General features: G+C 57.9%; 48 protein-coding genes and 1 tRNA gene (1 of these 49 running past the window's edge). 13 read left to right on the top strand and 36 right to left on the bottom strand.

The genetic code is table 11. The annotated features are described in order from the left end of the window. From HMPREF3130_RS07690 to HMPREF3130_RS07670, 5 genes are all read left to right on the top strand, one after another. Positions 1 to 930 carry the 3' portion of a DEAD/DEAH box helicase gene (locus HMPREF3130_RS07690; RefSeq protein ID WP_222865444.1) on the top strand. It extends 405 nt beyond the left edge of the window, so the window shows 930 of its 1,335 coding nt (coding positions 406–1,335); its start codon lies beyond the left edge, outside the window; the stop codon is at positions 928 to 930. A 3-nt stretch (positions 931 to 933) separates the two neighbouring features. After that, the gene (locus HMPREF3130_RS07685) at positions 934 to 2,319 is read left to right on the top strand and encodes a hemolysin family protein (RefSeq protein ID WP_016422831.1); all 1,386 of its coding nucleotides are present in this window, start codon (positions 934 to 936) and stop codon (positions 2,317 to 2,319) included. Further along, the gene (locus HMPREF3130_RS07680) at positions 2,316 to 3,530 is read left to right on the top strand and encodes a hemolysin family protein (RefSeq protein WP_069359513.1); all 1,215 of its coding nucleotides are present in this window, start codon (positions 2,316 to 2,318) and stop codon (positions 3,528 to 3,530) included. The genes HMPREF3130_RS07685 and HMPREF3130_RS07680 overlap by 4 nt, the downstream gene beginning before the upstream one ends. Continuing rightward, positions 3,527 to 4,444 (top strand): 3-methyladenine DNA glycosylase, encoded by a 918-nt coding sequence (locus HMPREF3130_RS07675; RefSeq protein WP_069359512.1) that lies wholly within the window; start codon positions 3,527 to 3,529, stop codon positions 4,442 to 4,444. Before HMPREF3130_RS07680 ends, HMPREF3130_RS07675 begins: the two co-directional genes overlap by 4 nt. 97 nt (positions 4,445 to 4,541) lie before the next feature. Beyond that, positions 4,542 to 6,140 carry a vWA domain-containing protein gene (locus tag HMPREF3130_RS07670; RefSeq protein WP_069359511.1) on the top strand — a complete coding sequence of 533 codons (1,599 nt, stop codon included), beginning with the start codon at positions 4,542 to 4,544 and terminating at the stop codon, positions 6,138 to 6,140. A 145-nt stretch (positions 6,141 to 6,285) separates the two neighbouring features. On the opposite strand, the gene HMPREF3130_RS07665 is transcribed toward HMPREF3130_RS07670, so the two are convergent. From HMPREF3130_RS07665 to secA2, 5 genes are all read right to left on the bottom strand, one after another. Then, positions 6,286 to 6,789 (bottom strand): MerR family transcriptional regulator, encoded by a 504-nt coding sequence (locus tag HMPREF3130_RS07665; protein WP_172620271.1) that lies wholly within the window; start codon positions 6,787 to 6,789, stop codon positions 6,286 to 6,288. A 388-nt stretch (positions 6,790 to 7,177) separates the two neighbouring features. Beyond that, positions 7,178 to 7,777, bottom strand: a complete 600-nt coding sequence (locus tag HMPREF3130_RS07660) for a bifunctional nuclease family protein (RefSeq protein WP_048734014.1) — start codon at positions 7,775 to 7,777, stop codon at positions 7,178 to 7,180. Positions 7,778 to 7,822: 45 nt separating this feature from the next. Beyond that, the gene (locus tag HMPREF3130_RS07655; protein ID WP_016422836.1) at positions 7,823 to 8,581 is read right to left on the bottom strand and encodes a transcriptional regulator FtsR; all 759 of its coding nucleotides are present in this window, start codon (positions 8,579 to 8,581) and stop codon (positions 7,823 to 7,825) included. A 70-nt stretch (positions 8,582 to 8,651) separates the two neighbouring features. Next, entirely contained in the window at positions 8,652 to 9,077 is a 426-nt protein-coding gene (odhI, locus tag HMPREF3130_RS07650; RefSeq protein WP_070429690.1) for an oxoglutarate dehydrogenase inhibitor Odhl, read from the bottom strand. Between the two features lie 238 nt (positions 9,078 to 9,315). Continuing rightward, positions 9,316 to 11,595: an accessory Sec system translocase SecA2 gene (gene secA2, locus HMPREF3130_RS07645; RefSeq protein WP_070429689.1), complete on the bottom strand. Its 2,280-nt coding sequence runs from the start codon at positions 11,593 to 11,595 to the stop codon at positions 9,316 to 9,318. A gap of 189 nt (positions 11,596 to 11,784) precedes the next feature. Between secA2 and rraA the strand changes: the two genes are divergently transcribed. Next, a complete protein-coding gene (rraA, locus tag HMPREF3130_RS07640; protein WP_016422839.1) occupies positions 11,785 to 12,258 on the top strand; it encodes a ribonuclease E activity regulator RraA in 474 nt (157 codons plus the stop codon). Positions 12,259 to 12,356: 98 nt separating this feature from the next. On the opposite strand, the gene HMPREF3130_RS07635 is transcribed toward rraA, so the two are convergent. The 14 genes from HMPREF3130_RS07635 to HMPREF3130_RS07570 all read right to left on the bottom strand — a co-directional run bounded on the left by HMPREF3130_RS07635 (position 12,357) and on the right by HMPREF3130_RS07570 (position 27,153). Beyond that, positions 12,357 to 12,430: transfer RNA gene (locus HMPREF3130_RS07635), tRNA-Pro, on the bottom strand. 86 nt (positions 12,431 to 12,516) lie between these two features. Continuing rightward, on the bottom strand, positions 12,517 to 13,524 hold the full coding sequence (locus HMPREF3130_RS07630; protein WP_070429688.1) for a PASTA domain-containing protein: 1,008 nt from the start codon (positions 13,522 to 13,524) through the stop codon (positions 12,517 to 12,519). Between the two features lie 123 nt (positions 13,525 to 13,647). Next, a complete protein-coding gene (gene der / locus HMPREF3130_RS07625) occupies positions 13,648 to 15,948 on the bottom strand; it encodes a bifunctional cytidylate kinase/GTPase Der (RefSeq protein WP_070429723.1) in 2,301 nt (766 codons plus the stop codon). A 51-nt stretch (positions 15,949 to 15,999) separates the two neighbouring features. After that, a complete protein-coding gene (locus HMPREF3130_RS07620; protein WP_042389329.1) occupies positions 16,000 to 16,851 on the bottom strand; it encodes a pseudouridine synthase in 852 nt (283 codons plus the stop codon). Between the two features lie 341 nt (positions 16,852 to 17,192). Further along, positions 17,193 to 17,882: a dethiobiotin synthase gene (gene bioD, locus HMPREF3130_RS07615; protein ID WP_070429687.1), complete on the bottom strand. Its 690-nt coding sequence runs from the start codon at positions 17,880 to 17,882 to the stop codon at positions 17,193 to 17,195. Between the two features lie 26 nt (positions 17,883 to 17,908). Next, the gene (locus HMPREF3130_RS07610) at positions 17,909 to 19,279 is read right to left on the bottom strand and encodes an adenosylmethionine--8-amino-7-oxononanoate transaminase (protein ID WP_246815131.1); all 1,371 of its coding nucleotides are present in this window, start codon (positions 19,277 to 19,279) and stop codon (positions 17,909 to 17,911) included. A gap of 193 nt (positions 19,280 to 19,472) precedes the next feature. Further along, positions 19,473 to 20,633 carry a PDDEXK family nuclease gene (locus HMPREF3130_RS07605; protein ID WP_168157918.1) on the bottom strand — a complete coding sequence of 387 codons (1,161 nt, stop codon included), beginning with the start codon at positions 20,631 to 20,633 and terminating at the stop codon, positions 19,473 to 19,475. A gap of 416 nt (positions 20,634 to 21,049) precedes the next feature. After that, positions 21,050 to 21,664 carry an SMC-Scp complex subunit ScpB gene (scpB, locus tag HMPREF3130_RS07600; protein WP_049189939.1) on the bottom strand — a complete coding sequence of 205 codons (615 nt, stop codon included), beginning with the start codon at positions 21,662 to 21,664 and terminating at the stop codon, positions 21,050 to 21,052. A gap of 151 nt (positions 21,665 to 21,815) precedes the next feature. After that, positions 21,816 to 22,658 (bottom strand): segregation and condensation protein A, encoded by an 843-nt coding sequence (locus HMPREF3130_RS07595; protein WP_172954612.1) that lies wholly within the window; start codon positions 22,656 to 22,658, stop codon positions 21,816 to 21,818. A gap of 3 nt (positions 22,659 to 22,661) precedes the next feature. Beyond that, a complete protein-coding gene (locus HMPREF3130_RS07590; protein ID WP_049189940.1) occupies positions 22,662 to 23,537 on the bottom strand; it encodes a ParA family protein in 876 nt (291 codons plus the stop codon). Between the two features lie 64 nt (positions 23,538 to 23,601). Further along, positions 23,602 to 24,540, bottom strand: coding sequence for a site-specific tyrosine recombinase XerD (locus tag HMPREF3130_RS07585; RefSeq protein WP_070429685.1), 939 nt, complete (start codon positions 24,538 to 24,540; stop codon positions 23,602 to 23,604). After that, the gene (locus HMPREF3130_RS07580) at positions 24,537 to 25,190 is read right to left on the bottom strand and encodes an NUDIX domain-containing protein (protein WP_070429684.1); all 654 of its coding nucleotides are present in this window, start codon (positions 25,188 to 25,190) and stop codon (positions 24,537 to 24,539) included. Before HMPREF3130_RS07580 ends, HMPREF3130_RS07585 begins: the two co-directional genes overlap by 4 nt. A gap of 48 nt (positions 25,191 to 25,238) precedes the next feature. Next, positions 25,239 to 26,870 (bottom strand): CTP synthase, encoded by a 1,632-nt coding sequence (locus HMPREF3130_RS07575; protein ID WP_070429683.1) that lies wholly within the window; start codon positions 26,868 to 26,870, stop codon positions 25,239 to 25,241. Between the two features lie 73 nt (positions 26,871 to 26,943). Continuing rightward, positions 26,944 to 27,153: a DUF4177 domain-containing protein gene (locus HMPREF3130_RS07570; protein WP_038625583.1), complete on the bottom strand. Its 210-nt coding sequence runs from the start codon at positions 27,151 to 27,153 to the stop codon at positions 26,944 to 26,946. 94 nt (positions 27,154 to 27,247) lie between these two features. Between HMPREF3130_RS07570 and HMPREF3130_RS07565 the strand changes: the two genes are divergently transcribed. Then, positions 27,248 to 27,766: a type 1 glutamine amidotransferase domain-containing protein gene (locus HMPREF3130_RS07565; RefSeq protein ID WP_070429682.1), complete on the top strand. Its 519-nt coding sequence runs from the start codon at positions 27,248 to 27,250 to the stop codon at positions 27,764 to 27,766. A gap of 43 nt (positions 27,767 to 27,809) precedes the next feature. After that, positions 27,810 to 28,568 carry an LURP-one-related/scramblase family protein gene (locus HMPREF3130_RS07560; RefSeq protein WP_070429681.1) on the top strand — a complete coding sequence of 253 codons (759 nt, stop codon included), beginning with the start codon at positions 27,810 to 27,812 and terminating at the stop codon, positions 28,566 to 28,568. A gap of 74 nt (positions 28,569 to 28,642) precedes the next feature. On the opposite strand, the gene HMPREF3130_RS07555 is transcribed toward HMPREF3130_RS07560, so the two are convergent. After that, positions 28,643 to 29,758: an esterase/lipase family protein gene (locus tag HMPREF3130_RS07555; protein WP_070429680.1), complete on the bottom strand. Its 1,116-nt coding sequence runs from the start codon at positions 29,756 to 29,758 to the stop codon at positions 28,643 to 28,645. Between the two features lie 424 nt (positions 29,759 to 30,182). Here HMPREF3130_RS07555 and HMPREF3130_RS07550 point away from each other — a divergent pair, with 424 nt between their 5' ends. Next, entirely contained in the window at positions 30,183 to 30,548 is a 366-nt protein-coding gene (locus tag HMPREF3130_RS07550) for a PH domain-containing protein (RefSeq protein WP_049189974.1), read from the top strand. A gap of 84 nt (positions 30,549 to 30,632) precedes the next feature. Here HMPREF3130_RS07550 and HMPREF3130_RS07545 read toward each other — a convergent pair whose 3' ends face one another. Continuing rightward, the gene (locus tag HMPREF3130_RS07545; protein ID WP_070429679.1) at positions 30,633 to 32,417 is read right to left on the bottom strand and encodes a GmrSD restriction endonuclease domain-containing protein; all 1,785 of its coding nucleotides are present in this window, start codon (positions 32,415 to 32,417) and stop codon (positions 30,633 to 30,635) included. A 185-nt stretch (positions 32,418 to 32,602) separates the two neighbouring features. After that, entirely contained in the window at positions 32,603 to 32,809 is a 207-nt protein-coding gene (locus HMPREF3130_RS11260; protein ID WP_141737796.1) for a hypothetical protein, read from the bottom strand. 1,994 nt (positions 32,810 to 34,803) lie between these two features. On the opposite strand from HMPREF3130_RS11260, the gene HMPREF3130_RS11535 reads away from it, so the two are divergent. The 3 genes from HMPREF3130_RS11535 to HMPREF3130_RS07525 all read left to right on the top strand — a co-directional run bounded on the left by HMPREF3130_RS11535 (position 34,804) and on the right by HMPREF3130_RS07525 (position 38,772). Continuing rightward, positions 34,804 to 34,914 carry an integrase core domain-containing protein gene (locus HMPREF3130_RS11535; RefSeq protein WP_368664910.1) on the top strand — a complete coding sequence of 37 codons (111 nt, stop codon included), beginning with the start codon at positions 34,804 to 34,806 and terminating at the stop codon, positions 34,912 to 34,914. A gap of 265 nt (positions 34,915 to 35,179) precedes the next feature. Continuing rightward, positions 35,180 to 37,435 carry an AAA family ATPase gene (locus tag HMPREF3130_RS07530; RefSeq protein ID WP_070429676.1) on the top strand — a complete coding sequence of 752 codons (2,256 nt, stop codon included), beginning with the start codon at positions 35,180 to 35,182 and terminating at the stop codon, positions 37,433 to 37,435. Positions 37,436 to 37,578: 143 nt separating this feature from the next. Further along, a complete protein-coding gene (locus HMPREF3130_RS07525) occupies positions 37,579 to 38,772 on the top strand; it encodes a hypothetical protein (protein WP_070429675.1) in 1,194 nt (397 codons plus the stop codon). Positions 38,773 to 40,364: 1,592 nt separating this feature from the next. On the opposite strand, the gene HMPREF3130_RS07515 is transcribed toward HMPREF3130_RS07525, so the two are convergent. The 14 genes from HMPREF3130_RS07515 to HMPREF3130_RS07450 all read right to left on the bottom strand — a co-directional run bounded on the left by HMPREF3130_RS07515 (position 40,365) and on the right by HMPREF3130_RS07450 (position 56,229). Next, a complete protein-coding gene (locus tag HMPREF3130_RS07515; RefSeq protein WP_070429673.1) occupies positions 40,365 to 42,794 on the bottom strand; it encodes a DNA cytosine methyltransferase in 2,430 nt (809 codons plus the stop codon). Positions 42,795 to 42,904: 110 nt separating this feature from the next. Then, positions 42,905 to 43,822: a copper transporter gene (locus tag HMPREF3130_RS07510; protein ID WP_070429672.1), complete on the bottom strand. Its 918-nt coding sequence runs from the start codon at positions 43,820 to 43,822 to the stop codon at positions 42,905 to 42,907. Between the two features lie 88 nt (positions 43,823 to 43,910). Next, positions 43,911 to 45,095, bottom strand: a complete 1,185-nt coding sequence (gene steA, locus HMPREF3130_RS07505; RefSeq protein WP_070429671.1) for a putative cytokinetic ring protein SteA — start codon at positions 45,093 to 45,095, stop codon at positions 43,911 to 43,913. Positions 45,096 to 45,120: 25 nt separating this feature from the next. Next, positions 45,121 to 46,860, bottom strand: a complete 1,740-nt coding sequence (recN, locus tag HMPREF3130_RS07500; protein WP_070429670.1) for a DNA repair protein RecN — start codon at positions 46,858 to 46,860, stop codon at positions 45,121 to 45,123. Between the two features lie 73 nt (positions 46,861 to 46,933). After that, positions 46,934 to 47,932 (bottom strand): NAD kinase, encoded by a 999-nt coding sequence (locus HMPREF3130_RS07495; protein WP_070429669.1) that lies wholly within the window; start codon positions 47,930 to 47,932, stop codon positions 46,934 to 46,936. After that, positions 47,925 to 48,764: a TlyA family RNA methyltransferase gene (locus HMPREF3130_RS07490; protein WP_070429721.1), complete on the bottom strand. Its 840-nt coding sequence runs from the start codon at positions 48,762 to 48,764 to the stop codon at positions 47,925 to 47,927. Before HMPREF3130_RS07490 ends, HMPREF3130_RS07495 begins: the two co-directional genes overlap by 8 nt. 5 nt (positions 48,765 to 48,769) lie before the next feature. Beyond that, positions 48,770 to 49,021, bottom strand: a complete 252-nt coding sequence (locus tag HMPREF3130_RS07485) for a hypothetical protein (protein ID WP_070429668.1) — start codon at positions 49,019 to 49,021, stop codon at positions 48,770 to 48,772. A gap of 6 nt (positions 49,022 to 49,027) precedes the next feature. Next, positions 49,028 to 50,068: an HAD-IIA family hydrolase gene (locus HMPREF3130_RS07480; protein WP_070429667.1), complete on the bottom strand. Its 1,041-nt coding sequence runs from the start codon at positions 50,066 to 50,068 to the stop codon at positions 49,028 to 49,030. 110 nt (positions 50,069 to 50,178) lie between these two features. Beyond that, positions 50,179 to 51,375 (bottom strand): tetratricopeptide repeat protein, encoded by a 1,197-nt coding sequence (locus HMPREF3130_RS07475; RefSeq protein ID WP_070429666.1) that lies wholly within the window; start codon positions 51,373 to 51,375, stop codon positions 50,179 to 50,181. A gap of 112 nt (positions 51,376 to 51,487) precedes the next feature. Further along, positions 51,488 to 52,399, bottom strand: coding sequence for an RNase H family protein (locus HMPREF3130_RS07470; protein WP_070429665.1), 912 nt, complete (start codon positions 52,397 to 52,399; stop codon positions 51,488 to 51,490). Between the two features lie 44 nt (positions 52,400 to 52,443). Then, on the bottom strand, positions 52,444 to 53,202 hold the full coding sequence (locus HMPREF3130_RS07465) for an iron ABC transporter ATP-binding protein (protein ID WP_049189962.1): 759 nt from the start codon (positions 53,200 to 53,202) through the stop codon (positions 52,444 to 52,446). Continuing rightward, positions 53,199 to 54,242, bottom strand: coding sequence for an iron chelate uptake ABC transporter family permease subunit (locus tag HMPREF3130_RS07460; RefSeq protein WP_053087279.1), 1,044 nt, complete (start codon positions 54,240 to 54,242; stop codon positions 53,199 to 53,201). The genes HMPREF3130_RS07465 and HMPREF3130_RS07460 overlap by 4 nt, the downstream gene beginning before the upstream one ends. Beyond that, positions 54,235 to 55,182, bottom strand: coding sequence for an ABC transporter permease (locus HMPREF3130_RS07455; protein WP_049193442.1), 948 nt, complete (start codon positions 55,180 to 55,182; stop codon positions 54,235 to 54,237). Before HMPREF3130_RS07455 ends, HMPREF3130_RS07460 begins: the two co-directional genes overlap by 8 nt. A 39-nt stretch (positions 55,183 to 55,221) precedes the next feature. Further along, positions 55,222 to 56,229 (bottom strand): siderophore ABC transporter substrate-binding protein, encoded by a 1,008-nt coding sequence (locus HMPREF3130_RS07450; protein ID WP_049189966.1) that lies wholly within the window; start codon positions 56,227 to 56,229, stop codon positions 55,222 to 55,224. 492 nt (positions 56,230 to 56,721) lie between these two features. On the opposite strand from HMPREF3130_RS07450, the gene HMPREF3130_RS07445 reads away from it, so the two are divergent. Next, positions 56,722 to 57,603 (top strand): tyrosine-protein phosphatase, encoded by an 882-nt coding sequence (locus HMPREF3130_RS07445; protein ID WP_168157917.1) that lies wholly within the window; start codon positions 56,722 to 56,724, stop codon positions 57,601 to 57,603. Positions 57,604 to 57,671: the final 68 nt, after the last annotated feature.

Below are 57,671 nucleotides of genomic sequence, written 5' to 3'. Positions count from 1 at the left end.
GTCACACCGGGTCGCGCACACGATTTGCGCCGCCGCAGCCTCCTCAGCCTTGAGCAGGTTCTCGCCGTTGTTGTAGACGAAGCGGACATGCTCGCTGACATGGGCTTTCTGCCCGATGTTCTGGGCCTGGTCCGTGCGTGCCCGAAGTCGGCACAGCGCATGGTCTTTTCCGCCACGATTAACGACGACGCCGCGGGGCTTATCCGCGATCGTCGCGCAAGTAGCACTGAAGTTGCGAAGCACAAGGTCACTGCCTCCCGGTTGACCATGCGCAATATGCGGCATCTGTTACTTCGGGTGGAGGACAACAACGAAGCCGACGAAGTGGTCGCCTGGATTGCCTCCCGCAAGGATCAGTGCGTCATCTTCGCCAACTCTAAGGCGCGTGTCGTGCAGCTGGCTAAGTTTCTACAGTTCTATGACATCAAGTTAGGTTTCCTCCACGGCGATCGTGGCCAGGCAACTCGTCGCGCGGTCCTCAAGGCCTTTTCCGAGGGTGAAATCAATGTCCTCGTCACCACGGATGTGGCCGCTCGTGGCATTGATATCGATGCTCTTGACTTGGTTGTGCACGCGGATCCGCCAAGGGATTCCGCGACGTACATTCACCGCTCGGGTCGAACGGCTCGTGCAGGTGCTTCCGGCACGGTAGCGATGATTGTGCGTGACCGCCAGGTTGATCAGGCCCGTGAGCTGCTGGCAGGGGCCGGCGTTAAAGCTGAAGAGCTGCGTGCAGCTCCGGGGCTGCCGCGATTTGTCAAGGAACTGGGCGCACGGCGTCCGCGCCGGGCTCGTCAAGATCAGAGCCAATCGGCAGGCAGTGTTAGTGGTGCCGGTTACCGCGGGCGCGGCGGTCCGTCGGCAAGCGGAAAGAATCGTGCTGGCGGTCGCGTTCACCGCCCCAAGCGAGGGAAAAAGAAGAAGAGATAATCAGTGGATATTGTTCTCAATATTGTCGCGGTTGTCGGCTTTATCGCGCTAACCGCTGGCACCGGCCTCTTTGTGGCGTTTGAATTCGCGCTGACGGGACTGGAGCGATCTACGATTGACGCCGACCGCGCCCGTTCAGCGGATGCACCTGCTGAGGCCGTTCACAAGGCGCATAATCGACTGTCCTTCCACCTCTCCGGTGCACAGCTGGGCATTACGTTGACCACGCTGGCAACTGGTTTCCTCGCGGAACCGGTGCTGGCGCAGTACTTCACGCCGATGTTGCATTGGATGGGGCTCAGCGAGTCTGCAGCGGGACCGACCGCACTGATTCTTGCGCTCATTGTGGCCACGATGTTGTCGATGGTCTATGGCGAGTTGGTGCCAAAGAATGTCGCCATTACAGAGCCGTTGGCAGTAGCGCGAGTTACGGCTCGTCCGGTGATGGCGTTTAACTGGGTGTTCCACTACTTCATCCATTCGCTGAATGCCACGGCGAACTGGCTGGTGCGCAAGCTCGGTATTGAACCGGCGGATGAGTTGGCTTCAGCGCGTTCCCCGCAGGAGCTGGAAGCACTGGTACGTAATTCTGCGGAGCAGGGGGCATTGGATGAGTCGAAGGCCGCTGTACTCGAGTCGTCGTTACGCTTTGGCGAAACGACGGCGGAGGACCTAATGACGCCGCGGTCGACGATTACCTCCCTCGATGTCGATGACACGGCGCTGGATCTGCTGGCTGTCGCTATCGAATCGGGGCATTCCCGCTTCCCCATTACTGACGGGGACCTCGATGCCACTGTCGGTGTTGTCCACGTCAAGGACGCATTTGCGGTGCCTGCGGCGAAGCGCTCAACCACCACCATGCGGGAGATTGCACGGCCTGTGCCGACGCTGCCGCAGTCGCTGGACGGCGATGCCGTACTGGAGGCCGTGCGTTCGGCCGGCTCGCAGATTGCGCTGGTCGCCGATGAGTACGGCGGCATCGCCGGCATTGTCACCATCGAGGATGTCGTCGAGGAAATTCTTGGCGAGGTCTGGGATGAGTACGACGACAAGGAGTCCGAGCAGGAAGTCAAACGCGCGATCGAAGGCTGGAACTGCTCTGGCCTTGTGCGTACCGACGAGCTGCCGACCAAGGTCGGATACTTCGCCCCAGAAGGTAGCTTCGAAACGCTCGGTGGATTGATTATGTTTGCGCTCGGTCGCATCCCGGAGGTCGGTGACGTCGTCCTGCTGCCAGAGACCGAACGCGATTTCATGGACGAGTTCGAATCGGGTATCGCCGGACGCTGGTACGCCCGCATTCTGGCGATGGATGACCGCCGCGTGGACCGTGCAATTTTGATTCCTGTGACCAACGAACGCGCTAAGGAGATGTTCAACCTATGAGTGACTGGTTTGGAATCCTCCTGACTTTCTTCTTGTTGTTGGTCAACGCGTTTTTCGTGGGCGCGGAGTTCTCACTTATTGCTGCGCGCCGTGACCGTTTGGAAGCGCTGCTGGCTCAGGGAAAGAAGCGCGCACGCACAGTTATCAATGCTTCTGAGCACCTGTCGATGATGCTCGCCGCCGCACAGCTGGGCATCACCATTGCCTCGCTACTGCTGGGTAAGGTCTCTGAGCCGGCGCTGGCACATCTGCTGGAAGCTCCCTTCCAGGCGATGGGTATTCCGGAGTCGCTGCTGCACCCGCTGAGCTTTGCCATCGCATTGATGCTGGTGTCAGTGCTGCACATCATGCTCGGTGAGATGGTGCCGAAGAATATCGCGCTGGCAGGACCGGAAACGATGGCCATGCTGCTTATTCCTGTTCACATGGTCTTCTACCGCTTGACCAAGCCGCTGTTGCTGCTGTTTAACTGGATGGCTCGCCATACGCTTAAGCTGTTCGGCATTGAGCAGCGCGATGAGCTCGACACCACTGTCGATTCCACTGAGTTGGCATCGATGATTGCGGAGTCTCGTCAAGAGGGGCTCCTTGACAGCGAGGAGCACGTCCGCCTTCGTCGCACACTGGCTTCGGCCACGCGCACCATTGAGGAGGTACTGATTCCGCACGAGCAAATTCGGCGCCTCCCCACCGCACCGACTGTGGGCGACCTAGAGACGGCGGTCACCGAAACTGGATTCTCCCGGTTCCCCGTCGCTGCAGCCAACAATGAACCCAACGAGTACCGCGGCTATGTTCACGTGAAAGATGTCCTCGACCGCGTCATGGATCCTGCCTCCGGCCCAGAGACAGCCATCCCCGATGACGAGATTCGCCCGATGATTGAGATTCCGATCGATGCCACGCTGGATGAGGGATTGCGCATCATGCGCCGCTACAGCGCCCACATGGCAGTGGCTGTACGCGCTCGCATGCCAAAGCCGCACCTGCGCGCAAACGCCCCGGCAAGCATCGCTCCGAAGACTGGTGCTTTCTCCGGCGCGGAGCAGATCGGCATCGTGGCTCTGGAGGACCTCATCGAGGAGCAGGTCGGTGTCGTGCGCGACTGGACCCACGAGGTCTCCCCGCGTCGCAGCGGTGCGCCAAAGCAGCACTCGACCGTGAACCAGCCCCGGACCCGACCGGGCAGCACGCAGGGGCGCCAGCCGTGACGCCTACGCCCGATTCGTCTTTCGATTGGCGTGAAGCCAAAGCAAGGCATATCGCCCGCGTCGATGTCCTGACCCGCGACCGCCTGTCCCGTCGCAGTCGCGGCCAGCGCCACCCGGTCTGGGACTTCATCTTCGAGTACTACCCCGTTAAACCCGGCCAACTCCGCCGCTGGTCACCGGGCATCGGCGTAGATCTTCCCGGTGCGACGGCCAAAGACATCAGTCACCTGAAGTTCTTTACCCTCGACACGGACGACACTACCGATAGCCCTGCCCGCAAGGAGCCCACCGATACCGCCTCTGGGACGGCGCGCATGGATGTTTCGGCGTACGTCGATAAGCGAGGTACGACGGTGGCGTACATCGGCAATCTGTTGCGTTCGACGCGCGCGAATCCGGCGCACTTTGACTGCTTTGGCCTGCATGAATGGGCGATGGTGTATCGCCAGCCCGAGCATCGTCACCCGGAGCCCCTGCGGCTGGGTCAGGCAGGCACGGACGAGGTCGTCGAGGCCCACACGGTTCGATGTACGCACTTCGACGCCTTCCGTTTCTTCACGCCCGACGCCGTGCCGCTCAACGAGTTTGCCCCGACGCGCGAGACACAGCCGCACTGTGAGCAGATGGGGTGTCTGCACGCCAACATGGACTTGTATAAATGGGCGACCAAGCTCGGCGAGGCGGTCCCCGGCGACCTGTGGCTGGATACTTTCGAGCTCGCGTGCAGTGCCCGTGAGTTGGATATGCGCGCCGCTCCCTACGATCTGCGGGATTGGGGTTTTGCGCCCATTCGCATCGAAACGCCCGAAGGCAAGGCCGAGTACGTCCGCCGCCAGCGTGAGCTCAGCGCGCGTGCCGATGTTCTGCGCGGCCGTCTTCTCGAAGTGGTAGATGTCGCCTTGTCCACGCAGTAAAGTTGGCAGGAGTTACGTGCGCGTTTGTGCTTTACGACGAGGTCTGCTGCGAGTCGACAGTGCCGAGCACACTCAGCATAGAAAGGGCTAGAACGACATGGGACGACACGCCTCGGGAGAGAACAACTATCGAGTGGCTAAGGGGCCTTTTATTGCCGTCTTGGTGGTAATTGTTCTGGTGGCTGCGGTTTTTGCCTGGGTTAATCTGCGCAAGAGCAACGATTCGTCGATTGATGCTGACCGTGCACGGTGTACGAAGGGTGACCTGACGCTGGTGGTGACCGCTGATCCTGCTGCGGTGGGCTCGGCACAGAAGCTTGTGCAGGACTATGGCGAGTCGAATCCCGTGGTGAGGGACTTCTGTGTGCGGCCACAGATTACGGTGGCGGGCTCGCAGGAGGTTGTGAACGCCCTGACTGAGGCTGGCGGTGCTGAAGCTGGTGAGGGAGCTCCGGAGGACCCCGCTGCGGATGAAGCTGGTACCGGAATTATGACTCCGGGCGTCTGGATTCCCGCCGATATCTCTTTCGTGGACCAGGCGAAGAACTCGGACAAGGTCAAGGTCAACAACCCCAAGACGTGGTTGCCGCCGATTGCCAGCGGCGTGGCCTTCACAACCAATCGTGCTGACCAGCTGAACAACGCCACTTGGGAAGAGCTTGCGGGATTGCGCGTGGCCGCCCCCGGTGGCTCCGATGCGGCACTGTCTGCGGTGATCAGTGCTCGACTTGGCGGTGGCCCGGATGTCGCTCGCGAACGCGCGGGCTTGGGTGAGGTCTACACCTCCAATACTCTGCTGACCATGCTCAGCCAGAACGTCGCTGATTTCGACGGCGTGGCCGCGACCCAGCCCATGCTGCAGATGGCCGGCGAGGGGCTGAAGCTGGTCTCCCCTGCGGATGCACCCCAGTTGCACGCGCCAGTTGTCACCTTTGGCTCCGGCGGCAAGATTGACGAGAACACGGCTCGCGCGGCCGAGGACTTCCGGAACTTCGCAGCAGATCATGGCGCCGACGGCGAAGCTGCTGAGAGCACTTTCAGCCCTGAAGTAGCGGAGAACTTTGGAGTGCTCTCGCAGATTCAGACGGATTCTTTTGCGCTGCCGCCAGCACTGGAGCAGCCGGACGCGCAACAGCCCGCAACTGCGGTGGGTTCGGCACTCCTGCTCGCTGACACCTCCGAGGGCGTCGATGTCGGGGCGCTGTCTGCGGCACTGACCGGCGCTATCGATGCGGCGCCTGGCGGCCGTTACGGCCTGTGGACATTCGCACCCGAGGTGAACCGCCTCGCGGAACTTCCCGCGCCCGATGACGAGGCCAACAACGGCGCGGACGCCGTAAAGGGTTCGCTGGCCGAACTTCCGGCCGGTGGTGAGGCACAGTTCTGGCCAGCGCTTATCGATGCCTACCAGGCCGCCCGCGACACCTACTCCCCGGACAAGCCCAACCGTCTCGTCGTGCTCACTTCGGGTCGCGATGCCTCGGGCGCCGATGCCGCCGAGTCCGTCGAGAGGATCAAGGAACTCATTAGCCCAGACCGCCCGGTAACGATTGAGGTCATCGTGCTTCCCGACGGCGACAGCTCCAGCCCCGAGCTGCAGGAAGTGGCAAATATGACCACTGGCTCTCTGCGCATTGCGGCCGACTACGGCGATGGCCTGGCCTCTCAGTTGGCTGCGGCTATCGGTACGGAGTAAGTAGCAAAAAACCGCCTCCATCTGGTCCAACCTCGGGAGAGGAAAAACGGAACCAGTTGTGGAAGGCGGTTTTTGTTTAGCTTGTTTCGGCTATTTGAGCGGCGTCCATAGCAGCGACGCCGCTATTCAGCCATACAGTTGGCTGTTAGGAGATGCGACGGCGACGACGCTCAGCCAGCTCGTCGATGCCAGTACCTGGGTTCTCCTGAGTACCGTCGATACGCTCGGACGGGAAGGAGGCGATGGTGCCAGTCAGTTCCTTCATAATGCCCGGGACAGCAATGCCGAACACTCCCTGGCCACCGTTGAGCAGGTCGATGACCTCTTCATTGGAGCGACACTGGTAGACGGTGCGACCATCGGAAACCAGCGTGATGGTAGCCAGGTCATCGACGCCGAGGTCGCGCAGGCGGTCGACAGCCAGACGGATGTTCTGCAGGGAAATACCGGTGTCCAGCAGTCCGCGGACAATCTTCAAAACGAGGATGTCGCGGAAGGAGTACAGACGCTGGGTACCCGAGCCCTTGGCGGTACGGATAGAAGGCTCCACCAGCTTGGTGCGTGCCCAGTAGTCCAGCTGGCGGTAAGAAATGCCCGCTACCTGACATGCGATGGGAACGCGGTAGCCAACCTGCTCGTCCGGTCCCATGTCGAACAGGGATTCCTGAACCGCGCGTGGCTCTTGCGAGTCCGACGCACGGAGCTCATTGTCGCCAAAGAGCGAACCGCTGTTGTCGTCGACCATATAAATTCTCCCGAGGTAGTTTCACTGCCGTTATTTATCTTTCGCCAAGGTTAATCGGCTGTCAATACATCACAGGACGACACGCCGAATCTCTAAACCTAAAGTTAAGGTTTAGAGTTTGGAGTCATAGTTTCCCCAGCTCAAGCACAACCCGGGAGAAAAACCGCAGGACGGGATGAAACCATAACTTACGAAAAGTTACCCCTTTTATGGGGTCATTCAGCGACACGCCGGAGGAAATAAGCGTCACAACTACCCCAAAAGTAGCCAGTTGTTCACTCCAGTCACACGTTTAACGGTCGCCATCGGAAGCTGAATCGGCGCCACCGTCGGCTTCACCATCAGACTTCTTGTCCTCCGCATCACCATGCGGCTCGGCGAAGTAGTCAGCATCAATGCTGTCGAGGAATTCCGCAAACTCCGACACCGATGCCTCGACGGAGTCGGTCTCCGACTCGTCGGCAAGCGAACCGCCATTGGTTGCGACGAGACGCGCCGCTACCGACGTGGCGTCGAGCACATCACGCGCGACATACAGCGGAACCTCAAGCTCGCTAGCGATAAGGATGAGGTCGGAGGGCCGCATATCAATCTCTGCGCCACCTTCGAGCACCAGGCTGGCGATGAAAACGCCCTCATGCACGCCCGTAATCTGGCCGCGCAGGGCGCTCTGCCCCACCATGTCCAGCGTATCGACGAAGACCTCATGCATGCCCGGGCGACGCTGCGTAGCGCCGGTCTCACGGGCGGAGTACTCCGTCGCCGTCGCCAAATCAATCCAAATCGGGATAATCCGATTGGTCTCTTCGGCATGCAGGAGCAGCACTGGATCGTCCTCAGGAGGATGCGCCATCCAGTCTAGAAACTTGACTTCTACGAGTTTTTCGTCCATAACAGCGATAATTGTAGCGAGCCGCTATTTACGCGGGACTACCGACTACTTCCCCAGGTCCTTGTTGACCTGGCGCTTGACCAAAGTGCCGTGCAGCGTGACCATCAGCGCAGTCATCTCACGGCCCATCTCCACAGCCTTCTGCTTGCCGCTAGCCGCACGCGACTTACTCAGCGGACTAGCAGCGAGCGACACCAAATCTGCCTCACGGGCCGCAGCGGTACGCACAGTTTTGAGGTGGCGGGCATCCAGACCAAACTCAGCCAGCTTGACCGCCGTCTCAGTGATGAGCAGGTCATCGCCATCGAACATGTTCAGCGTGTCCGGAGTAATCAGGCCGACTCGAACCAGTTCAGTGATGAACTTCTCGCTAGCGCCGGTGCGCTCTGCCAGCTCCGCCTGCGTCAGCGAGACCACTGCGGCTTCGCGGAACTGATCCGCCGTCACCAGTGGAGTGACCGATGCCAGCCCGTCGCCGCCAGCGTTGCCCGCATCAATTTCGTCGAGCTGCTCTTTAATAACCTTCAGCGGCAAGTAGTTATCGCGCTGAACGGTGAGAATGTAGCGCAGGCGGTCAATGTCCGCCTGGCTGTAGCGACGATAACCCGAGGAGCTACGCGACGGGCACAGCAGCCCCTCCGACTCGAGAAAACGAATTTTGGACAGCGTTACATCAGGGAACTCAACCTTGACTTCCTTCAGCACAGCACCGATGGTCTTCTTCTTGCCCACCGAGCGTGCTTGCTTCGCAGTGCTTTCCGACGAAGTCGGCTGCGAAACTGCTGATTTGCGTACTGCTGCCACTGGTCTTTTCCGAGCCTTTACAAAAATAAGGGGTTAATGCCGACAGGCGTCGACATTAACCGATGTCGAACTAGTTACCGATCAGGAAGACGAGGCGGAACTTACCGACCTGAACCTCGTCACCATTAGCCAGAACCGCGGAGTCCTTCGGCTCGCGGTTAACGTAGGTACCGTTCAGCGATCCCACGTCGACGACCTCGTAGGAGTCACCGTTCTTGCGGAACTCTGCGTGACGACGGGAAACAGTCACATCATCGAGGAAGATGTCGCTGTCCGGGTGACGACCAGCGGTGGTGACTGCCTGATCGAGCAGGAAACGCGAACCTGCGTTTGGCCCCCGCTTGACAACCAAGAGTGCCGAGCCCGCCGGAAGTCCTTCAACACCGGAGACCGTGGAGTCCGTGTTAGAGCCGGACTCCATTTCCTTCAGCAAATCTGCACGGAAGACCGAGGTGGTCTCGACCGATGCCTCTGGCTGGCCGCTATTGCTAGTCATATCTTTCCCTCCGGGATAACCTTGGGCGATTTACTCGTTACTTTTTAGATAATAGCGCCCCAACCGCTTTCGTGTTGTTATCTAATCCCAACCATGTTGTGACGCAGCTCACCAGCAGGGTATGTACAACATGATTGATATGCGTAAATACCGACATCTGAGAGCTTTCTCTGTGGGTGTACCTAGGCCGGTCACCTGAGAAATATTTTCAAATTGTTACCAAACCTGTGGTTACGGCTTACCTAAACATCGCTGCAATTGAGCCGACGACCGAGCCGCCACCATTGCTCAATGGGTTGTCGTTGACCATGTACGTCCACGTCGAGCTCGGGCGAGCAAGACCCGTGTCCTCTAGATGTGCGCCTTCGCTGTCGATTTCGACCTCTTGGAAGGTCTGCACCGACTCGGTAACGGCATTGTTCACCAGGCTCTTAAAGGCGCCGATGGCGGCGCGGTGGAACTCATCAATGGGGCTTTCCTTAGCCAGCGCGCGCAGGTGAATCGACTCCCGCAGGTCATCCAGATCCGCCAGGTGGTCTGACCATCCGCGATCCAGGTGGCTCAGCATGATTTCCCGGGCAGCATCCTCGGCGACATCGCGCCCGACTACGGATTCGACTTCCTTGGCCCGCGCCGATGCCAACTTGGACAGTTCTTCCCAGGCTGCATTAGTAGTCAGCAGTTTCTCCCGGCGCTCATCCAGAATCTCGCGCTGGTCACCGATGAGCTTGTTGTACTTCCACGTCGTCGCATGAATCGACAGCATGGTCGCCTCTGTCACTCGCTGTGCGCGGTCGATGAACTGGTATGCCCTCTTATCCCGGACACGGCCATCATCCTCGGGCAGCACGCTCAGCGTCTCGCCAGCAGCGCCCTCGGAAATCACCGGATCATCCAGGGAGACAAAGAACACCGACGAGCCCGGATCGCCTTGGCGCCCGGCGCGGCCACGCAGCTGATTGTCCAGTCGGTCAGTGCGGTGCTTGCCCAGGCCAATAACGCATAGTCCACCGCGTTCGACCACCGCATCTCGGTTGGATTCATCTGCCCCACCGAGGCGGATGTCGGTTCCTCGTCCGGCCATCTGGGTGGACACCGTCACGCGGCCAATATCGCCAGCATTGGCGATGACCTGGGCCTCCAGCTCGTCATTTTTCGCGTTCAGCACCGAGGATTCGATACCACGCAGAACCAGTGCATCGGCCAGGCGTTCCGATTCCGCCACGTCACGGGTGCCTACGAGTATTGGTCGACCAGTGCCGTTGAGTTCCACGACCTCGTCGACAAGCGCGGCGAACGCGTCGTCGGTGGTGGCGTAGATGCGGTCGGGCTCGTCGTCACGAATGCATGGGACGTTGGGTTCGATGACGGAGACGTGAAGTCCGTAGAACTCGCGGAACTGGTCGCCCGCGGAGGTGGCGGTGCCGGTCATGCCGCAGGTGATGTCGTAGCGGCCGACGAGCTGCTGGATGGTCATGGAGTCGAGGATTCGGCCGCCCTCCGAGACCTGCAGCCCCTCCTTGGCCTCTACCGCTGCTTGCAGACCGTCCGGCCAGCGCTGCAGTTCCGCCACGCGTCCCTTCGAGGCGTCGATGAGCTGTACCTTGCCGTCGCGCACGATGTAGTCGACATCGCGCTGCAGCAACTCGTGGGCGTGCAGTGCAACGTTGACCTGAACCAGGGTGGTGCCGACATGTTCGGCGTCGTACAGCGAACCGATGCCAAGCAGGCGTTCGACGCGTGCGGCGCCGGTGTCGGTGAGGAAGACGTTGCGACGACCTTCGTCGACGGTGTAGTCGTCGCCGAGCTGCAGGCGGCGCACCACGTCGGTGATCTGTCCGGTCGGTGCTGTGCCCGGCTCATTGCCGGCAAGCACGAGCGGGACCAGCGCTTCATCGACCAACACGGAGTCGGCTTCGTCGATGATCACGACATCAGCGGGCGACTGCACGCGGTCTTCGATGGCCGGCGCGCAGCGGTCGCGCAGAACGTCGAAGCCGAGTTCGTTGACGGCGGCGTAGACGATGTCTGCCGCATATGCTTTACGACGCTCCCCCGGTCCCTCCTGCGGCGAAATAGCCGCCACCGAGAGGCCTAGGAACCCGAACAGAGGTTGCATCCACTGCGCGTCGCGGCCTGCGAGGTAGTCGTTGACGGTCACGGAATGCACGCGGTGGCCACGCAGCGCGAACCCTGCTGCAGCCAGGGCGCCGGAGAGGGTCTTGCCCTCACCAGTGGCCATCTGGACGACGTCTCCCTCCATGAGCGCCAGTGCGCCTTGCAGCTGCACATCGAAGGGGCGCATGGACAGGGTGCGCTGGGAGACTTCGCGGAGCGCGGCTAAAAGCTCCGGTGCGTCGGTGGCGTGTTGGCGGGTGAAGTCGGCGAGGTCGACGTCGGAAAGCGCCTGTACCTGCGACTCGAGCTCAGCGGCGCGTGCCACCAGCCCTACGCTGCGTTTTTGGTTGCGCCCCTGCTTGCCGCTAAGAGCCTTCCAAAACCAATTAAACCCAGCCATCTTCTACCCTTCCTGCGCGCGTGTGGTTGTCGGCGCGTTCTGACTCACCAGAGTAATCAATCTGGGCCGGCCTTCGGAGTGTCAATCGCCGCCAGCGAATTTGCACCATATGTCTTTAGTCACATCTTGAGTTTGAAACAATGGGTTTAACACTTGATGCGAGAATTTTCGGAAGGACTTGAATCCCCTATGGCAATCGAATTCATCCCCACCGCTGACCTGGTTGACGAGATCGGCCCGGACGTGCGTTCCTGCGATACCCAGATGCGTAACCTCGGCGGTCGCGTGGAGTTCTGCGGCAAGATCTCCACGGTCAAGTGTTTCCAGGACAACGCGCTGCTGAAGAAGGTCCTCTCCGAACCGTCGGAGGGTGGCGTGCTTGTCATCGACGGTGACGCTTCTGTGCACACGGCGCTGGTCGGTGACGTTATTGCGGGGCTCGGCAAGGACAATGGCTGGGCTGGTGTGGTCGTCAACGGCGCGATTCGCGACTCCAAGCTGATTGGCGAGATGGACTTCGGCTGCAAGGCGCTTGGCACCAACCCGCGCAAGTCCACCAAGACCGGCGAGGGCGAGCGCGACGTCGTTGTCTCCTTCGGCGGCATCGACTTCGTTCCGGGCGAGACGCTCTACGCTGACTCCGACGGTATTGTCGTGCGCTAGTAGCATCGCGCGCTAGACGGCAAACAAAAGCCGTAAGCAATAGCCGTAAACAAAGCCGCCGCCTCCCGGAATCTTCCAGAAGACGGCGGCTATTTTTGTCGGGCTGACCGGATTTGAACCGACGACCCCCTCACCCCCAGTGAGGTGCGCTACCAAACTGCGCTACAGCCCGTGTGCACGAAAGTGCAACGAGCTATAGGTTACATCATTGGAGTTTGAAGGCGAAAATCGCCCCTGGCACCTTCCCTGCCTGCGGCGTTACTGCAGGTAGATGGTCACAGGCGTGGATGTCTCCGCCATCTGTCCCTCCGGCGGATCAATCGAGGCGACCTTGCCCATAATCGCGGCCAACGAGTTGGTCGGATTGCCCTCGGCGTCGACGACAGTCACATTCTGGTAGCCGTTGGTACGCAATTCCACCTCGACCGATGCCGGGCTCTTGCCCACCACGCCCTGCGGGATGGTGCCCCAACCGCTGCTGCGCTCACCGGGGCCAGGGATAGCTGGCGGCGACTCGCGAAGTTGGTCGAGCTCCTGCTCAAGGCGCTCACGGGTGTCGTTAATCGTGCCCGACGGGTCCAAACGATCGGTTGGGCTTGTCGTGGTTTCTTCCGGCGAGGTTGTCGTCGGCGTCGGGCTTGACGACGTCTCCTGCGTCGGCTCCGCCGTATTGTCGTTTTTGTCCTCGGTTCCGGAAGTAAAGGACAAGACCAGGGCTACCAGCGCGACTACGGCCACCATGGCGGCGATGGCCACAATGGCGACAGGCTTGCCCCAGCCCTTCTTGGAGTCATCATTGCCACTGTTGCCACGGTTATTACCGCGGTTGTTGCCGTTATTCATGTCGCCGTAACCGCCTGCGCCGCCTGCGGAGTACTGCTGGGTTGCACCTGCCTGCTGGCCCGCCTGACCATAGCCGCGTTCTTCTTCAGAAAGCGGGGCCCAGTACTGGCCGCTACCCTGTGCGCCACTGCCTTGTGCACCGGCGGCACCAGCACCTGCACCGGCTCCGGCACCTCGCGAGTTCTCAAAACGTGTTTCATCGCCACGCTGCAGGAATTGTGTCTCAGAGGAGTCGCCACCGAAGTATTCGGTCGGCTGCTCGCCCGCGAAGTCGGCATCTGGGTTGTATCCGCGGTATCCCTCGTCCCGCGGAATGTAGCGAGTCGCGGAGTCATCGCCGTATGCGCTTGAGGAATCGCGTCCGTAGCTGTTGTCTCGGCCATCGTGCTGAGAGCCGTCACGGTTGTTGCCGCGCCTGACCATTGTCAGTTCTCCTTATCGCTAATTTACTGAAACTCTAAAATGCCAACGAAAAGCCCAAAATGCAATCGCCTAAATCACATTTTGGGCTTTTCTCAGCTCGCCACGCGCAACTGGCGGAGCTTCCTAGCGGCGCTTCTTCTTCTCGCGGACACGCACCGCGATGCGCACCGGCGAGCCCTCAAAACCGAATTCTTCACGCAGCTTGCGCTCCAAGAAGCGACGGTAGCCGTGCTCCAGGAACCCGGTGGTGAACAGCACAATTACCGGCGGGCGCGAGGATGCCTGGGTGGCAAACAGCACGCGCGGCTGGCGGCCACCACGCAGCGGTGGCGGGTTCTGCTGCATGATCGCACGCAACCAAGTGTTCAGGCGACCAGTGGAGATACGCTTATCCCACGACTCCACGGCCTCCAGCATGGCCGGCTCCAGCTTCTGCACAGCGCGACCAGTCTTGGCGGAGATGTTCACCCGACGAGCCCACGGCACGTGTGCCAGCTGCTCTTCAATTTCGCGCTCGAGCAGATCGCGACGGTCCTCATCCATGAGGTCCCACTTGTTGTAGGCGACCACAAGTGCGCGACCGGAGTCGAGAATCATGCGCAGCACACGCTGGTCCTGCTCGGTAATCTGCTCGGAGGCATCGACCAAAAAGATCACGACCTCGGCGTTGTCAATCGTCGAACGAGTACGCAGCGAGGCGTAGAACTCGTGGCCCTTGGCGGTCTTGGTCTTCTTGCGAATACCAGCGGTATCGACGAAGCGCCACAGCGCCTCGTCCATCTGCACCAGCGAGTCCACCGGGTCAACCGTGGTACCAGCCACGTCGCTGACCACTGCGCGATCTTCACCGGAGAGCTTGTTCAGCAGCGAAGACTTGCCCACATTCGGCTTACCCACCAGCGCCACGCGGCGCGGCCCGGTCGGCAGCGACTTCGCACGCGGCACCTCCGGGAAGGAGGACACCACTTCGTCCATTACGTCGGCATTGCCACGACCGTGAAGGGCCGAGGTTGGGTGCGGCTCGCCGAGCCCGAGGGCCCAGAACTCCGCGACGTCGCCAAGCTGCGAATCCGACTCAAACTTGTTGGCGGCGAGAATAACCGGCTGCTCCGCGCGCTGCAGGCGGCGGGCCATGACCTCTTCCGTGGCGGTGATGCCGACGGTGGTGTCGACGACCATGACAATCACATCGGCGGTCTCCATGGCGGTCTCCGCCTGACGAGCAATCGCCGCATGCATACCCTTGGCATCCGGATCCCAGCCGCCGGTGTCCTGCACCCAGAAGCGACGTCCGCCCCATTCACCCAGGTAGGAGATGCGGTCACGGGTCACGCCCGGGAAGTCTTCGACAACTGCTTCACGACGGCCAATGAACCTGTTAACCATGGTGGACTTACCAACATTCGGTCGTCCCACAATGGCCACGGTCGGAAGAGCTTCTTCCTCCTCGTCGCTGACGCCAAGCGCTGCGAAGGCGTTTTCCAGTTCTTCCCAGTCGGCATCGTCGTCGATCTGACCGGTTTCGGCGCGCTCGATGGCTTCGGAGATGATCGTCTCGTGGTCAGCGATCGTGCGGTCGATGAACTCATCTGCGCTGGTGTGGCTACCTGCGGTGCCCGGCGCGTTTTCGCTCCCCACGTTTGCGACCAGGTGTCCGGCAGTGTCGTCCTCGGAGTCGTCGTAAGAGCCCTCGAACTCCTCGTTGTCGACATCGTCCCAGTCCATGGTGGACCCCGGGTAACCGGCCTCAACGACATCGAGGACGTTTTCCACGACCTCTTCGATGTCCATCTCGGAGGTGTCCAGAATGAACGCGTCCTCGGCTGGCTTCAGCGGAGAGGTCGCACGGTTGCTGTCGAGTTCGTCGCGGCGGATGACGCCGGCAAGCACGGTGTCGAAGTCAGCCTCACGACCAGCAGCGATGTCCTGGTCGTAGCGGCGGCGAGCGCGGACCTCTGCGGACGCGGTCATGAAAATCTTCGCCGGAACGTCCGGGAGCACGACCGTGCCGATGTCGCGGCCTTCCACCACACAGCGCACAGCCGATGCGGCCAGCGAACGCTGGAGTGCGACCAGGTTGGTGCGCACGGCCGGAATCGCGGAGACCGCCGACACATTGCGGGTGACCTCCGGGCCGCGAATCTCGCCGGAAACATCCTCGCCGTCGAGGAGGACGGCGGTGGAGTTCGGGTCATCGGAGACTTCCAGCGGCAGGGCGGCCGTCGCCTTAGCCACGGCTTCCTCATCAGTCGGGTCGATGCCCTGTCGCAGCACCCACAGGGTTGCCACGCGGTACATAGCGCCGGTGTCCAGGTACTTTGCACCCAGCTCGGTTGCGACCATCCGGGAGACAGTCGACTTGCCAGTGCCGGAAGGGCCGTCGATGGCAACCAACAGCATGTCGTCAGTGTTCTGCTCGCTCATGTGGGCTCCTTCAGCTCCTTGGTTTTCTTCGTTCTTCTTCACTAGTGCCATTTACAGCCCCACCGCGTTGTAGAGGGAGGTCAGCTCAGCCCGGTTGAGTGCGCGGAGAGCGCCCGGGGTCTGCTCGCCCAGCTGGACAGTGTGAATCTTAGTGCGCACCAGGCGCTCGACCGGGAAGCCCGCAGTCTTGAGCATCCGGCGGACGATGTGCTTGCGACCCTCGTGCAGCTCGATGCGGACGATAGAGCGTCCCTGCCAAACGTCGATGATCTGCGCCATATCGGCCTTGGCGATGCCGTCATCGAGCTCAATGCCCTTTTCCAGCTCGCGCATGACCTTGGCATCGACCTCGCCGACAACGGTGGCCATGTAGGTCTTGGTGACCTCGTAGCTCGGGTGCATCAGACGGTTGGCCAGCTCACCATCGTTGGTGAGCAGCAGCAGGCCCTCGGTGGGCGCATCCAGGCGGCCAACGTGGAAGAGTCGCTGACCAGCGCTGATCTTCTCACCGATGATGTCGCCCACGCACGGGCGGCCCATGTCATCGTGCATGGTCGACTGCACACCACGCGGCTTGTTCAGGACGAAGTACTGCATGTCCTCATTGACGATGACGCGGGAACCATCAACGCGAATCACAGACGTGTTCGGGTCCACCCGTACGCCCTGTCGCGTCACAATCTTGCCGTCGACCTCGACGCGGCCTTCGTCGATAAGCTTTTCCGCCATACGACGCGACGCCACGCCTGCCTGTGCCAATACCTTCTGCAGGCGCACGCCCTCGCCTGCTTCGCTGTGCACGCGCTTGCCCGAGCCGCGGCGGTCGGAGTCCACGTGCTGGTGGCGCGCCGGGCGAGCGTTGGATACGTAGATGTCCTTCGCGTGGACGTTGGAGGTCTCCACCTTCGCGCCGCTGTCGCGACGGCTGCGGTTGCGCTGGGCGTTAGTGGAGCCGCGGTTGGATTGATTCTTACGGTTCTTGTGTGCCGGTGTGCCTTCTCGGCGAGCGGGTTTAGCCACTTGACCTACATCCTTTTCAAGCGTTGGAGAATGTTCTGTTTGTTAGAACGTCAGCGCCAGGCGACGCTGTTCTCTCCCCCGTGGGCCCAAAATGGCCGGTGGAAGCAGGTTAATAAAGAGAATTACAGAGAAAGCCTCGCGCCTTGTCGTCTAGCCACCTTAGCACGTTTCTAGTAAAGCGCCAGCTTAACGACGTCCCGCGCGGCCTCCACCTACAACGTCTTTTACAGCGCTGCGGCCCACTCTCGCACGCCCGGCAGCCACTGCGTAGCTTTCGCCACAAACTCCTGCCGGTCCAGCGCGCCAGCTCCCGCCTGCACCGACCCCAGCAGCGGCACCCCGGTGATGCGCGGCAGTTCCTCCAGGTTCGTCTCAATGATCGGGTCGACCTCCGCCGGCAACGAACCGCCCACCAGCGCCGTGACATTGACTCCACGGCCCCGCGCCACCTCGACGGTGAGCTCCGCCTCGTTCAGGCAACCCAGGTCCAACCGCGTCACGACCACCATCTGACTACCCGGCAACAACGCCGCCAGCTCCGGCAGCGCCCAGTCCTCGCCGAGCCGCACCAGCAAGCCGCCCGCGCCCTCCACGAGGACAACGCGGTTCGGCCCGTCGATAAGCTTGATCTTTTCAGCGATCTCCGTGGCGTTCGGCAGGCGCATTCCCGCGCGCTGCGCCGCCGCCACCGGCGCCATCGGCTCGGGGTAACGCACGAAGCCATGCAGGTTGTCGATCCCCGTCAGCTCCGCGACAGTGTCCAAATCACCGCCATTTGGGCCCGGAAAACCGGTCTGAATTGGCTTGACGACGTGCACCTCCTTACCCTCCTCGCGAAGTGCCGCCGCCAGTGCTGCCGTGCCGATGGTCTTTCCAATATCGGTACCGGTGCCTGTGACAAGGACGATGCTCATGGTGGTTGGTGCTCCTTTTGGTTGCGCTACTTGCGTTCTTCCTCGGCGGCGACGATGGCGGCGATGGCCTCGCAGATACGGTCGACCTCGTCATTGGTGCTGATGTACGGCGGCATGGTGTACACCAATTTGCCGAATGGCCGCAGCCACACCCCGGCATCGACAGCCGCTGCCGTGGCCAAGCCCATGTCCACCGGGCGCTGCATCTCCACGACCCCGATTGCGCCAAGAACCCGCACATCGGCCACGGCATCGCTGCTGGCTAAGGGCTGGAGCTGGTTGCGAAGTCGGGATTCGATGCGCGGGACATCCTCACGCCACTGCCCTTCTGCAATCAGGTCGAGCTGCGCGCAGGCCACGGCACAGGCCAACGGGTTGCCCATGAAGGTCGGGCCGTGCATGATGCCTCCGCCTGCGCCACTGGAAATGGTGCGAGCCACGTCGGCGGTGGTGAGGGTGGCTGCGAAGCTCATAAAGCCGCCGGTCAGCGCCTTGCCGACACACATAATATCCGGCACAATCCCGGCCGCCTGCGTCGTGAACAGGTCACCGGCCCGGCCGAAGCCGGTGGCGATCTCATCCGCGATGAGCAGAATCCCGTGCTTGTCACACAGCTTCCGGAGCCCCACAAGCAGCTCGTGGTCATGGAACCGCATGCCACCAGCGCCTTGGACCACCGGTTCAATAATGATGCCGGCGACGGAGTCGTCGATAAGCGAATCGAAGTGCGCGAGATAGCGTGCGCGCTCCTCCTCGGTTGTGCCGCGGGCGGGTGGTTTGTCGGCGAAGACCTGCGGAGTCCACTGCCCCGTCCACAGCGAATGCATGCCGCCCTCGGGGTCGCAGACGGTCATGGGCGCGCGAGTGTCGCCGTGATAGCCGCCGCGCCAAGTGGCCAGGCGGGTGCGCTCGGGATGGCCTTTGGCCTGCTGGTACTGCAGCGCCATTTTAATCGCCACCTCGACAGAGACCGAACCCGAGTCGGAGTAGAAAATGGCATCGAAGCCGGGGCCTGCGAGCTTTAGGAGCTTCTCCGCCAGTTCGATGGCCGGACGGTGTGTGAGTCCGCCGAACATGACATGCGACATCGTGGTGGCCTGCTTCTTCGCGGCTGCGATCAGCTTCGGGTGCGAGTGGCCGTGGCAAGCGGCCCACCAGCTGCTCATGCCGTCGATGAGGGTGCGGCCGTCGGCGAGGTGGAGGTTGACGCCCTCGGCGGACTCGACCAGCTCGGGCGCGACCGGCGACGGGATGGGGCCGTATGGGTGCCAGATGTGGTCGGCGTCGAATTGGGCGAGGTCGGCGATGGTTGGCGGGGTGTGTGGTTGGGCGGGTGGTTGGGAGTGCTGCGGGGTGTGCGACTGGGAGTGCGGCTGGGCGGTTTCCGAGGCTGTCATGATACTCAGCATAATACCTGTACAGCGCCAGACTTGAACGCCGTTCGGGGTTGGTGGTGGAGCTTCTCGCAAGGATTACAGACAGTCTCAGTGACTTTACGACACCCATGTCACCTCGTGGCAGCTGTGGAGGTGGCATGAGGTGACACTCGTGTCGTGAAGTGAGGTTGGGGTGGCCCGATGAGCCAGCCAGCTAGTACAGCCGCCCCGCCTGGCTCCACACTCGTCGGCGACGCATGGCCAACTCGGCCGCCTTACCTGTGATTGTGATGGGCTGCCGCGCGAAGGCGTAGTTTCCGCGATAGCAACTGCCACCATTTGCCAGGTGACGTCGGATTTCTGCGGCCGCTTGCCGCAAGGTGGCTACGGCGGTGCCGTCGAAAAGCTGTGACCAGACGATTCGGATAACATTCAGTCCGAGATTCTTCAGGCGCTTCTCGCGCTCCAGCTCCTTTGCGATTGCCACCTGCGTGTCCGCGACCCCGCCGTCGGTGTATTTCATACGGCCATCGAACTCGACGATCAGCCCAAGTTCGGGCAGGTAGAAGTCCACGCGTGCGATGAAGCCACGATCATCCCGAAAGGAAACCTGCTGAAGCAACGGAGCCCGAGAATCGTCGACAGCAGCTAGCCCCGCCTGGACAATTGCTTCTTTAGTGAGCGATTCCCCAATGCTTTCCGACGACGCTGTCGCTTGCCCCAACAATCTCCTGGCCTGTGCATTTCCCGGAGCACGCGGATATGCAGCCAACGTAGCCGACAGTTCCTCGGTGTCGGTGTGGCGCTGGAGGGCGGCGTCGGCAAGCACTAGTGCATTGTGCGGGGTGCGGGAACGGCAGACGTCGATGACGGACTTTGGGACATCGGTGACGAGGCGGCCATCGATTTCTACGATGTCCTCGGGGAGAATCCGGCCGGAGACGCGGATGAGGCGTTTGTGCGGCTGGTACGGGCCATTCGGCGTGCTTCGCGATTGCCCGCGCGTGCGGCCGGAGTTGGCTATCGCGATGGGAGTGTTGTGTGTGAGCAGAGGTAAACCGTGGAGAGCAGCGGCGGCATCGCGGGTGACTACGGTGGCGGTGTCGCGATGGACGAGCGCTTTGATTTCCAGGACGTAGCGTTCGGTGCTGTTTAGGGTGAGCCACCTGTCGACAGGCACGTACGCGCCGTGTGCGAGCCACAGGAGGCTGCCGCTTTTGGCCCGCCGGAGGAGATCTCGGTCGGAGTGCTGGCCGATTCGGGAGATTGCGAATGTGCTGGGGCGGGCGCATTCGCGCTGCTGGCCGGTACGGATGATGTCGTCGGCGTCGTAGTTCCACTGCGGCATCGGATTGCGCTCCTGAGGTCCAGGCAACTGCTGGTGGGTGGGTGGCGGGGTGTGAGTGTTTGTGGGTTTGTGTGTTTGTGAGTGTTTGCGAGTGTTGGTGAGTGCTACGTTCTCATTTTTGGGCTCACACGGAGGCTCAGAAGGCGTCAATTTGGCGTCGACTGTGGATAGTTTGCAGTTTTCGGGAGTTATCCACAATGCGTGTGGTGGGTGTGGTGTGCGGTGTGGGTGTGGTGGGTGCAAAGGCTCGCAGTGAGCTGTAGCGAGCAGCATACCCAGCCCGGAATGCGACTTCACGACACCCACGTCACCTCGTGGCAGCTGTGGAGGTGGCATGAGGTGACACGCGTGTCGTGAAGTGGGTTAGCCGATGGAGCGAGCCCCGCAGCCCCGCAGCCCCGCGGCCCAGCTAGGCCCCCTGTCCAACCGCCCCAGAACCCCACCTAGTCCAACGGCTCGTCGATCAAGTCGACTTCAGGCAGCAGCGGAGCCAAATCAGGCAGCTGGTCCAGCGAATCAATCCCCAAAAGCTCCAGGAACAGCGTCGTCGTAACGTACAAATGCGCGCCGGTTGCCGGGTCCTCTCCGGACTCCGCAATCAGACCGCGCGCGACCAGCGTGCGCATCACCCCATCGACATTGACACCGCGTACACCGGAGACCTGCGCACGCGTGGCCGGCTGTCGGTAAGCCACCACTGCCAGCGTCTCCATAGCTGCACGTGAGAGCTTCGACTGCGAGCCATCCAGCAAGAATCGCTCCACCGCGCTGGCGTGCGCGGGAGCCGTGTAGAAGCGCCAGCCCTCATCCGTTTCACGCAGCTCAATGCCGCTGCGACGTGCACGGTATTCGTACTCGATCTCGCGAAGCACGTCACGGACATCACTTGCGGAAACATCCAGCGCCCGCGCCATATCCTCCGCCGCCACCGGCGTATCGACTACCAGCAGAATCGACTCCACGCCTGCTCGCAACGGGTCAATGGGCGGCAATTGCGCCGAAGAAGCAGACACGGGCTCCACGGCCTGCTCGGATGGTGCGGAACTGGTTTCGCTCATGCGCGTCAGATTACGCAACCTCCCGCGCCGGGCGCTAATTGGCCGGGCGCTAATCAGCTGTTAGCGCCAGCCCAACCAAGCCCACGCCCGACCAAGCCCACGCCCGACCAAGCCCACGCTCAACAGCCCAGCCCCAACGCAGCCCAGCCACCTACTCCCAGTTCGCCGCCGCCACGACGGCCGGGTCCACGTCCAGCCCGGTCCAGGCCACGTGGATTTCCTCCAGCGCCTCCTCCTGCTCCACACCAATCGCTTTGGCACGGTAGAGCTCCAGCAGCGCCAGGAACCGCCCAACAACCTCCATGGACACACGGCATTCCGAGGTCAACTGCGTAAACGTCAGCCAAGTCCCCTCGCCTGCCAGCCGCAGCGAGTCGAGGATTTTGCCCGCCTGCTCCGGCACGGACACGGGCACACCGTGAATGTGCCCGACGCCGACTTCCTCCGGCGGCTTCGGCCGCATCACGACGGCCGCAAACTCGGCAAACTCCCCGAGCGTCATGCCCAGGCGCACGGGCGGCAGCAGCTCCTCGAACTGCTTGTCCGGCCCCACGGCCCGCGGATAGCGCCGCGGCGCGGTCTTCTGCCACTCCTCGAACTGGTCGGCTACCTTGCCATACGCCTGGTATTGCAGCAGTCGGGCGAACAGCAGGTCGCGTGCTTCTAGCAGTTCGAGGTCTTCTTCGCTGTCGACGTCGCCACGCGGCAGAAGCCGTGCGGTCTTGAGGTCGAGCAGCGTCGCTGCCACGACGAGGAATTCGGTGATTTCGTCGAGGTCGCTGACTGCGTCGAGGCTGCGCGTGTACGAGATGAACTCGTCCGTCACCGCCGCCAGCGCGACTTCGGTGACGTCCATCTTTTTGCTGCTGATGAGCTGCAGCAGCAGGTCGAAAGGCCCGTTGAAGTTCGCGAGCGCGACGCGGAAGCCGGTGATCTCTTCCTGCACGCCCTCGCTTGACGACGGTTCGGGAGTGTAACTATCCGGGGAAGTCACCTATTATTTGCGGCCTTTACGCTCGATGACCTCGCGGGCCAGGTTGCGGTACTGCGCCGCAGCTGGGGTGTTCGGTGCCCAGGTGGTGATGGGCTCGCCAGCGACGGAGGTTTCCGGGAAGCGGACAGTACGGGTGATGACCGTGTCAAAGACCTTGTCTCCGAAGACCTCGATGAGGCGTTCCATGACTTCCTTGGCGTGGCGCGTGCGGCGGTCGAACATAGTGACCAGGATGCCGGAGACTTCCAGGTTGAAGTTCAGGCGGTCGCGGACCTTGGCCACCGTGTCGGTGAGCAGTGCCAGACCGCGCAGGGAGAAGTACTCTGCCACCATTGGGATGATGACGCCCTCGGAGATGGTCAGCGCATTGACGGTCAGCAGGCCCAGCGACGGCTGGCAGTCAATGATGATGAAGTCGTAGTCATTCATCACTGGGCGCAGCGCGCGTCCGAGGGCCTGCTCGCGGCCGACTTCGTTGACAAGCTGAATCTCCGCAGCCGACAGGTCAATGTTGGCCGGGACAAGGTCCAGGCCGGAGACCTTGGTGTGATGAATGGCATCGCGGACATCGGTGGTGTCGTCGACGATGAGGTTGTAGACCGTCAGGTCGAGTTCCTCATGGGGAACACCGAGACCGGCGGATAGTGCGCCTTGCGGGTCCAAGTCAACGAGCAGGACTTTACGACCGAACTCTGCCAGCGCCGCGCCCAGGTTAATGGTCGAGGTGGTCTTACCCACGCCACCCTTCTGGTTGCACATTGCCAGGATGACTGCGGGGCCATGACTGTTCAGGGGTGCGGGTTCCGGCAGCTCACGTGCCGGACGACCGGTGAGACCGAGTTCAACTCGATCGGCCTCAAACAACCCTTCTTCAGCCACAGTCAATCCCTCTTCCTTGAAGATTTCTCATCAATTCTACTGCGCGATATATTACCGCCACATATTACCGCGAGTATTCAGCCCGTGGGTGAGCCCCCGCCCAGACTCGTCGCATATTCTCCGCGGTAATCATGGTGTAGATCTGGGTCGTCGTCACCGAGGCGTGCCCCAGCAGCTCTTGGACCACGCGCACATCGGCACCGCCCTCAATGAGGTGTGTGCCGAAACTGTGGCGCAGGGTGTGCGGGGAGATTTTCACGCTCAGCCCGGCGCGCTCGCCTAGCTCCGCCAGCGTATTTCCCGCCGACTGCCGAGACAGCCTGCGCCCCAGCGAGTTAATAAACAGCGCCGGCCCGGAGTTCGCCCGCACCCAGCTCGGCCGCCCGCGTGTCAGCCACGCATCCAGCGCCGCCATGGCCGGCGATCCCACGGGCACGATGCGCTCCTTGCCGCCCTTACCGCGCAGCAACACGAGGTTGGTTTCGCGATCCACGTCATCGATATCCAGGCCGGTGACCTCGGAAACGCGCGCACCGGTCGAGTACAAAAACTCCACCAGCGCGCGGTTTCGCAAATCCGTCACGTCGGCGGTCTCATCGTCGGGGATGGACTCGATAAGCCGAGTGACCTCATCAATGCTGAGCGCCTTCGGATAACGCGAGGGCTGCTTCGGCGGCGCCACCCGCTTGGCGACATCCACATCCAACGCGCCCTCACCCACCGCGAACTTGTGGAAGCTCCGCACGGCCGACAGCGACCGCGTCACCGAGGTCGGGGCCAGCGCTGGCCTTCCCGCCGACTTATCTCCCCGCGCCAGATACGCCAGGAACTCTGACACATCCTGCTCGGTGACCTGCGCCAATTCCGTACGCCCAATCTCCCGCAGGTAGGTGCGGTACTTCTCCAAGTCGCGCTTATAACTGGCGAGCGTATTCGCCGACAGGCCCTTTTCCACCGCGAGGTAGGTCACGAAGGCGTCGACAAGCGAATCAATCGAACTCATCGGATGCGTTTCAGATCCGCGCCGGCGCCGAGCTGCTCCGTCCGGCGCTTCGCCAGAGCCGTCGGTCGAATGTCGAACGGCTCCGCGACTGAGCGCGGCGTCGCACCCCGCAGCAGCACCTCCGCCGCCAGCAAAATGCCGGATAGCGCGATGCCGTTGAGGATCTCTCCGCGCAGCGCCATCGCCACCGCCTCCTCGACCGGAACCCACGTCGCAGTCATGTCCGCTTCCTCATCGTGGGCTTCCGGCTTATCGACGGCACGGAGATCCCTGGCCAGATAGATCCGAACCGCTTCCTCTGCGAAGCCGGGCGAGCTGAACATATCGGTAAGCAGGGACCAGGACTCGGCCTCCAGTCCGGCTTCCTCGACCAGCTCGCGGTTGGCGGCCTCCAGTGGGTCCTCGTCCGCGACATCGAGGAGCCCGGCCGGTAACTCCACCAGGCGCTTCGCTGCCGCCTGTCGCCACTGATTCAGCAGGTAGAGGCGGTTATCCTCATCTGCGGCAACAACTGCGACAGCGCCGAAATGCTCCACAATCTCGCGGGCGGACACCTTCCCACCCGGCATTCGCACCTGGTCGCGGCGGACCGCGATAATGGGTGCCTCGAGAACGATCTCGGAATCAACAACGTCAAATTGATGCGCCATGAGTTTCACTCTAATGGGTAGGCCGGATTCGGCTGCGCGGCGCCGAGGCTAGTTGCGCTTGAGGGCTGCGGCGATGAGGCCGTCGAAAAGCGGATGGGCGCTGGTGGGGCGTGACTTCAGCTCCGGGTGCGCCTGCGTGGCCACGAGGTATGGGTGCACGTCCGTGGGGTATTCGACGAATTCGACGAGTTTGGCGTCCGGCGAGGTGCCCGAGATGACCAGTCCGGCTTCTGACAGCTGGTTGCGGTAGGCGTTGTTGACCTCGTAGCGGTGGCGGTGGCGCTCGGCGACATCGGTGGTGCCGTAGAGGCGAGCGACGACGGAATCTTCGGCGAGCTTTGCCGGGTAGGAACCCAGGCGCATGGATCCACCCAGGTCAGCCTCACCGGAGACGGCCTGCAGCTGTTCCTCCATCGTGGCGATGACCGGCTCGGCCGCATTCTCATCGAACTCGGTCGAGGACGCGCCCTCAACACCCGCAGTACGCGCCGCCTCGATGACGACACACTGCATACCCAGGCAGATTCCCAGCAGTGGCGTGCCGGTTTGCTTGGCGTAGCGGATGGTCGCGATCTTGCCTTCAATGCCGCGACCGCCGAAGCCGCCGGGGATGACAATCGCGTCAACGCCGGCCATGTTCTTCTTCAGCCCCTCCGGGGTTTCGCAGTCATCGGAAGCGACCCAGCGGATATTCGCCTTCACGCGGTGGGCGAAACCTGCGGCACGCACAGCTTCCGCGACGGACAGGTAGGCGTCCGGCAGGTCGATGTACTTGCCGACGAGCGCCACCGTGACCTCGCCCTTCGGGTTGTGGACGCGTTCGAGCAGGTCTCCCCACACGGCCCAATCCATGTCGCGGAACGGCAGGTTCAGGCGGCGGATGATGAAGGTGTCCAGGTGCTCTTCATAGAGGACCTTCGGGATGTCGTAGATGCTCGGAGCATCCGGGCAGGACACCACGCCCTCGCGGTCGATGTCGCACATCAGCGCAATCTTGTTTTTGAGGGAGTCGGGGACGTCGCGGTCGCATCGCAAAACGACGGCATCGGGAACCAGGCCAATCGAGCGAAGTTCGGCCACCGAGTGCTGGGTAGGCTTGGTCTTCAGTTCCTTGGAGGGGCCGAGGTACGGAACCAGTGACACGTGCAGGTAGAAGACGTTCTCGCGGCCGACGTCGTGACGCACTTGCCGTGCGGCTTCCAGGAAGGGCTGCGATTCAATATCGCCGACGGTGCCGCCGATCTCGGTGATGACCACGTCGGGCTTTTCGCCGTTTGCGTCGGCATTGCCCATAGCGACGATGCGGGATTTGATCTCGTCGGTGATGTGCGGGATGACCTGCACGGTCTGGCCGAGGAATTCGCCGCGGCGCTCCTTGGCGATGACTGAGGAATAGACCTTGCCGGTGGTGACGTTACCGCCGGCGGAGAGGTTGCGATCGAGGAAGCGCTCGTAGTGACCGAGGTCCAGGTCAGTTTCTGCGCCATCTTCAGTGACGAAGACCTCGCCGTGCTGGAAGGGGTTCATGGTGCCCGGATCCACGTTGAGGTAGGGATCGAGCTTTTGCATAGTCACTTTGAGACCACGCGAGGTGAGCAGGCGGCCGAGCGAAGCCGCAGTTAAGCCTTTGCCGAGGGAGGAGGCTACGCCTCCCGTAACGATGATGTATTTCGTAACCACGGGACTTCAGAATATCGCTTGCGCGGGTGTGAACGCAAGCGACTTTTCATAATGGCGGAGATTAATTACGCAACTAGGTAAGACTCTCGAAGATCATGGTCGCCTGGATACGGTCACCACCCATCAGCCCCTTACTGCCAGAAGAAGCAGTAGTAATCGTGTGCAGCCGAAACCCTTGCGACGCCTTGTCGTTAATTACTCGCTCCAACTCAGTCAGATTAGCCGAGCCGGTACCGATGAACTTCTCCTTCAGAACCACCTGAAGAACTTCATAATGAGGCATCTTTCGCCCTCCATCAAGATAATTTTTCAATATTGCATGCAAAACAATACTCGGGCGGATGCATAAACGCGATCACGTCGTTACCCTCGGGGCTATGACTGATTTAACGAATAAGACCATTGCAGTTTTGGCCACCAACGGATTTGAGGACTCCGAGCTGACGAGCCCGGCTGAGGCCGTGAAGGATGCCGGTGCGACCGTGCACGTTATCTCTACCGAAGACGGCTCCATTGAGGGCAAGAATGGTACGAAGGTGGACGTCGATAAGCTGACCAGCAGCGTTTCTGCTGATGATTACGATGCCCTGATCCTGCCGGGCGGCACCGTGAATGCTGACCAGATTCGCATCGATAAGGATGCCGTGGCCCTGGTTAAGGGATTCGCCGCAGCCGACAAGCCAATCGGCGTGATTTGCCACGGCGGTTGGATTCTCACCGACGCGGAAGCCTTGAAGGGCCGCACGATTACCTCCTACATTAGCGTCAAGACCGACCTGGTGAACGCTGGCGCCAACTGGGTCGATGAGGAAGTTGTCGTTGACGGCAACCTGATTTCCTCCCGCACCCCGGCTGATCTTGAGGCTTTCAACAAGGCGCTCGTAGAGAACTTCTAACCCACTCGCCTGCCCCAAGACTCATCAAAGGAAGGCTGTTGCCATGACTTCGTATTGGGATAATCCAAAGTCACTGTGGGATCAGATTCCACAAAATGATGCGGAAGATGCGTCGGAGCACCAGCCCTCCGCGCAGCAGCCCTCCGCTCCTGAGCAACCTCCCGCACCTGAACAGCTTCCGCCACAGCAAGGGCGTTACCGGGGATTGCTCTCGCACAACAGCATCGTTATCCAGCAGATTCGAAACTTCATGGCGGATGATTTCGGCATCCTGGATACCGAGGGCAATTGCATCGGCAAGATTGAAACTACTGGCGGCACGCTGAGCCGAATGTTTATGGGTTCGCGTCGTCTGACAGTGTCGGAGCCAGACGGCACTCCGGTGTTCGTCATTACCGATCCGACCGATTTCGCCCTTGACAGCTACGAAGTCTACTACCCCGACCCGCAGGCAACAAGCCCTGAGGGAAAGCAGCAGGTCGAAGCAGACTCATCGCGCCTATTGGCAACTATTCAGCAGAAGTTTGCGTTCTTTAAGCGGCGGCTGGAGATTTCTATCCCCGGTTTTGCTCATTGCGAGGTCGACGGCGACGTTTGGCATTACGACGCGACCTTCAAGATTAACGACGTCAAAATTGCACAGATGTCCCGCAAGTGGTCGGGTTTTACAAATATGCTAACCGGCAATGAGCGCTATGTTCTGCAGCTCAAGGATGATTTACCACCACAATTGCGCGCTGCCATTATTGGTGCCGCCATCGCACTGGACTTGATGGCGAAAAAGGCGCGATCCGACAGCTAGTAACTGCTGCCGACAACGCGCCCCTACCCCTTGTCCGGTTCTACCGCCGGTTACTGTCTCGGTCGCGACTATCGCTACCGCGATCCTGCAGTCTCCGCAATGCGTCCGTCGATTTCCGTGATGCCATCAGAAACGGCATTGACATGTTCAGGGCGAACACCGGCATTGTCATTGATGCCGCTATCCACAAAGCCAGTTACCGGCACGCACGGAACCTCAACATTGCGCCCCAGCGCATTGGCTACCAGCGCAATTGCACGCGGCGAGAAGGTCAGACCGATGTGGCCGGACAGGTCGGCAGAGCAGCCATTCTGCAGGAGGATATTGTTGGACGTTGGTGCCTGCCACTGGCTTGCAGCCATTGGCGTGACGGCTTCATCAACCTGGGTAGAGATTGCAACATAGTTGACACTCGGCTGCTCCAAGCCGCCCTCATTCATCTTGGCCATGAACTCGCTATGCTGCAGCAGATCCACCAGGCTCGGGCTGACGATGTACCCCGCAGCCTTGTTGCCAGCATTGTCGAACTGGTCGAGCTGCTCCAAACCATAGGAGATACCGAGCAGCGATGTGCCGTGCAGGACGCCCGCCAGGGACACAACCGTGCCTATACCCCGGCCCTGCTCCTGCTTGGCGTAAGCGGCAGCCAATGTGCCACCAGCAGAGTGACCAACAATATCGACGGCGGTTGCACCAGTTTCCGCCTTGAGAGTGTCAATCTTCGCAGTCAACTCAGCCAAAGCCGTATCCAGCGGGGTCATGTTGCGCATGGTTGGAATAGAGCCAAGCACCGAAAACTCGTCAGGACCCAGCTTGCCGACGTTAAATGCGTACAGACACTTACCCATTGCCTTTAGCTCCGGCGCCATGCGCGCATAGGTCTGGTACGAGTTCGAGTTCATTCCATGAATCATGACCACAGGATTCTCACCAGGAGCAGGAACACACTGCACATTTGTGCCCTCGGGACTGATGTTTTCCGTCATCCCCTGATTGACCATGACGGTGGGGAAATCATTTGCCTTTGGGCCCCACTCGCCCATTTCGGTCCAGGACAGGACCTGATCATTACCAGTTGCCGAAGCCGGTGCGGCAGCCGCGATAGGAGCCGCTGCCATAGCGACACCAGCTGCGGCTACCAGTGCTGTGGCCGACCGTGCCAGCTTCGAAAATGCTCGATGAGTGCCCATGATTACTCCTTGCGTAGAAAAGTGAATAGTAAAACGCTTCCAATAAGAACTACGGCATGGGCAAGAGCAAAAAACAGGCTATGAATCGCTATCGTACTCTGAAAGGCGAGCAATCAAAGCCCCTAAATAGGGTTAATAAAATGTGAACCGAATATAACTATAATACTATCCATCTCCAGCTTTGTAGGCTTTTAAAGTAATGTCGACCATCGGGTGAAACAGAAGCGCGCACCCACCCCACTCCTGTGCACGCTGCGCTGACAGCGGCTACAAATATCTCGGTACTTGCAGGTGCAAGAACCTGCTCAAGCGCCAATTCAGGAGTTAGCTCAGGTACACCCGATAGAAATATTTTTCATTAACTAACGAATTAATCGTAAAATTATGCAGCCGAAAACTACTTTTACTTCCCTTGGAGGATCCCGTGGAAGCTGCAGAAATCACTAGTTGGACTTTTGTCGAAGAGACCCCAATTCCTAAGGACGCACAGGAGCTGATGGTTCAAGGCGAACAGCCCTACGTGGCGTTCAAGACATTCCGAGACTCTGCAATCTTCACCAATAAGCGTTTGATCGTCCGAGACGCGCAGGGGTTGACCGGAAAAAAGGTGGAGATGTACTCACTCCCGTACAGCTCCATCAACATGTGGTCCACAGAAAACGCAGGCACTCTGGATTTCAACGCTGAAATCGAGCTGTGGACTCGTGCGGGCAAAATCAAAATTAAAATTGGCCGCGGCCTCGATGTCCGTGCAATTGACCGGCTAATCGGTAACTGCGTGCTGGCATAACAGCCGACGGCTGATTATTCCGTGATTCCCACGAGATCCTTTGGACCTTTTTCAATTCGTGGGAGTCATACTCCACAAGTAAATCTACAAATCCCCGTAATATTCGCGAAGCTTCACTGCCATCAAAGAGCGGCGCTTCTGCAGGAACTCGTGGTAGTTCTCGACAGTTGTGTCAACCAGCGACTCGGGAATGGCATTGACTTCGAAGTTACGGTCAAGGTCCTCGCGTGACGTAATCTCGCCGAGCGTCGGCTCACCGGACTCAATTTGGGAGAACACCTCACCCAAATATTCAGAGGGCATGCGGTTGCCGATTCGAATATTTACTGCAGTCTCTGCGAACGCGTAGTTGGCTACCTGGTTATAGTCGCGCTTATCATTGACCCCATTTTTGCGAAGATAGTCTTTCGGAACCAGGTGATGAATGTCGCCTTGGACTTCAATCATCGAGCTAACTAGCGCGTGCTTACTTAAGAACGCCGTTGCCTGTGCCTTCACCTGCGAAGCCATGAAGGCTCGGAATTGCGGGTTATTCACACTCGAAGAATCGAAACGCTGTGGGAGTGTTACTGCCCAGAAGCTTTCTCCCAGCTCGCCTTCTTCAAGCTCCTTCAACGCTGCGACCGGCCCGACTCGGTCAATTGCACGCAAATCTCGTTCAAAAGTCGACTCAAAACTACCTGACGCTCTACTGGTCAACTGCGTCATTACAAACCATCGCCTAACGACGCTACTAACCTCCGGATCCGGTCGGCCGTCCGCACGCATGATGAGGAACAGCGCGTACGCAAAGTTGACCGCGTTGCTTGAGGTAATCATGTTTTTCTTGATAAAGCCTGTCGACCGCAGAATTACCAAAAACTTCTTGAACTCATACTTGTTAACGACGCGGAGTAGCGCTTGCTCGAACTTGTTGTACGCTTCCGGAATTCGCTCGGGGTAAAACTTTCTGGTTTCAGGATCGAGTCCGCTGAGTTCACGAACAACGAATGAAACCCGACCACGCCGGAAAGCAACCATCGAGGCGACACGGATGAGGTCTACGTACGACGGATCGTAGAGATCCTCGGTGTCATCTTTAAGCCACTCGATTTCCTTCCAGTACTTAGTCTGCACAAACTCTTCATCATTACGGAGCTCGCCGTAATCATGCGGACTTACTGCTAGATGTGCGAAGTAGTCAATGAGCTTCCGCAGGTTGCGCCCTTGATCGCCATAGGAACTAATCTTGCTCATGACGAAGTCTGCGCTAGACAGTGCTACGCCCTTGGAGTTGATGCGCACAAAGATTTCGGCAACCGTCTCGATGTCGAGCTCATCACTCAGTGCGATGATTCCAATCGGGGCTTTCTTGATTCCCATCAGCTTTTCCAAAGCTGTTGCAACTGCCTCATCGTCGGCCTCAGGGTTCTTCGCCATGTACTCCCCCATTGGCCGATAAACATTGTTCGACCGCAGGAACTCCGAGATATCGTAGATCCACTCCGGTTGCCTCTTCAGCACTGGTGTTGCAGTCGCAAATTCCTCAGTTTGCGGATTGAAGCAGATAACAATCCGCTTGGTCTTAAAGTCCTTCCCCATCACCGGCTGCCCAGCAACAGCAGCACGCAAAGCAGTAATACGCTGTTGACCATCAATCAGAATCTGCTGATAACCGGCATGTCCGCCGCCTTTAACCGGTACTTGTTGACTTTGCCAAGTAATCAGGAACCCCACCGGAAACCCGCGATACAGCGAGTCCATCAAATCGCGAACCTTCGTACTGTTCCATACAAACGGCCGCTGCATTTCAGGAATCGCGATAGTATCGCTCTCAATCCAGCCAAGCAGTGTCTCGACTGTGTGCTGGTTAACGGTGTACATGCTCATGTTGACGATTCTTCCACAGTTACGGGATCTCTCTTGGCTTTTAGAGAACACATTCCTTGTAGATAATCGCTACCCACTCCAGAAACTTCATCCGCGCCGTGTTTGCTCGCACGTACAAGGCCCCCCTCCGACCCCATTGCCAGGCGACGAAGATATGCCGGGGACCCCTCCACGATAGGGGGTCATCAAAGTCGGCTTGACGACGGGCTTTTCGCGAAATCATCGATATCCCTGCTATCTCTTTGGGATGCGATAACGGGATTATCGACATCATTGTCGCGGTGACGAATGTTCGCCCTTAGCTTGACCAACTTTTGGCTGTTATAGAGAAAATCGGTACCACCGGTTAGACGGTCGCCATAAGCTCCGGCGATACCGAGTCCGATGTTCACTCGAACCAGCATAACGGTGTGACCATTATCGATGCGTTTACTAGCCGCCCGGTGAGCGAGCAGTTTCAGGCTCTCGGCACCGATTACGCCCCTGAACTCCTCCGCGAACCTGCTGAACACTGTTGAGTCATAACACGAGCACCACTAGAAAAGGCCAAACCACAACGAGCCAAGCAGCAACCGTCCGCGCACTCATCTGGCACGGCAATGACGTTTCGGATTCAAGGGTTCGCGTCCTTCACCTGCAAGATGGCGAAACCCTTGCCGAAGTCGTCACCACCATCTACGACTCAGATTGACACACCGTGCTAGCCTGCCAGAATGCATCGTGGCCCAGCATCCTTGGCCATGTTGGCTTCAGAGTTGACCTCATCTTTTGCCCCCCCTGCATCACAACTGGGTCAGGTCGTTCCCCCGCCGTGCAATGCACGCAAACGGTAAGCTCCGACATACTCTCCAATTGGCGGAGCCTGAAAAGACAGGCCTCGAGGATTTTGATAACGGCTGGGCACCGTCCGGTGCTTACACCTCTCAAATTGTCTTTCGCAAGCACCAGTCAGGCGTCGCTGTCCCCGACTCGCCGCTTCCATGGTCACCTGCGCTGACTCCCATCGTGGAACAGACCGACTCTCTAGCCTGCAAAAAGGGCTCTGGTTAGGGGAATTGGAATGCACCGGTCTCACTACGGTTGAGGCTATTGTGCGTAGTTTGCGGCAGAATCTGTGATGATTGATTACGTCCTAACTCGACTTTCATAGATGCGGGGAGTTAGGGAACAGTTTTCCGTTGAGAGCGCGAAGTTCGCTGAGTGAATGTTTGCATGACCAGCTACCCGATTACTTTGAGCAGAGCATGGGGTATCAAGCCTCGGCCAATGCTCTTGGTGTTTCCAAAGACGCCATCCGCAAACTGTTTGGCCGCTTCAACTGCATGGCTAGCTATATCTTTTGGACAAGCCGGCTAAACAGCAATACTCGTCAACATCAAAATGGAAGTTCTCCGCCTCCACCTTGTCGGCGAGACACTGATGTATCTTGCATGTGAATTTCGGCTTTTATCAGATCAGTTGGTCAGCGGTTGGTCGTGGAAATGATGCCAGGGCGGCGACGAGGCGTTAAGACCGGAGCCGAATGGCAAGCCCAAAAGCTCGGCCTCGTTAAAGATGCTTACGGAGGATAAGAAGCTGCGGCGTGAGGCTCAGCGTCTGAAAGCGGAGAACTCTTATCTAAAAAAATCTGGAACTTGACGAATCAGGGATACGTGTGAAACTCCAAGCGATTGTCATACTCTAGTCGCATTACCGCTTGAAATACTTCTTAGCGACGGAAAACATCCCACAGGCAACATTCCTCGACCAGCAGAAGCACCTCAGTAGACTGGATAAGCACGCTGCGCTCATCCAATCCGGTAGTGCGCTTCGAGCGTAACAAGCATCACTACAGCTATCGGCCTGTGCTGCTTGACTTGCGTCCCTAGGCTGAGCGGTCAACCACAAACTTGTCTACAAACTCATGCGTCAAAGGAATCCTCGAGCCAGAATCCGACAACGTCGCCCTTATGTTTACTACGCTCGAATGATTAGCCACATTGTTGAAAACAAACTGGACCCCAGTACCACCCCGGATAAACAAAACACCGTTATTGACAAGTGACAGCACCAAGTTCAGGGGGCAGTCCGCAAAATGTATTATCCGGGTGATGGATTTGTTCGGCCGCTCAACCTTGGATTCATCGCCGAAGACAGCCTTTACCGCAGCCGCTTAAAGCAAAGCGATAATAGATTAGACCCCGAAAACCGGTCAGATGATGTAGCCCGACCAAAAATTCAAGTACCAGCACACCTCACGGCACAAATCAATCGACAACAAAGGCGGTGATCAATCGATGTCGAGTAGAGCCAACTGCTACGACAATGCGGGAAGACCTGTGGGCACTTAAAAACCGAAATGTAACATGGGGACGCTTTCGGCACTGCCGAGAGGTTCAGCCATGTAATCGACGAGTACATCCAGTGGGACACACTAAACACATTCAACAACGACTCGGGGCCTGACCCGATGCAATATCGAAACCAGGCCCTAGAACTGCTAACCGACCAGGGTTAGACCAGCCCAGCTTTCGGGGGCTATTCCAATAAAAGCCTCTCATGCCAACCACGCCCTACCCCGACGCCAAAGAACAAGACAGCAAAGTACCAGAAACACCTATTCACTGAGGTGTAGTAGGTGCTACAGGCTCAGCCCCGAACGGCCAGAGCAAATAAAACCATCGAAAAAGCCGAAACCTACCACAGCCACATCAACGTCCACTAGAATAGCGACCAACGAAAAGACTCATTTCACTAGTCTGCGGAAGAAGCTGGAATTCGACATGAGCAATATTTCGACCATTACGGTGAGAGCAAATACAGCCAACAGAAATGTGGCGGAAAACGCTCTTAAAGACCTGAAGCTTTATCCCAACACCGTACTATTTGGCATTAACGGATCCGGAAAAACAACGGTCTGCGAAACCATTGCAAACTACAGCGAATTACGCCCCAAAGCGACAATGAACAACAAAGACCTTAAGGTCTTTGCATTTGACGATAATTGGCGAAATGCCAATGTTGGTGACTTCATAATAGGCGGTAAAGCTAGAAGTGTTACTACCGTAAGACTCGGGGACGATGCCGCACAACTCGAAATGAAAATCAAAGAAGAACAATCCGCCTTAAAAAATAGCGTAGATGAACTCCAACAACAAGAGCAAAAGGTACGCGACTTAGAGAAAGAACAGGAAGCGGTACTAGACAGAGTATTTAATGGAACACGAAAGTCACTAGAAAATAGGTGTTCAGGACTTAATGGTCGGAGCTTTAACCGACGAAAAATACGCGAAATTCTCGAAAATCAGCAGGGAAAGCTATTGGACGACAACCAGGTTGAGGCCCTGCTAAGAATAGTACAACATGATGCACCTGACCCCCTTCCGCCAGTACCAATCATTGACTCCCCCTGGAAACTTGAAGACCATATCTGGGATAAGGTCATTGCCCGCCCAGACTCTACTAAGACTGACATTATTCAAATCACGAACTGGATTAAAGAGGGCCTTTCGCAGCATCAACCTGGCCAACAATGCGAGTTTTGCAATGGAATAGTCACCAAAGAACGTCTCCGACAGATTGAAGCTGCAATTAATCAAGCAGAGTCTTCTATGGACCCTATACTGCTGGATGCGTTAGAGAAGTGTAAGATATTCATCGACCAACTAGAAAGATGTAAAGACTCACTCAACGCGACTCAGTTTTCCGAATCAGTGTACGGCGGGAATCTAGAGAATGAAAAATCAAAAATTATTCGTACAATAACAAAAATACTACCATCGCTACATGAAATCCGCCGCATAATTACCAGCAAAAAAGACAATCCACACTCTCAAGTTATTGACGAACGGCCGCTATTAGAATTATCTGAGTTTCTCGAAGCTCTTTCATCTTTTGAACACGAATATACTACTACTCAGACCAAGATTAGGAATCATACCGATAATCAGAAAAGAGCACTGAAAGACTTACAACGCCATTGTTGTGCAACAGACGGGATTGCTTGGGAGGCCAACCAACAATTACTAGAATCAGCGAATGAGAACCACAGAATAGCTATTGATGAGGTAAGAAAAGTCCGCGAAAATATTACTCAACTGGAGTCACAGATATCGACTACCGCTGATACCGCCAATTTTCTAAACGACTCACTAGCGTCAATCCTTGGAAACAGTGTTCTTAAAGTAAGCGAGGGAGATCAAGGCGAGGGCTATAGAATCACCCGGCACGGTGAGAAAGCCGATGGGATGTCTGAAGGCGAGAAGAAGCTTGTCTCCCTGTTGTACTTCTGTGCTGAATTTCGAACCCAGGAGAGAAAGGCGTGTCTAAGCAACAGTATCGTGTTATTTGACGATCTTGGTAGTGAGCTTGATGAAGCTAGAATGCTAACTGCAGATCGTTTCATTTCTGATTTTTTTCAAAAGTCGAGGCCAGCTGCAATATGCTATTTCACACATAGCCATCAGCACCTTAAAATACTTCAAGACCGTCTGGGAAGTAAGGCTGTGTTGAAGAGTGATGGGAAGTTACCAACAGCTTGTTTCTATGAAATATACAAGGATACGTTTTCTTCCGAACAGCTGAACACGAAATACCGGAAATGGGATGATGAAGCAATCAATCTTACAAATGATTACTGGCTTTCATTCTATATGGCATTACGAGCATTCGAACGATTGCAAGATGGTGGCGTGCCAGATGTTGGTACTGGGAATTTCTGCCGTAAAGTCTTAGAGGGATTCACTGAATTCCGATTCCCAGCGAACGACAACTTTGGCAGTAGAATCCAAGGAGTCATTTCCGAAGAACAGATTTCGTTATCACCGTCATTATCGAAACTCGTGAATGGCCTATCCCATTCAGGCCTGGGACGTTCAGGGGGCGCCCTATCGCGTAGTGAAATGGAGCGCGCACTCATCGACACATTAGAGTTCATGCGCGCCGTTGATGAAAAACACTTCCGTTCCCTCTTGAAAAAGTTTCGTGGCAAGACAGGGGCGCGAAATATACTTAGATCATTGGACACTCTTCGCGGTTAGTTGAAACGGTATCACGTAAGTTTGTCATCGCTCAGGTTTGGATATGCATCTCGATTTAGCAGGTTCTACCACTTAAGGATAACTAAGACAACATTTTAGTTCAGTCACGTTATAATATTAAATGATAGTGAAAGGAACTGAACATGCAGGATAATCTCCCCTATAAGGAAATATTCGATAGTTCAAAGGCCGGTGGCGCACGGTGGATCGACCAAAAAGTCACCGCTGGAAATCTCGCACAAATTGCCAGTGCGGTATGCGCTTGTACTGATATTCACAATCTTGAGACGTTTACCCGTCATGATATCCAGCAGGTATCATCACTAAGTTCAGCTTTGTGTCGTGAATACGGTAAGCCACGACTAGATAATAAGAATGCCGCTAACGAATACGATAAGTTTATTTCCCAAAACTTAAACACATTGTCGTATGCCGGAGTCCTTTCTTCTAAGCTAGTCAATGGCTCACGCCGGATATATCGAGTTGAAAATCGCGACGTCCTCGTTGCGATTTCCGGAGATGAACAGCAGGCACGCATTTTCCTCATCTCATATCTAAAATGGGTACTACAGCAGTTTAATTGGTGGTCGAATTTCGAAGCTTATATCAATAGTAATCATGACCAAGATGCTATGCAAACGCTGAAAGCAAAATTCACGACTCTTTTAATCGACACGATGAAGTTGGGATCTCGTGGGAGCAAAAATCCTGGCATTGAAGCTGGGCGTATTTTTGCAAAAGTAGTGAATCCGATTGCGTACGCGGAAATGATTCCTGGCATCGAACGCGGCAGGGTGATGAAGTATCCTCCGAGTGTTTTTGAATTAACGTATAATCGTCCCAATTGGCGAGACTCGGCAAATCGCAAGCCGAAGCAATTAACCCGCATGGAATATTCCGAGCTAAAAGAGCAAGCAGCCAAATCGTCGGTTGAACAAAAACTCAAATCGGAGGTTATGCGTGACGTTCGTAAATACCATAATTTTGTGGCCGAGGTACCTAATTTCACGAACGTAAAAGCAACTCATGTACACCATATTTTCCCAGCGTCCACTTTTCCGGAGCTTGCCAATGTTCCTGAAAATATGATCGCGCTAACTCCTGGCCAGCATCTAGGAGAAGCACATCCAAATGGGAACACGTCCGCAATTGATCCTGTCTACCAACGCACCTGCCTTGGATTTAAGCTTGAATCGATTAAACTTAGCATACAAAAGAATGACGGCATGTACTCCTATGAGAACTTTTGCAAAGTACTAACCGTCGGTTGGGAGATTGAGGAGGTGGAGCCAACCTATCACTCCTGTCGGAAAGCCATTGTCAATCATATCCTTTAACACGTTGTTGACAGTATTTAATGCCGTTAAGGTACCGTCGGATGCTCCGTCAACTTTGTTATTACGTCTAAATCTTTTACAGCTTCTCTGTACCTTATCTTTATAGGTGTCATTTATGCTTATTTGAGCAGCTTTCCAATCAATACTATTTTTACTTTGGCGCATCTCCTCCTTTTTCAATAAATATATTAGCTTCGTCTTCCTAGCCTAGACTTGAGGAGTCTGAGTATTGTATCTCCTAATTCAACAAGGGTGGGATGAAAGTCACCGATGAGTTTGTGCTTCAATCCAGTTAGTACACACGGTGTTCGAGAAACATTCGTTTGCGCAGCTCTATCTTGGTTGCTGCCTGCGGCTAGTTATCGTCAATGCAGTATCAGTTGCATCGACCATCACTTCTTGCCGTGCTGAATCTAGTACCTGGTCGGCCTGCCCATGCTAGAAGCTGCTGCTCCTTGGGCAGGCTAAGGCGGGCAAACGCAATGCTCTCTCATCGCCAGATCAATCGAATGACGCTGACTCTCCTTACGCCGGAGCCACCGGTAAACCAAGAAATACACTAGACCATCAGGAAGGTCATTCGCGTCGAGGATTTTATTGTTCGTAACTGCGCCAGAGTCGTCGACAAGATGCGCGGAGTTTTCTCTCGGATCCCTGTTTAGCTTCGACCGCTTTCTTGCTGCAAGCACGCTTCCCTGTGTTCCGGTCTTCATTATGAAGTTTTGAAACCGAGCTACTCCGGTTGTCACTTTGATATTCTGGAGAACCAATAACAACTCGTCCGCGTCATTGGACAATCATTTTGTGGCGCCTAGAGTCCATGTCGTCAGGGTTTTGCGGGAACCGAGACAGGCGAGCTTATCAACATGCAACGGGCAACCAACATTGAAGCACTGAGACCCCAGTGCGATACTACGGTCAGACAGGCCGAAACGAAGCAAAAAGGTTTCCGTCTTTCGGAGGCCTTAATTCAAGTATCAATCGGATTAGCCAGCTTGACCGCAGCACTAATACTACTTTCCATTGGTTACAGATCTGATTCCTCCCCGCCTCTGGCTGCTTGGTCGCCTACAAAAGTATTGCTTCTGTGCCACTAGAACCTAGGCACGAATACATGGAAAGCGTTCACACAAAGAGCAAACAACTAGTGGACGAAAGTCGCTGTTCTACTCATCCATTCTTCACGATTCGAGGTCGTGAGAAATCGCTGTTCTTACTCTGAGATGGAAGAGAGAAGCAAACAAAGGCCACCACACGGGCTGCTTATGTATCCAGAAAAGTACAGATAGACTTTAGCTACGCTATTCTGTAGCAAAGAGGTCCATCGAGGTGCATCTTTCATACAATAAATGGCGGCCTAAGGCAGACAGAAAACAGTCCGACCATAATCAAGGTAAATTAGCTCCATAGACATAGGTAAAATGCTGCCCAAGGGCTTCACCTAAAAAGTGATAACTTAATTTGGCAAAAATGGATATGCTTTCTTTACAGGACTAACCCTGTCGGTGAGCGCGATTAACATATATATATTGATATTTGCGAGTTGCGGTCCCCTGAGGAAGAAATACAAACGATATCAATATCGTTTATAGTTACCGTGGGACGCCCCACCAATAAACCAAGCAGTCGTCTATGTTAATCGATCGAGTCGCAAAATTGCATGCAATCCGGTAAAACATTTCAAAATCTGCACTACAGCAAAACTTAACCAATTTCTCTGCTTGAATATCAGTCAAATTTCCATAAAGCACTGCACAACTTCCCTCAGGGACAGAAGTCTCCGCATTACGATATGGAACCAGACGTGGCTTATAGGACAGGTTAGGGGCCAGAAACTTATTATCCCCCACTAATCCGCTAACAGACTTTTGCAACCTTAGTGCATTAAGTTCTGAAATCTCGTAATCGCGAGAATCATCAATCAACGTCCCATCTGCGCTGAGATTACGTCCTCGGAGAACACGAACACCATCTTCCACAGCATACTTCCGACTAATAGTACGGTCACGCCACACCGAAAGTTGCCCAAATTCGGTCTTTTCGACAAACGAATCAAAGAATTGGTCGCGATAAATCACCCAATTGGGAAATTCACGATCCAATATATAAGAGCTTCTCGAAGTTTTCACCAACTTTCGTGGCCAAGATTTTAAGCCTATTTCAAAGTCCTCAGAATTATCGATTGGCGCGGTAACTAGCCCAACAGTTTCGACTTTTACGTCAGGAAATGTAAATTCGCCAAAGTCCAGTATATGGTCTATTGCGCTCCGTTCTACAATATGGTCACGGGTATCGCGGTAATAGGCTGCGTGCAAGAGGGCTTTAGGTAAAACAAAAGCAACCTGGGTCGATATCGAAAGCGATTTCTTGAGGAATCTAACTGATAATTCTTTATCTTTTCCCCATTTGTTTTCCAAATCAATCGGGCGACGTCCAAAAGGTGGATTGCCAATGACTAAATCAAAATCTTCTAATAGCTCCAACTCAAGAAAATCGGCAGTTATAGAATTAAACGCCACAAAATTATGATTTCTATTAAACCGTTGCGTTAGGTAGCTAGAAATCTCCGGCTCTAGTTCAACCGAAGTAAGATTTATCTTGTAATACTCAGCAAACTGATTAAGTACCTCAACAAAGACTCCACTTCCCGCTGATGGTTCGAGAACTTTGATTACCCGGTTAGTTTTGCCATCAAATTTTGCCAATGCCCGCTTTACTAGTGAAAATGCCACCAGCGGTTCGGTATAGTACGCCGAATAGTTTTTCTTACGATTAGCGGGAACATCCAGGTAGGAACTCTCCTGAGAAAAAGTTGACCAAACAGTAGTTAAAGATCGCCTTGGCTTACCTGCTGAAAAGCTCAAATGCGATGTAAGATGTTCCTTAATATTTGACGCAATTGATTGAGTTACTGGAACGGGGACTGCCTCCCCTAGACATTGGCGAATATTAATGGCGTGCTTCTTGAGTGTTTTGAAGTCGCGCGTCCTATAAGCCTCTTCCTGTCCATCGAACCATATAAAGTCCTCTCTGACTCCCATCATTCGCATCAACTCACGAATACTAAATACTCGGTCGTCGACTGGATGAATAGTATTTTGACTCGCTAAAATATCATTTCGTGTATGGACACATGGTGCTACTGCACCCCAACGGACCCGCCTATACTTATCACCATTTTTGCGGACATTTGGTACTATTTCACCGTCGATTACGCGATGGGGTCTCTTGCTTGGATCATCGTTATCGAACGCCGAAGCGCCTTCTGGCAAATCACGAATCCAGTTTCGCATTCGGGGTGCATAAGGACGAAAAGAGTGAAAAATATCCTCAGAGGCACACGTGCCCATCTCATTTAATTTCGGCAAATCGCCAATCAACTCATAAAGTGACGGAGCTTCTTTTCTTTCAGGAAATAAATCCAACGGGGTTACCCAAGTTACATCGTTTCTTACCCCGATAGTTATTGACCGCTTCCGGCTCGAGGGAGAACCGTACTCCGATAGCTGTAGTGTGCGGGAAAGATACTCATAATTGTGGCCGAGCTCTCGTTCGATTTCGTCTCCGATTGCTCGATTGTTTCCATCCATACCCGTACAAGTTGTCTTCATAAATGATGGAACATTTTCGAATATGAATACTAGTGGTTCAACTTCTTTTATTACCTCTATAGATTTTACCACTAGCGAGTTACGCCCTAGCTCGTCACCTTTTTTATGATTAGCCACTGACATTCCTTGGCAAGGCGGGGTTGCAATTATCGCTGTCACTGGTTGACGGTTGCGGTCTACATAGTTTTTCGCTTGTTCTATAATTTTCGCATAGGTTCCAGGAAGAAGAATATCTCCACAAATCAGCCGATCTGGCGTCGCAATTCCATTAAGCCGCTGTACTTCAATCCTCCGAGATATTAGCTCTGCGGACGCGAGGCACTCATAATTTTCATCATGAAAGCCAAGATCTCCAATCCCTCCGGAGCTAAATAGGCTTATGTACGTGTTTCGGGCTTCTATCGAGTTCATAGCTCTAGAATAGTTACTTATGAAGGAAAAAATCAATCGGGTTATTAATTTCTTCCTTCAGAGTTCTATCGGAAAGAATCGCCTGTATCAGTTGGTAATACGGACTGGTTCTACCGCAGGTTTTCGCCCAACGAGCCAACGACCCCAACCTGCCCCGCAGCATCCGACACAGCGTCCACACGCTTCACGGCAGGATCGGCACCCCATCGATCATCCGACAGAGCACTGATTCCGTCGCGGCCAAAGCCGTCAGTCCCCACCACAACGTGACCAGCAGCATCCTCACCAGCACCAAAGCCTTCAGCCAGCGCCACCGCCAGATCCGCAACCAGTCCAGCACCGAACTCCGGGTCCTCGCCCTTATCAATCGCAGCGCGCGACACAGTGCCGTGATTACCAACAATCACAATGCCGGCAGCCGGGCGCAGCGTCCCCTCGTCATACTCAACAAAGCCGCCGCCCTTCAGGGCCTCCAGCAGCAGCTTTCGGTCCGCAGCGGAAGCCCGCTCTCCCCCATCCTTATCCAGCTCCAACACCGGAGCCAATGCCTGTCCTGCCTGGCGGCCCGGCTCGCGGCGCTCCGGGTCCAACTGCACATCAGCCGGCAGCGAGGTAGAAACCGTGTCCTTCAACTCGTCCGCGCCGGCGGAAGAGAGGAACTTATCGGTCAGCTTCAGCACGCCCGCATCCGGGGCACCAGCAGCTCGCAGGGTCTCGGAAACCCCTGCAAGCTGCTCATCCGTGGCATCGGGAGTAGCAATAACAAGGACCGGGACATCCTTCAAAGAGTCCTTGACGATCTCCCCGACGATGGGCTCGATGATGCGGTTGGCTTCATCGGCACGCGCTTGCTGCGCATCCGCGCGCGCGACGGCCTCATCGCGCTCAGAGGCGGCACCGGTGCCGAAATCAATGCCAGCACCAGCGGGGTTCAGCACATAAGCACCCAGCGCAGCACCTGCCGCAACGCCAAGGGCAGCACCTGTCACACCGGCTGTAAACTTCCCGCTCCTGCGCTTCTTCCCCATCGCCCGTCCCTTTTCCTTTCGCCGACGCCTCAATCAGCTCTGACAGCCGAAAACTTTAGGCGCTCATAGTGCTCGAATACCGCTAAAACTACTTAAACAGCCCCTGGAACCACAGTGCAATGGAATTCCAGGTATCAATCAGATTCTCGCTGACAGAACCATCACCGGAGGTACCAGCGATAGCGAAGATCACCGCAACGGCGACAAAGATAGCGAGGATTGCCCAGGCCACACCAAAACCGCGGCTATTGACCTGGTAGAGGTCGGCGACCATGCGACCGTCGACAAGCTTCTCCCCGACCTTCAAACGCGACAGCAACGCCGACGGCACACCGCTCTGATTCTCAGCATGGTAGATGCTGTCGATGTTCTGTGGGGCTCCGACGGAGACGACCATGTCGGCGTCGTGATGCGCGGCAAAGACCAGCGCCAGGTCAGTGGCGGAATCGGACAGCGCCGGGAATGTCATGGCACCAATGCCGAGGTCCTGAATGCGCTCAAGGCCCACCGCGTGACCGTCCGGGTCGGCAGGCAGAATCACGCAACCGGCAGACCGCAGCGCCTCGGAATTGATGTTCTCCGGATCGCCGATGATGTAGTCCGGCTCGTACTTCAGGTCGAAGAGCGTGTCGGCGCCGGCGTCGACGCCGATGAGCAGCGGCTCGTACTCGCGGATGAAGTTCTTCAGATCCTCCAGCGTCTTGCGGTGTCCCTCACCAGGGCTGACCACTACGACCTTGCGGCCGTGCAGCGGCTCAGTCTCGTCCGGAATGCCCAGGCCATCGATGTAGAGCGGGGACTCAGTCTTGGCGAATTCCACCAAGTTGCCGGAGAGAGCCTCCAGACGGTCGACCATGCTGGTGCGGCCCTCATCAAAGGCGCGCTCGAGCTCGTCCTGGTCGACCTCATCGCCCTGTCCGATCAGGCGGTCACCGTGGTAGAGCTTGCCGTCGTCAAGCCTGCCGTTCTTGCCGTCCTTGAGCTTCTCGAAGACCTCGTCGCCGACGTTCTGCACCATTTCAATGTCGGCGTCGCGCATCATCTGCGGGCCGTAATTCGGCACAAAACCCGTGGTAAACGCACCGGTGTTCACCACTGCGGCGACCTTGGCATCAATCAACTGCTGTGCCAGTGGACGCGAGATATCCGGCGCATCGATCACCACGATGTCGCCTTCGCCCATGCGCTTCAGCGCACGCTCCAGGCGGGAACCATCACGCACAGTCCCCGAAATGCCAGGAAGATCTTTTTCGTTCCGAGAGAACAGACTCATGGCACTTAGTGAAACATAAGTGCAGCTACTTGGCCGCGAAGGCGCGCCGAGCTTGATCCAGAAGATCTTGCGCGTGCGCACGTCCGGAGTCCGAATCGTCCAAGCCCGCCATCATCCGCGCGAGCTCGTCAATCCGCTCCTCATCGCCCAGGCTCGTCACCTTCGACGACACCGCACCAGAGCGCGCATCCTTACTGACCACCAAGTGAGTATCCGCAAACGCCGCCACCTGAGGCAAGTGCGTGACGACGATCACCTGGTTATTCACCGCCAACTGCTTCAGGCGCTTGCCAATTTCCACAGCCGCGCGCCCACCAACACCGGCATCGACCTCATCGAAAACCATCGTGTGTCCGGCCTGTCCTTCGGCGAGGACAACTTCCAATGCCAGCATGATGCGGGATAGCTCGCCTCCGGATGCGGATGAGGCCAGCGGGCGCGGCTCGGCACCTTCGTGGGCGCGGAGCTTGAACTCAATGTTGTCAACGCCAGCGGGGCCAAAGGTGTCGGCCTTGGTAATCTCCACCACTAGCGAAGTGTGCGGCATGGCCAAGCCCTTGAGCTCCTTGGTCACGGCCTCTTCCAGGTGCTTTGCGGCCTTTGCGCGGGCCTTAGAGAGCTTCCGCGCGGTGTTACCGAGCTTCTTCTCCGCGGTCTTGATCTCCGCGGTCAGCTTGTCCAGGGCCTCGCCGGAAACGTCCAGCGTGGCGAGCTTGCGCTCCGCCTTGTCCCGCCAAGCCAGGACACCGGCGATGTCCGGGGCGTACTTGCGGGTGAGATTCTTGATCTCCACCTGACGTTGCATGAGTTTGTCCAAGGACTCGGTTTCCTCCGGCAGGCCGGAGAGAAACGCGCCGAGGCCAGCGGAGATCTCGGAGAGCTGGCTGGTGAGCTCATTGAGCTGGTTGGAAAACTCGGTGAGTTCCTCGTCGTTGGCGCCGGCGAGCTCGTTTGCGGCGGCTCCGAGGAGTTCGGCAGCACCGGAGTCTTCGGTGGCCGCATCCATGCCGGTCACGCCCACTGCGGCGGCACCATCGATGGCGGCAAGCGCGACGGCTGCAGCGTCGCGGAGACCGTCCAGGTCCTGCATGCGGCGGATCTGTGAGGCCAGGTCCTGGTCCTCATCTGGTTCGGGCGAGACAGCGTCGATTTCTTCGATGGCGAAGCTGAGCTGGTCGGCACGCATGGCCAACTCGCGTCGCTTGGAGGTCTTCTCTTCCAGTTCTTTGACCAGTGCACGCCAGTGTGCGCGCTGCTGGCGATAAGTTTCTAGGGTTGGCGCGATGGTGTCGGCATCCATGCGGTCGATGGCCGCACGCTGCTCATCGGCACTTTGCAGGCGCAACTGATCATTCTGGCCATGAATGGCAATCAGGCGGGTTGAGACATCCGCCAATGCCGCAGCCGAGGCACTGCGGCCGCCGACCCATGCCCGGGAGCGTCCCTTCGCGGAGACCTGACGGGCAAGCAGATACTCATCATTTTCATCGCGCTCGCCGCCGAGCTCAGAAACCACAGCATCGATGGTGGCGGACTCTTCCTCCGAGAGGTGTTCGGTGGACACGCGGCCTTCCACCAGAGCCTTGTCGGCGCCGGTGCGTACGCGGCCGGCGTCGGCACGCGCGCCACAGAGCAACTTGAGGCTGGTGACCACCATGGTCTTACCCGCACCGGTTTCACCTGTGAGTACGGTCAGGCCTGGGCTGAATTCAAGCGTCGCGTCGGGGATAACGCCGAGGTCGCGGATGGAAATCTCAGTCAGCATGGCGCCTGCAATCAGTCCTTCCCTTGAAGTTGGGGTCTTTTCTGCCGTGGCTAAAAGGCTCCGTGTTTGGAGCCTATTGCGCCTCTGCGGGGCCGCGCCACCCGGACGTCGGCAAGCGGAACTTGTGCACCAGACGATCGGCGAACGGCTGATCATCCAGACGCACCCAGCGCACCGGCTGCGCGCCGCGCTCGATTTCGATGCGGCTGCCCGGCGGCATGGTGATGTTGCGGAAGCCGTCGAGCACCGCGACGGCCTCGGCGGTGTCGTGGTTGGTCTCGATGGCGATGGTCGAATGCGGGGAGATCACCAGCGGTCGGGAGAACAGCGCGTGGGCGTTGTTAGGAACGACCAGCATGGCATCGAGCTCCGGCCACAGCACGGGCCCACCTGCGGAAAACGCGTAGGCGGTGGAGCCGGTCGGCGTGGAAATCAGCACGCCATCGCAGCCATAGGAACTCACCGGGCGGCCATCGACTTCCAGGATGACGTCCAGCACACCGCGACGGTTGACATTTTCGATGCTGACTTCGTTCAGCGCCCAGCCCGAACCAATCACGCGGCCGGTGGTGTCACGGACGGTGGCGCGGATGGTCATGCGATCTTCGATACGCCAGGAACGCTTGATGACGCGACTAATCGCCTCCGTCATGGACTCCTGCTCCCACTCGGCGAGGAAGCCCACGTGCCCCATGTTGATACCGAGCACCGGCAGGTCAGCCGAATGCGCGATGTCTGCGGCGCGCAGGAAGGTGCCGTCGCCGCCGAGGACGAGGACGAGTTCGCATCCCGACGCCGCCTGCGGGGAGTGCCAGTAGCGCGGGTACTTGCCGAGCGTTGGGTGCGCGGCCAGCGCCTCCGGGTTCTTACCGGCCAGCACGCGGATATCAATCCCAGCGGCCTCAAGCAGCTCGGCCGCCTCTGCGGCCATTTCCAGGTTGGCGCTACGGCCGGTGTGCGGGACCAGCAGAATCTCGCGCTTGCCGGCGCTGGTCTTGGGCTTGCTAATCCCTGAGCTGCTCCTCGTGCTAGTCGGTGAGCCGGTCGGTGATTCGGTCGGTGAGCTAGTCATTGTGCGGCCCCTCCTCGACGGCCTTAGCGATGGCCGCAGCCATAGCCTCATCACCAATATCGCTGGTGCCGCCGTCTTTCACCAGCCACAGGAAGAACTCCACGTTGCCACTCGGACCCGGCAGTGGGCTGGCCACGGCCGCGCGGAAGGACAACCCCAGCGTGCGGGCGTACTCAGCGACTTCCTGGACAACTTCCTGACGCAGCGCATCGCTACGCACAACGCCACCGGAGCCAAGGCGCTCCTTTCCCACCTCGAACTGCGGCTTGACCATCGGCAGCAGGTCAGCGCCCTCGTCCAGGCAGGAAACAATCGCTGGCAGCACCAGCTTCAAAGAAATAAACGACAGGTCTCCAACCATGACATCGGCCGTGCCGCCGAGAATCTCGGGGGTCAGCGTGCGGACATTAGTCCGGTCGAGCACGACCACCCGCGCGTCATCCTGCAAGCGCCAAATCAGCTGACCGTAGCCGACATCGACGGCGTAGACGGTCTCGACATCGCGACGCAGGCAAACATCGGTGAAACCTCCAGTGGAGGCACCGGCATCCAACACCTTCCGGCCCTTCAAGTCCAGGCCCTGCGGCTCGAAAGCTTCCAGCGCCCCAAGCAGCTTGTGCGCCCCGCGCGACGCCCAGTTCTCGTCCTCTTCCAGGCCACTGACGCGAATGGACACGTCCCCTGTCACCGCAGTCGCGGGCTTGGAGGCAACGAAGCCACCGACCTCGACTCGACCGGCTTTAATCATGTCCACTGCCGCCTCACGGGAGCGAGCAATCTTCCTTCGCACCAGCTCCGCATCGAGCCTGCGCTTAGGAGGTTTCTTTGCCACCGCGTTCACTTTCCTTCCCTGCGTGACGAGCCCAGGGCCTCATACAAAATCTCATGCGCCCACTCGAACTGCGCGACTCTCTCCTGCGGAGTCGGCGCTGGTGCGGATAGTGCAGCCGCAACCTGCTCCCGGACGGCCTCCGGAGTTACCTCGCGCGCACCGGGCATTGCCGCCGGGCTAGGTACAGGGCCGGGTTTCGGCCCCGGCACGGGACCAGACTCCTGCCCCTGCCCCGGCTTCGGTGCGATCTCACTCATCCGCTATCACTTCCGCCAGGCAGCCAGCGCTGCCTCAGCAGCCGGGCCCTCCGCGCGGACCTGCGCGACCTCGACTGCGCCAGCACGACCAGCCTCAGAGTTCCACACCACATCCGCGACCGTCAGCAGAGCCGCCACCGCGGCCTCCGCCGGGTTCGCCAACCGCCAATCCTCCGTGTCACCGCCAGAAAGAACGATGACACCGGCCTCCGCATCGTCGTAACGCGCGGTGAAACCAGCCTGCGGAGCCGGACGTGCCTGATCCAGCTCACGATTCAGCGCGGTCATATCAGCACCGATGAGCGTCGGGCGGTGCTCAGGCGGCGCCGCGACGACATCCATATGCGTGGAAACGCCCGTTACCACCATAAACGTGTCCATCTTTGCAGCGTTTCCGCCCGCGATGTCGGTATCGAGACGGTCCCCAATCGCCAGCGGATTCTTTGCGCCCACACGCTCCGCCGCCTTAATGAACATCGGCGGCTTCGGCTTACCGGCCGACAGTGGCGCCACGCCCGTCGTCGTCGAAATCGCCGCAGCCACCGAACCATTGCCGACCAGGAAACCGCGCTCCGACGGCAGCGTCGTATCCAAATTCGACACCAGGTAGCGCGCACCCCGCGACACCGCCAGCGCCGCCTCCGACATCTGCTTCCACGTCATCTCACGGTTAAGCCCCTGGAAAACCGCCGCAGGGTTGTCATCAGCGGAATCCACCACGGTGTACCCCGCCTCACGAGCCAACTGCTTAAACGACTCCGCCCCCAACACAAAAACGTTCGAGCCCGGCTCAATGACCTCCGCAGCCATCTCGATGGCCGCCTGCGCCGACGTCATCACATCTTCGGCATGCACGTCATACCCCAGCTCATTGAGCTGATCCGCCACCGTCTGCGGCGCACGCGAGGCGTTGTTCGTAATAAACACCATCGGCAGCGCCGCCTCAGTCAGCCCCTCCAGCGCGTTCGGAATCGCCGCGCCGCCCTCGTAAATCGTGCCATCCAGATCCAGCAGAGCGGCATCATAGGAAGAAGCGACAGAAGCCATGGGGGTTCATTTCTCCTTTTACGAAATAGGAACGCTTTACGACGAATTGTAGATGCGCAGCCGGATTGCGTCAGCGGTGGCTGGTTGTGCGAGCCGGGCAGCTGGGCTGTTTACTTGCTCAGCTCTTCGATGCGCTCGCGAGCATCGAGCATCTGGTCGACATCAATCTTGGCGCAGCGGGTAAACCACACCTTGGCATCGTCTTTACGGCCGGCCTCCACCAGCGCATCAGCGTAGGCGTAGAACAGACGAGCTGCTTCGAAGTCCTCGCGATCCGGGTTTAGATCCTGGGTCTCCAGCTCAACCAGAGCCTCATCAATCTGGCCCATATCGCGGCGAGCACCTGCGGCGACGATAGACAGCTCAGTCTTGGACTCGTTATCCAGCTGCTTGGCTTCCTCGGAGCGAGCCAGCTCGATGGCCTTCTCCGGGCGGCCGAGGCCGCGCTCACAGTCCGCCATCACCGCGAGCATGCCCGGACCACCGGAGATGCGACGAGCGGCACGCAACTCAGCCAGGGCTTCCTTCCACTCACCTGCGTGGTAAGCGGCGACACCAGCTGTCTCACGAACGACACCGACGCGGCCTGCGCGGTCCTTCGCTGCGCGGGCGTGCTCCAGGGCACGCTGCGGGTCTTCAGCCATCAGGATTGCGGCCATAATCATGTGACGAGCAACCTTGTCGGCGTTGTCCTTAGCCAGGCTCTTCAGATCCTGGCGCACGCTCGGGTCGAGCTCGTCTGCACGAATGTCATCAGGCAGCTTCGGCTCGTTCTTGCGGGCCTCAATGCGCTCCTCGCGGAAACCTGGGCGCTGCGGGCCGGTGCGGTGCGTACGCTTCTCATCCTGGAAGCGGCCACCACGGTTGGAGCGACGTGGCTTGCCACCACGACGGTCGAAGTTGCGGCCTCCCTGGCCGCCACGTCCGCCCGGGCCGCGACGATCATTGCGGTCGCCCCGGTCGTTGCGGTTGTAACCGCGCTCGCCGCGCTCATTACGATCATCGCGATTGTTGCGGTTGTAACCACGACCGCCACGACCACCGCGTTCATTGCGGTCACCGCGGTTAAAGTCACGATCGTCGCGATCATCACGACGGAAGCCCCGCGAACCACGGGAATCGCGGTTGCCGCCATGACCACCGTGACCACCACGGCCACGACCACCTGGGCCACCGCCCTGTCCACGACGATCGTTGCGGTTGCGCCCGTTAAAGCCGCCCTCGCCACGACCATGGGAACGGTTAGACCCGCGGTTTCCGCGATTTCCTCGGCCTTCGCCGGAACGAGGACCTTCGTGCTCAGCCATGAAGTCGGAGCTCCTTATATGTAATGAGTAAAAGAATTTATGTGTTTTCAGGCTACCAGTAACCCCGGATTGCCTGGTGGTCTACCTAAAAGACCAAACTTTCATACTACTGCTAAGACCTGCCTACATTCCAGCCCAGCAAACGCGCGGAACCTGTGGCCTTCCCCACTGCCTGGGACAAATCCCAGACAGCCAAGCCAACCCAGTCGTCGGTGGTGAACTGCGCAGTAGCGGTGGTTCCCTCGACGCGGAGCTCATGCTCGGCATCCGAAAGCCCGTCTGGCACGGCGAGGTTGGCGCCCAGGGCGTCGTTAAGCAATGCCTTGAGGTCGCGGGCATTACCCTGCTCAGCGCGATGTGCGGCGCGGCGGAAAACGGTGAGCGCTTCCTTGGCGGCGTCCTCGGGCGTCACGGTGGTGTCGGCAGCGAGGTCAAAGAGACCCTCCTGCTCGAAGGTTGCGGTCTTGGGTTGTTTGGGCTCGGAGATAGGCGCGGCGGGCGTGGTTTTTGTCGGCACTGCATTCGCCTGTGCTGCATTCGTCTGCCCGCGACTCCCCGCGCCGGCGAAACCTGGACCCTCGGGCACTGCGGTGCCCTTCTGATACGCGGTGGCGGCGGCTCGGGCGCGCTGATCTGCAGCTTCGTTCATGTCGTGGCCAGAGTGGCCCTTGACCCATTCGAGATGAATGTTGCGACCAATGAGCAGCTGGTCGATGTCCTGCAAGATGTCCACGTTGAGGACGGGTTTGCCGTCGCGCTTCTTCCAGCCCTTGCGCTTCCATCCCGGCATCCACTTGGTAACGGAGTTAATCACGTACTGCGAATCGCACAGGACGAACAGTGGCTCATCGGGGATGTGAGCGGTGGCGCGGAGCAGCTCGGCAAGAGCGGTGAGCTCCCCGCGGTTGTTGGTTCCCTCTTTCCATCCGCCGGCGGCCCAGCAGCTGTCGTCGATATACCAGCACCACCCGGCAGGTCCGGGATTGTGGAGGGCGGAACCGTCAACGGCAGCAGTAATAGTCATGAGGCTAGATTGTATCGGCTGCGTGGACCCGGCCTGGAATTGGCTTAAGAGCCGTAGCAGGCGACCGGGCCGTGCGGGCCCTCGACGATGTCAATCTGAGTGTTGAAGATTGGGCTCAGCACCTCCGAACGCATCAGCTCTGAGGTTGGGCCGTGCTCAACAATCTGGCCGTCTTTCACCGCACAAATGTAATTGGCGTAGCGAGCCGCGAAATTGATGTCATGCAACACCACCACCATCGTGCGCCCCAACTCGCGCACTGCAGTGCGCAGGTACGACATGATGTCGACCGAATGAGAAATGTCTAGGTTGTTCAACGGCTCGTCGAGAAGCACGTAATCCGTCTCCTGACAGAGCACCATTGCGACATACGCGCGCTGACGCTGACCGCCCGAGAGCTCGTCGAGGTAGCGGCCCTGGAGCGACTCGAGGTTGAGGAACTCGATGTACTGAGAGATGATGCGCTCATCCTCGGCGGTCAGGCGCCCCTGGCTGTACGGGAAGCGGCCGAAGCTGACCAGCTGGCGCACGGTGAGACGCGTGACGAAGTGGTTGTCCTGGCGCAGAATCGACAGCACCTTCGCCAGATCCTTCGACTTGGTCTTGCCCACGTTGTACGGGCCGACGTTGATGTCGCCGGAATCGACGGCCAGAAGGCGGCCAATCATAGTCAAGAGCGTGGACTTGCCCGCACCGTTCGGTCCGATCAGCGCCGTGATCGCGTTGTTTGGAATTTCCAGGTCAACGGGGCCAATCGACACCTCACTGGTATAGCTCTTGCTTACACTGTCGAGGAGAATCATAGCCGTCCCTTCTTCAAAACGACGTAGAGGAAGATCGAACCGCCAACCAGCTCGATAATGATGGACACCACGCCCTGGGCATAGAAAACGTGATTGAGAATGAAATACGCACCGGCCAAGGTGACGTAGCCGATCAGCGCCGCCATCGGCAGCACAAAGCGATGGTCATAGGTATCCGCAGCCTGGTACGCAATGGTCGCGACCAGGAAGCCGAGGAAGGTCATCGGGCCGACCATGGCCGTCGATACGGCCATCAGCACCGACACCGCGACCAGCACAGTGATGGACCGAACCTGGTAGTTCACACCCAGATTCGTCGCGACTTCGCGGCCGAGCGACATGACGTTGAGGGCCCGCGAATGCAACGCGATCACCACGATCGCCCCTATCACGAGCGGAATCGCCACCGGGAAAAACTCCGGGTCAGCGTTGTTGACAGAGCCGAACAGCCGCGCCGTCAGCAGGTCAAAATCCGAAGGCGTGAGCATGCGCTGCATGAACGTCGACAGCGAAGCCAGTCCGCCACCGATGACAATGCCCACCAGCAGCATGCTGTGCATATCCGCGCCCTGCCCGGTCAGCAGCCACGCATACAGCACCAGCGACAGCCCCACCATCAGCGCGAGCTGCAGCACAAACGCGCCAACCGAGCCAGCTTTCATCAGGCCGGTCGCACCGAAGAAGTACACTGCAGCGGTACTGATAGCCACGTACAGCGCCTCAAAACCCATAATCGACGGCGTAATAATTCGGTTATTCGCAATCGACTGGAACGCCACCGTCGCGACGGCATGGCAGCAGGCAACCACGATCATCGCAATGACCGCATCAAGGCGCCGACGCGCGATCAGCCAAAAGCCGTCCGTACCAAACGGCAACGGATTGTCCCATGCAAGCAGACCCGCGGTAAACAACGTCGCCAAGCCCGCCAGCACAGCAATGATAATCCAGTACCTGCGCGCCGCTGCACCCGTGCTAAACGACGTCGTTTGCGCCCCAGCCGGGTCGGCCACCGTATGAGTTGAACTGAGATTAAGCACGACGCCGCTCCACAATCAGATAGACGAAAATGGCAGCACCCAGGATGCCGAGAATCACCGATACTGGAATCTCGAACGGGGCGATAATGACGCGGCCAATCAGGTCCGCGACCGTCACAATGGCAATGCCCACCAGGCATACCCAGGGCAGATTGGAGCGCAGATCATCGCCACGGAACATGGAGACGATATTCGGGACGATGAGCCCCAGGAATGGGAGGTTGCCCACCACGACGGTGACCAAACCTGTTGCGATTGCAATCAGCCCCGTTCCCAGGAACACGATTCGCTTGTAGTTCAGACCGACGTTGGTGGCAATGTCCTCACCAAGCCCCGCAACCGTTAACCGATCGCTGAATACGAAGACGATTGCAACCACGATGACGACCAGCCACAGGAATTCGTACTGCCCTTTATAAATGGCAGTAAAAGAGCCTGCGAACCACACGCCTAGCGACTGCAGCATGTCCGTCTGCAACGCAAAGAAAGTCGAAATCGAACTGACTACCGCACCCAACATGATGCCCACGATGGGCACAACCAGACTTGACTTCAAAGCGACACGGCGCAAGAACAGGAAGAACACTGCCGTGCCGATGAAAGCGAAGATGATTGCCCCACCCATCCGGCCAAGCATCGAGGCCGAAGGAAAGAAATACATCACGAAAATCAGGCCGAGACCAGCCCACTCCGTGGTTCCCGTGGTGGTGGGTTCGACAAACTTGTTGCGCGTAAGTAGCTGCATGACCAAGCCACACATCGCCATCGCGGCACCCGAGAGCACTAGTGCAATGGTGCGCGGTATACGCGTAGTGGCGAACATCTCCCAGCCGTCGTCGGCGCCCAGGATGTCGTATTGGCCTACAAACAGCGACATAGCCACCAGGACTGCCACAAAGGCAATCCCGATGGCTAGTCGGGAATCCAGTAACTTCTGCATAGAGTTGGTGAGGTACTCCTGTGACTGGTCAGAGAACTATTAGGCCTGCTCGAAGGCGTCGGCAAGCCCGTTCAGAATCTCCGTGTACGTGATGATGGACTCGTTGGTGTAAGTGTCCTCTGGGGCGTAGTAGATCTTGCCCTCCTTGACTGCCTTCACGTTCTTCAGCGGAGCGGCTTCCTCGACCACAGACTGTGCCGAACGGTACTCATCGGTACCGCGGACAGAGGTGCCAGCATCGCGGTCAAGCACCATGATGAAGTCCGGGTTTGCCTCAGCGATGGACTCGGCGGAAATCTCATCACCCTGGTGGTCATCGCTGGCCTTGTCGACCTCCAGCGCCGGCTTCATGCCAATCAGGTCGAACAGCGGGCCGAAGGTACGACCAACAGTCGGAGCAATGTAACCGAGGGTGCCGCCCGACGAGTTCAGCGCCATGACCTTCACGTCCGGGTTGTAAGCCTTGCGAGCGCGCTCCAGAGCCTTGTCAAAGTCTGCGATGAGCTGATCGGCTTCCTTCTCCTTACCGAAGATGGTGCCCAGGCCCTTAGCGTGGCGCTTGAGCTCCTCGTCCAGCGGCTTGCCCTCGCGCGGCTCAAACTCCACAATCGCGGAGTTCGGAGCGAGCTTCTTCAGGTCATCGTAGTACTTGCCGAAACGCTGACCGTTCACAATCAGGTCCGGGTCAGCAGCAGCAACAATTTCGAGATTCGGCTCGCGGTGATTGCCGATGTCCTGAACGTCAGGATTGTCCTTGTAGTCGGAAACCGTGAACGGGATAATCGGTTTAGGAGCTGCAGCCAGCTTAATACCCCACTGATCGAGCATCTCGAAGGAACGGTTATCCGTCGCCACAACAGAGTCAATCTCGGCAGGTACGGTCTGCTCACCATGATTATCAGTAACGGTAATAGTAGACCCGTTGCCTGCAGCTGCAGACTTATCCTCGTTACCGGCATCAGTAGAACATGCACCAAGAACAAGTCCAAGGCTCGCAACAGATGCAACTACGATATTGCGAATACGGCCGGAGTTAGAACGCGCCACTTAAAGGCATCCCTTCGGTCACAGTAGGATTGTTAAACAAACGCGACTTAGACGCCGTTACCCAATCACTTACTTAGGTAATCATTACCTGTGAGACATTAGCTTAGGGTTCCCTATTTAACAAGTAAATACGTTATGAAATTGCGCAATATTTAGGGCATGTTTCGAACTTGTCTTAGTGTTGGCTAATTTGGACTGGTAGCGGACCTTTTCCGAGTAGTGCAGCCAGGTACCCCCATTACGTTCTTACCGCGTTCCAAAGGACCTTGTTGCGCCGGCGAGGCTATGCGAGTGCGCGGGCAAGACTATGCAGGAAAGAGCTTTTCTTATAAGTTGCCGAAAACCTGAAGCACACTAACCTCAATACCCGTGAATCCAACTAACCTAAGCCGCGCGAATCATCGCGCTAAAGTCTCTGCCCTAACCGCGGCCCTTCTTCTACCACTCGGCACTATTGCCCCATCACCCGCGTTAGCTAGCCCTAACACCGCGTTGTTTAATGCAGTCACACCAGGGATTAGCGCGACCGAAACACAGGACGCCGGCCAGACTACTACCGCCACGGCACCAACCGGATCTCCAACCCCTATCGAGTCCGGCTCACTATCCTCACTCAGCAACTTCCGCGATGTAGCGGGCAGTAGCGCCAACCTAATCACGACCGAGGACGGTCGCCGCATCCGCCAAGGCCTCGCATACAGGTCAAACGCCTTACGGGAGCCAAGCGACGAAGATCTTGCCCGCATGACGCAGGCAGGCGTGACACGCGTCGTCGATTTGCGAAACATTAAAGAGCGCAGCGAAGGCCCAGACGTCTTGCCCGACGGCGTGACTTACCAGGTAGCGGACATCATCGATGTTCGCAATGGCTTAGGCTTCGTGAAGAGTCCTGTCGCAACTACTGGCGAGCAGCTTTACGGCCACGCGCCCGAGTTCTACGAAGCAGCGGGAGACAGCATCAAAGCGCGTGATGCAGAGATTTTCGACGATGAAGTGAAATACTTCGGCCAACTGCTCGGCTATGAATTGATGATTACCGGAGAAGCACCGCGAACCGCTTGGAAGGATCTTCTCCAAGCACTCGCATATGAAGACGGCGCCGTCGTTTTCCACTGCAGTGCTGGCAAAGACCGAACCGGCCTCGGTGCCGCGTTCCTCTTGGCCATCTTGGGAGTTAGTTACGAAGCAATCGAGCAGGACTTCCTTGCCAGCAACGCTTACCTCAATCGTGAAGACGCGGTAGACAAAAAGTGGCTCAAGATGTCGTGGGACGCTATCGAAGAGAACTACGGTACTTTCGACAACTTCGTCCGACAAGGCATCGGGCTTTCCGACGCTGACATCAACCAATTGCGCCAGAAGTATCTGGTATAGAGCCACGCCTTACCACAACAACCGTCGTTGAATGTTGTTTACTCGTGGGTAACAAAAAGTGGGCCGCA

This window comes from Corynebacterium sp. HMSC14B06, assembly GCF_001807075.1.
GTDB classification, from domain to species: Bacteria; Actinomycetota; Actinomycetes; order Mycobacteriales; family Mycobacteriaceae; genus Corynebacterium; species Corynebacterium jeikeium_D.
This window is presented reverse-complemented; position numbering and strand designations above follow the sequence as displayed.

What these genes read in the sequence shown, in the direction of transcription:
- HMPREF3130_RS07680 (WP_069359513.1), top strand. Translation starts at nt 2,316, where the DNA reads ATGAGTGACTGGTTTGGAATCCTCCTGACTTTCTTCTTGTTGTTGGTC.
- HMPREF3130_RS07670 (WP_069359511.1), top strand. Translation starts at nt 4,542, where the DNA reads ATGGGACGACACGCCTCGGGAGAGAACAACTATCGAGTGGCTAAGGGG.
- HMPREF3130_RS07665 (WP_172620271.1), bottom strand. Translation starts at nt 6,789, where the DNA reads ATGGGACCGGACGAGCAGGTTGGCTACCGCGTTCCCATCGCATGTCAG.
- HMPREF3130_RS07660 (WP_048734014.1), bottom strand. Translation starts at nt 7,777, where the DNA reads ATGGACGAAAAACTCGTAGAAGTCAAGTTTCTAGACTGGATGGCGCAT.
- odhI (WP_070429690.1), bottom strand. Translation starts at nt 9,077, where the DNA reads ATGACTAGCAATAGCGGCCAGCCAGAGGCATCGGTCGAGACCACCTCG.
- secA2 (WP_070429689.1), bottom strand. Translation starts at nt 11,595, where the DNA reads ATGGCTGGGTTTAATTGGTTTTGGAAGGCTCTTAGCGGCAAGCAGGGG.
- rraA (WP_016422839.1), top strand. Translation starts at nt 11,785, where the DNA reads ATGGCAATCGAATTCATCCCCACCGCTGACCTGGTTGACGAGATCGGC.
- HMPREF3130_RS07630 (WP_070429688.1), bottom strand. Translation starts at nt 13,524, where the DNA reads ATGGTCAGGCGCGGCAACAACCGTGACGGCTCTCAGCACGATGGCCGA.
- der (WP_070429723.1), bottom strand. Translation starts at nt 15,948, where the DNA reads ATGAGCGAGCAGAACACTGACGACATGCTGTTGGTTGCCATCGACGGC.
- bioD (WP_070429687.1), bottom strand. Translation starts at nt 17,882, where the DNA reads ATGAGCATCGTCCTTGTCACAGGCACCGGTACCGATATTGGAAAGACC.
- HMPREF3130_RS07610 (WP_246815131.1), bottom strand. Translation starts at nt 19,279, where the DNA reads ATGACAGCCTCGGAAACCGCCCAGCCGCACTCCCAGTCGCACACCCCG.
- scpB (WP_049189939.1), bottom strand. Translation starts at nt 21,664, where the DNA reads ATGAGCGAAACCAGTTCCGCACCATCCGAGCAGGCCGTGGAGCCCGTG.
- HMPREF3130_RS07585 (WP_070429685.1), bottom strand. Translation starts at nt 24,540, where the DNA reads ATGAGTTCGATTGATTCGCTTGTCGACGCCTTCGTGACCTACCTCGCG.
- HMPREF3130_RS07580 (WP_070429684.1), bottom strand. Translation starts at nt 25,190, where the DNA reads ATGGCGCATCAATTTGACGTTGTTGATTCCGAGATCGTTCTCGAGGCA.
- HMPREF3130_RS07570 (WP_038625583.1), bottom strand. Translation starts at nt 27,153, where the DNA reads ATGCCTCATTATGAAGTTCTTCAGGTGGTTCTGAAGGAGAAGTTCATC.
- HMPREF3130_RS07565 (WP_070429682.1), top strand. Translation starts at nt 27,248, where the DNA reads ATGACTGATTTAACGAATAAGACCATTGCAGTTTTGGCCACCAACGGA.
- HMPREF3130_RS07560 (WP_070429681.1), top strand. Translation starts at nt 27,810, where the DNA reads ATGACTTCGTATTGGGATAATCCAAAGTCACTGTGGGATCAGATTCCA.
- HMPREF3130_RS07555 (WP_070429680.1), bottom strand. Translation starts at nt 29,758, where the DNA reads ATGGGCACTCATCGAGCATTTTCGAAGCTGGCACGGTCGGCCACAGCA.
- HMPREF3130_RS07545 (WP_070429679.1), bottom strand. Translation starts at nt 32,417, where the DNA reads ATGAGCATGTACACCGTTAACCAGCACACAGTCGAGACACTGCTTGGC.
- HMPREF3130_RS07530 (WP_070429676.1), top strand. Translation starts at nt 35,180, where the DNA reads ATGAGCAATATTTCGACCATTACGGTGAGAGCAAATACAGCCAACAGA.
- HMPREF3130_RS07525 (WP_070429675.1), top strand. Translation starts at nt 37,579, where the DNA reads ATGCAGGATAATCTCCCCTATAAGGAAATATTCGATAGTTCAAAGGCC.
- HMPREF3130_RS07515 (WP_070429673.1), bottom strand. Translation starts at nt 42,794, where the DNA reads ATGAACTCGATAGAAGCCCGAAACACGTACATAAGCCTATTTAGCTCC.
- HMPREF3130_RS07510 (WP_070429672.1), bottom strand. Translation starts at nt 43,822, where the DNA reads ATGGGGAAGAAGCGCAGGAGCGGGAAGTTTACAGCCGGTGTGACAGGT.
- steA (WP_070429671.1), bottom strand. Translation starts at nt 45,095, where the DNA reads ATGAGTCTGTTCTCTCGGAACGAAAAAGATCTTCCTGGCATTTCGGGG.
- recN (WP_070429670.1), bottom strand. Translation starts at nt 46,860, where the DNA reads ATGCTGACTGAGATTTCCATCCGCGACCTCGGCGTTATCCCCGACGCG.
- HMPREF3130_RS07495 (WP_070429669.1), bottom strand. Translation starts at nt 47,932, where the DNA reads ATGACTAGCTCACCGACCGAATCACCGACCGGCTCACCGACTAGCACG.
- HMPREF3130_RS07485 (WP_070429668.1), bottom strand. Translation starts at nt 49,021, where the DNA reads ATGAGTGAGATCGCACCGAAGCCGGGGCAGGGGCAGGAGTCTGGTCCC.
- HMPREF3130_RS07480 (WP_070429667.1), bottom strand. Translation starts at nt 50,068, where the DNA reads ATGGCTTCTGTCGCTTCTTCCTATGATGCCGCTCTGCTGGATCTGGAT.
- HMPREF3130_RS07475 (WP_070429666.1), bottom strand. Translation starts at nt 51,375, where the DNA reads ATGGCTGAGCACGAAGGTCCTCGTTCCGGCGAAGGCCGAGGAAATCGC.
- HMPREF3130_RS07470 (WP_070429665.1), bottom strand. Translation starts at nt 52,399, where the DNA reads ATGACTATTACTGCTGCCGTTGACGGTTCCGCCCTCCACAATCCCGGA.
- HMPREF3130_RS07465 (WP_049189962.1), bottom strand. Translation starts at nt 53,202, where the DNA reads ATGATTCTCCTCGACAGTGTAAGCAAGAGCTATACCAGTGAGGTGTCG.
- HMPREF3130_RS07455 (WP_049193442.1), bottom strand. Translation starts at nt 55,182, where the DNA reads ATGCAGAAGTTACTGGATTCCCGACTAGCCATCGGGATTGCCTTTGTG.